The 57,671-nt window shown below is 52.3% G+C and carries 52 protein-coding genes, 1 pseudogene and 1 riboswitch (2 of these 54 running past the window's edge); of the genes and pseudogenes, 26 read left to right on the forward strand and 27 right to left on the reverse strand.

Going from position 1 to position 57,671, the window contains the following annotated elements:
* From HV346_RS10200 to HV346_RS10215, 4 genes are all read right to left on the reverse strand, one after another.
* Positions 1 to 1,739: the 5' portion of a peptidase domain-containing ABC transporter gene (locus HV346_RS10200; protein WP_181623365.1), read on the reverse strand. The gene continues 379 nt to the left of window position 1, outside the view; the window shows 1,739 of its 2,118 coding nt (coding positions 1-1,739); it begins with the start codon at positions 1,737 to 1,739; its stop codon lies off the left edge, out of view.
* Positions 1,732 to 3,006 (reverse strand): HlyD family secretion protein, encoded by a 1,275-nt coding sequence (locus tag HV346_RS10205; protein ID WP_181623366.1) that lies wholly within the window; start codon positions 3,004 to 3,006, stop codon positions 1,732 to 1,734. The genes HV346_RS10200 and HV346_RS10205 overlap by 8 nt, the downstream gene beginning before the upstream one ends.
* 82 nt (positions 3,007 to 3,088) lie before the next feature.
* The gene (locus HV346_RS10210) at positions 3,089 to 3,370 is read right to left on the reverse strand and encodes a hypothetical protein (RefSeq protein WP_181623367.1); all 282 of its coding nucleotides are present in this window, start codon (positions 3,368 to 3,370) and stop codon (positions 3,089 to 3,091) included.
* A 2-nt stretch (positions 3,371 to 3,372) separates the two neighbouring features.
* The gene (locus tag HV346_RS10215) at positions 3,373 to 4,149 is read right to left on the reverse strand and encodes a hypothetical protein (RefSeq protein ID WP_181623368.1); all 777 of its coding nucleotides are present in this window, start codon (positions 4,147 to 4,149) and stop codon (positions 3,373 to 3,375) included.
* A gap of 359 nt (positions 4,150 to 4,508) precedes the next feature.
* Here HV346_RS10215 and HV346_RS10220 point away from each other — a divergent pair, with 359 nt between their 5' ends.
* Positions 4,509 to 5,456, forward strand: coding sequence for a zinc-dependent alcohol dehydrogenase family protein (locus HV346_RS10220; protein ID WP_181623369.1), 948 nt, complete (start codon positions 4,509 to 4,511; stop codon positions 5,454 to 5,456).
* A 33-nt stretch (positions 5,457 to 5,489) separates the two neighbouring features.
* Here HV346_RS10220 and HV346_RS10225 read toward each other — a convergent pair whose 3' ends face one another.
* Positions 5,490 to 6,524: an AI-2E family transporter gene (locus tag HV346_RS10225; protein WP_181623370.1), complete on the reverse strand. Its 1,035-nt coding sequence runs from the start codon at positions 6,522 to 6,524 to the stop codon at positions 5,490 to 5,492.
* A 422-nt stretch (positions 6,525 to 6,946) separates the two neighbouring features.
* On the opposite strand from HV346_RS10225, the gene mdtJ reads away from it, so the two are divergent.
* The 3 genes from mdtJ to HV346_RS10240 all read left to right on the forward strand — a co-directional run bounded on the left by mdtJ (position 6,947) and on the right by HV346_RS10240 (position 9,872).
* Complete coding sequence (gene mdtJ / locus HV346_RS10230; protein WP_181623371.1) at positions 6,947 to 7,309, forward strand: multidrug/spermidine efflux SMR transporter subunit MdtJ; 363 nt, start codon at positions 6,947 to 6,949, stop codon at positions 7,307 to 7,309.
* Positions 7,296 to 7,625 (forward strand): multidrug/spermidine efflux SMR transporter subunit MdtI, encoded by a 330-nt coding sequence (mdtI, locus tag HV346_RS10235; protein ID WP_181623372.1) that lies wholly within the window; start codon positions 7,296 to 7,298, stop codon positions 7,623 to 7,625. Before mdtJ ends, mdtI begins: the two co-directional genes overlap by 14 nt.
* An 84-nt stretch (positions 7,626 to 7,709) precedes the next feature.
* Positions 7,710 to 9,872 carry a bifunctional diguanylate cyclase/phosphodiesterase gene (locus tag HV346_RS10240; RefSeq protein WP_181623373.1) on the forward strand — a complete coding sequence of 721 codons (2,163 nt, stop codon included), beginning with the start codon at positions 7,710 to 7,712 and terminating at the stop codon, positions 9,870 to 9,872.
* A gap of 1 nt (position 9,873) precedes the next feature.
* Here the strand turns inward: HV346_RS10240 and HV346_RS10245 are convergent, their stop codons facing one another.
* The 5 genes from HV346_RS10245 to HV346_RS10270 form a co-directional block, all read right to left on the reverse strand.
* A complete protein-coding gene (locus HV346_RS10245; protein WP_181623374.1) occupies positions 9,874 to 10,695 on the reverse strand; it encodes a serine protease in 822 nt (273 codons plus the stop codon).
* Between the two features lie 276 nt (positions 10,696 to 10,971).
* Positions 10,972 to 11,436, reverse strand: a complete 465-nt coding sequence (asr, locus tag HV346_RS10250) for an acid resistance repetitive basic protein Asr (RefSeq protein WP_181623375.1) — start codon at positions 11,434 to 11,436, stop codon at positions 10,972 to 10,974.
* Between the two features lie 177 nt (positions 11,437 to 11,613).
* Entirely contained in the window at positions 11,614 to 12,165 is a 552-nt protein-coding gene (locus HV346_RS10255) for a thioredoxin fold domain-containing protein (RefSeq protein ID WP_239006484.1), read from the reverse strand.
* A gap of 160 nt (positions 12,166 to 12,325) precedes the next feature.
* Positions 12,326 to 13,813 (reverse strand): carboxypeptidase M32, encoded by a 1,488-nt coding sequence (locus HV346_RS10260; RefSeq protein WP_181623377.1) that lies wholly within the window; start codon positions 13,811 to 13,813, stop codon positions 12,326 to 12,328.
* A 431-nt stretch (positions 13,814 to 14,244) separates the two neighbouring features.
* Positions 14,245 to 15,498 carry an MFS transporter gene (locus HV346_RS10270; RefSeq protein ID WP_181623379.1) on the reverse strand — a complete coding sequence of 418 codons (1,254 nt, stop codon included), beginning with the start codon at positions 15,496 to 15,498 and terminating at the stop codon, positions 14,245 to 14,247.
* 121 nt (positions 15,499 to 15,619) lie between these two features.
* On the opposite strand from HV346_RS10270, the gene HV346_RS10275 reads away from it, so the two are divergent.
* From HV346_RS10275 to bioD, 3 genes are all read left to right on the forward strand, one after another.
* Positions 15,620 to 16,525 carry a LysR family transcriptional regulator gene (locus tag HV346_RS10275; protein ID WP_181623380.1) on the forward strand — a complete coding sequence of 302 codons (906 nt, stop codon included), beginning with the start codon at positions 15,620 to 15,622 and terminating at the stop codon, positions 16,523 to 16,525.
* 121 nt (positions 16,526 to 16,646) lie between these two features.
* On the forward strand, positions 16,647 to 17,867 hold the full coding sequence (gene mlc / locus HV346_RS10280) for a sugar metabolism global transcriptional regulator Mlc (RefSeq protein WP_181623381.1): 1,221 nt from the start codon (positions 16,647 to 16,649) through the stop codon (positions 17,865 to 17,867).
* Positions 17,868 to 17,999: 132 nt separating this feature from the next.
* Positions 18,000 to 18,695: a dethiobiotin synthase gene (bioD, locus tag HV346_RS10285; RefSeq protein ID WP_181623382.1), complete on the forward strand. Its 696-nt coding sequence runs from the start codon at positions 18,000 to 18,002 to the stop codon at positions 18,693 to 18,695.
* Here bioD and clcB read toward each other — a convergent pair.
* The 6 genes from clcB to HV346_RS10315 all read right to left on the reverse strand — a co-directional run bounded on the left by clcB (position 18,630) and on the right by HV346_RS10315 (position 24,427).
* Positions 18,630 to 19,940: a voltage-gated ClC-type chloride channel ClcB gene (gene clcB / locus HV346_RS10290; protein WP_181623383.1), complete on the reverse strand. Its 1,311-nt coding sequence runs from the start codon at positions 19,938 to 19,940 to the stop codon at positions 18,630 to 18,632. The two genes, bioD and clcB, sit on opposite strands and share 66 nt — an antisense overlap.
* 113 nt (positions 19,941 to 20,053) lie before the next feature.
* A complete protein-coding gene (gene osmV, locus HV346_RS10295) occupies positions 20,054 to 21,202 on the reverse strand; it encodes an osmoprotectant ABC transporter ATP-binding protein OsmV (protein WP_181623384.1) in 1,149 nt (382 codons plus the stop codon).
* Positions 21,202 to 21,849: an osmoprotectant ABC transporter permease OsmW gene (gene osmW / locus HV346_RS10300; RefSeq protein WP_181623385.1), complete on the reverse strand. Its 648-nt coding sequence runs from the start codon at positions 21,847 to 21,849 to the stop codon at positions 21,202 to 21,204. Before osmW ends, osmV begins: the two co-directional genes overlap by 1 nt.
* 9 nt (positions 21,850 to 21,858) lie before the next feature.
* Positions 21,859 to 22,758, reverse strand: coding sequence for an osmoprotectant ABC transporter substrate-binding protein OsmX (gene osmX, locus HV346_RS10305; protein WP_181623386.1), 900 nt, complete (start codon positions 22,756 to 22,758; stop codon positions 21,859 to 21,861).
* Positions 22,759 to 22,776: 18 nt separating this feature from the next.
* The gene (osmY, locus tag HV346_RS10310; RefSeq protein WP_181623387.1) at positions 22,777 to 23,487 is read right to left on the reverse strand and encodes an osmoprotectant ABC transporter permease OsmY; all 711 of its coding nucleotides are present in this window, start codon (positions 23,485 to 23,487) and stop codon (positions 22,777 to 22,779) included.
* A gap of 316 nt (positions 23,488 to 23,803) precedes the next feature.
* Complete coding sequence (locus tag HV346_RS10315) at positions 23,804 to 24,427, reverse strand: glutathione S-transferase family protein (RefSeq protein ID WP_181623388.1); 624 nt, start codon at positions 24,425 to 24,427, stop codon at positions 23,804 to 23,806.
* Positions 24,428 to 24,624: 197 nt separating this feature from the next.
* On the opposite strand from HV346_RS10315, the gene HV346_RS10320 reads away from it, so the two are divergent.
* The 8 genes from HV346_RS10320 (at position 24,625) to atzF (ending at position 34,817) form a co-directional block, all read left to right on the forward strand.
* Entirely contained in the window at positions 24,625 to 24,906 is a 282-nt protein-coding gene (locus HV346_RS10320; protein ID WP_181623389.1) for a hypothetical protein, read from the forward strand.
* 173 nt (positions 24,907 to 25,079) lie between these two features.
* Positions 25,080 to 25,178, forward strand: a riboswitch (guanidine-I (ykkC/yxkD leader).
* Positions 25,179 to 25,235: 57 nt separating this feature from the next.
* Positions 25,236 to 26,294, forward strand: coding sequence for a putative urea ABC transporter substrate-binding protein (locus tag HV346_RS10325; protein WP_181623390.1), 1,059 nt, complete (start codon positions 25,236 to 25,238; stop codon positions 26,292 to 26,294).
* Between the two features lie 18 nt (positions 26,295 to 26,312).
* The gene (locus tag HV346_RS10330; RefSeq protein ID WP_181623391.1) at positions 26,313 to 27,128 is read left to right on the forward strand and encodes an ABC transporter permease subunit; all 816 of its coding nucleotides are present in this window, start codon (positions 26,313 to 26,315) and stop codon (positions 27,126 to 27,128) included.
* Positions 27,125 to 27,901 (forward strand): ABC transporter ATP-binding protein, encoded by a 777-nt coding sequence (locus HV346_RS10335; protein ID WP_181623392.1) that lies wholly within the window; start codon positions 27,125 to 27,127, stop codon positions 27,899 to 27,901. The genes HV346_RS10330 and HV346_RS10335 overlap by 4 nt, the downstream gene beginning before the upstream one ends.
* A gap of 4 nt (positions 27,902 to 27,905) precedes the next feature.
* Positions 27,906 to 28,625, forward strand: a complete 720-nt coding sequence (locus tag HV346_RS10340; protein ID WP_181623393.1) for an urea amidolyase associated protein UAAP1 — start codon at positions 27,906 to 27,908, stop codon at positions 28,623 to 28,625.
* An 11-nt stretch (positions 28,626 to 28,636) separates the two neighbouring features.
* Positions 28,637 to 29,269, forward strand: a complete 633-nt coding sequence (locus HV346_RS10345) for an urea amidolyase associated protein UAAP2 (RefSeq protein ID WP_181623746.1) — start codon at positions 28,637 to 28,639, stop codon at positions 29,267 to 29,269.
* A gap of 158 nt (positions 29,270 to 29,427) precedes the next feature.
* Entirely contained in the window at positions 29,428 to 33,030 is a 3,603-nt protein-coding gene (uca, locus tag HV346_RS10350; RefSeq protein ID WP_181623394.1) for an urea carboxylase, read from the forward strand.
* Positions 33,027 to 34,817: an allophanate hydrolase gene (gene atzF / locus HV346_RS10355; protein WP_181623395.1), complete on the forward strand. Its 1,791-nt coding sequence runs from the start codon at positions 33,027 to 33,029 to the stop codon at positions 34,815 to 34,817. The genes uca and atzF overlap by 4 nt, the downstream gene beginning before the upstream one ends.
* Positions 34,818 to 34,857: 40 nt before the next feature.
* Here atzF and dmsD read toward each other — a convergent pair whose 3' ends face one another.
* From dmsD to HV346_RS10370, 3 genes are all read right to left on the reverse strand, one after another.
* On the reverse strand, positions 34,858 to 35,472 hold the full coding sequence (dmsD, locus tag HV346_RS10360; protein WP_181623396.1) for a Tat proofreading chaperone DmsD: 615 nt from the start codon (positions 35,470 to 35,472) through the stop codon (positions 34,858 to 34,860).
* Positions 35,473 to 35,549: 77 nt separating this feature from the next.
* Positions 35,550 to 37,988 (reverse strand): selenate/tellurate reductase subunit YnfE, encoded by a 2,439-nt coding sequence (gene ynfE, locus HV346_RS10365; RefSeq protein ID WP_181623397.1) that lies wholly within the window; start codon positions 37,986 to 37,988, stop codon positions 35,550 to 35,552.
* 148 nt (positions 37,989 to 38,136) lie between these two features.
* Positions 38,137 to 38,427 carry a DUF1161 domain-containing protein gene (locus HV346_RS10370; RefSeq protein ID WP_181623398.1) on the reverse strand — a complete coding sequence of 97 codons (291 nt, stop codon included), beginning with the start codon at positions 38,425 to 38,427 and terminating at the stop codon, positions 38,137 to 38,139.
* A 321-nt stretch (positions 38,428 to 38,748) separates the two neighbouring features.
* On the opposite strand from HV346_RS10370, the gene HV346_RS10375 reads away from it, so the two are divergent.
* Both HV346_RS10375 and HV346_RS10380 read left to right on the forward strand, forming a co-directional pair.
* Entirely contained in the window at positions 38,749 to 40,125 is a 1,377-nt protein-coding gene (locus HV346_RS10375) for a hypothetical protein (RefSeq protein WP_181623399.1), read from the forward strand.
* 116 nt (positions 40,126 to 40,241) lie between these two features.
* Positions 40,242 to 40,952 (forward strand): YnfC family lipoprotein, encoded by a 711-nt coding sequence (locus HV346_RS10380; protein ID WP_181623400.1) that lies wholly within the window; start codon positions 40,242 to 40,244, stop codon positions 40,950 to 40,952.
* Positions 40,953 to 40,994: 42 nt separating this feature from the next.
* On the opposite strand, the gene speG is transcribed toward HV346_RS10380, so the two are convergent.
* On the reverse strand, positions 40,995 to 41,555 hold the full coding sequence (gene speG / locus HV346_RS10385) for a spermidine N1-acetyltransferase (RefSeq protein ID WP_181623401.1): 561 nt from the start codon (positions 41,553 to 41,555) through the stop codon (positions 40,995 to 40,997).
* Positions 41,556 to 41,570: 15 nt separating this feature from the next.
* Positions 41,571 to 41,909 carry a DUF1283 family protein gene (locus tag HV346_RS10390; protein WP_181623402.1) on the reverse strand — a complete coding sequence of 113 codons (339 nt, stop codon included), beginning with the start codon at positions 41,907 to 41,909 and terminating at the stop codon, positions 41,571 to 41,573.
* A gap of 152 nt (positions 41,910 to 42,061) precedes the next feature.
* Here HV346_RS10390 and HV346_RS10395 point away from each other — a divergent pair, with 152 nt between their 5' ends.
* The 5 genes from HV346_RS10395 to HV346_RS10415 all read left to right on the forward strand — a co-directional run bounded on the left by HV346_RS10395 (position 42,062) and on the right by HV346_RS10415 (position 47,894).
* Positions 42,062 to 42,388: a YnfA family protein gene (locus HV346_RS10395; RefSeq protein WP_181623403.1), complete on the forward strand. Its 327-nt coding sequence runs from the start codon at positions 42,062 to 42,064 to the stop codon at positions 42,386 to 42,388.
* Positions 42,389 to 42,499: 111 nt separating this feature from the next.
* Positions 42,500 to 43,714 (forward strand): starvation-sensing protein RspA, encoded by a 1,215-nt coding sequence (gene rspA / locus HV346_RS10400; protein WP_181623404.1) that lies wholly within the window; start codon positions 42,500 to 42,502, stop codon positions 43,712 to 43,714.
* Positions 43,715 to 43,727: 13 nt separating this feature from the next.
* A complete protein-coding gene (locus tag HV346_RS10405; protein ID WP_181623405.1) occupies positions 43,728 to 44,747 on the forward strand; it encodes a Zn-dependent oxidoreductase in 1,020 nt (339 codons plus the stop codon).
* Between the two features lie 73 nt (positions 44,748 to 44,820).
* Positions 44,821 to 46,200, forward strand: coding sequence for an MFS transporter (locus tag HV346_RS10410; protein ID WP_181623406.1), 1,380 nt, complete (start codon positions 44,821 to 44,823; stop codon positions 46,198 to 46,200).
* 230 nt (positions 46,201 to 46,430) lie between these two features.
* Entirely contained in the window at positions 46,431 to 47,894 is a 1,464-nt protein-coding gene (locus HV346_RS10415) for a mannitol dehydrogenase family protein (protein ID WP_181623407.1), read from the forward strand.
* A 43-nt stretch (positions 47,895 to 47,937) separates the two neighbouring features.
* Here HV346_RS10415 and ydfZ read toward each other — a convergent pair whose 3' ends face one another.
* Positions 47,938 to 48,141 carry a putative selenium delivery protein YdfZ gene (gene ydfZ, locus HV346_RS10420; RefSeq protein WP_181623408.1) on the reverse strand — a complete coding sequence of 68 codons (204 nt, stop codon included), beginning with the start codon at positions 48,139 to 48,141 and terminating at the stop codon, positions 47,938 to 47,940.
* 289 nt (positions 48,142 to 48,430) lie between these two features.
* On the opposite strand from ydfZ, the gene HV346_RS10425 reads away from it, so the two are divergent.
* Positions 48,431 to 48,862 carry a universal stress protein gene (locus HV346_RS10425; RefSeq protein WP_181623409.1) on the forward strand — a complete coding sequence of 144 codons (432 nt, stop codon included), beginning with the start codon at positions 48,431 to 48,433 and terminating at the stop codon, positions 48,860 to 48,862.
* A 43-nt stretch (positions 48,863 to 48,905) separates the two neighbouring features.
* Here the strand turns inward: HV346_RS10425 and HV346_RS10430 are convergent, their stop codons facing one another.
* Positions 48,906 to 49,592, reverse strand: coding sequence for a GntR family transcriptional regulator (locus tag HV346_RS10430; protein WP_181623410.1), 687 nt, complete (start codon positions 49,590 to 49,592; stop codon positions 48,906 to 48,908).
* A 92-nt stretch (positions 49,593 to 49,684) separates the two neighbouring features.
* The gene (ydfG, locus tag HV346_RS10435) at positions 49,685 to 50,431 is read right to left on the reverse strand and encodes a bifunctional NADP-dependent 3-hydroxy acid dehydrogenase/3-hydroxypropionate dehydrogenase YdfG (RefSeq protein WP_181623411.1); all 747 of its coding nucleotides are present in this window, start codon (positions 50,429 to 50,431) and stop codon (positions 49,685 to 49,687) included.
* Between the two features lie 142 nt (positions 50,432 to 50,573).
* Here ydfG and dcp point away from each other — a divergent pair, with 142 nt between their 5' ends.
* Positions 50,574 to 52,613 carry a peptidyl-dipeptidase Dcp gene (dcp, locus tag HV346_RS10440; RefSeq protein ID WP_181623412.1) on the forward strand — a complete coding sequence of 680 codons (2,040 nt, stop codon included), beginning with the start codon at positions 50,574 to 50,576 and terminating at the stop codon, positions 52,611 to 52,613.
* 81 nt (positions 52,614 to 52,694) lie between these two features.
* On the opposite strand, the pseudogene HV346_RS10445 reads toward dcp, so the two are convergent.
* The 3 genes and pseudogenes from HV346_RS10445 to HV346_RS10455 all read right to left on the reverse strand — a co-directional run.
* A pseudogene (locus tag HV346_RS10445) lies at positions 52,695 to 53,099 on the reverse strand (IS4 family transposase); the annotation flags it as partial.
* Complete coding sequence (locus HV346_RS10450; protein ID WP_181623414.1) at positions 53,053 to 53,238, reverse strand: transposase domain-containing protein; 186 nt, start codon at positions 53,236 to 53,238, stop codon at positions 53,053 to 53,055. The pseudogene HV346_RS10445 and the gene HV346_RS10450, both read right to left, overlap by 47 nt.
* Positions 53,239 to 53,347: 109 nt before the next feature.
* The gene (locus tag HV346_RS10455; protein ID WP_181623415.1) at positions 53,348 to 54,337 is read right to left on the reverse strand and encodes a 2-hydroxyacid dehydrogenase; all 990 of its coding nucleotides are present in this window, start codon (positions 54,335 to 54,337) and stop codon (positions 53,348 to 53,350) included.
* 322 nt (positions 54,338 to 54,659) lie between these two features.
* Here HV346_RS10455 and HV346_RS10460 point away from each other — a divergent pair, with 322 nt between their 5' ends.
* Both HV346_RS10460 and HV346_RS10465 read left to right on the forward strand, forming a co-directional pair.
* Positions 54,660 to 55,481 carry a DUF6694 family lipoprotein gene (locus HV346_RS10460; RefSeq protein ID WP_181623416.1) on the forward strand — a complete coding sequence of 274 codons (822 nt, stop codon included), beginning with the start codon at positions 54,660 to 54,662 and terminating at the stop codon, positions 55,479 to 55,481.
* A gap of 200 nt (positions 55,482 to 55,681) precedes the next feature.
* On the forward strand, positions 55,682 to 57,671 hold the 5' portion of the coding sequence (locus HV346_RS10465) for a YdbH family protein (protein WP_181623417.1). It continues 650 nt past the right edge of the window; the window shows 1,990 of its 2,640 coding nt (coding positions 1-1,990); its start codon is at positions 55,682 to 55,684; the stop codon falls past the right edge of the window.

The following is a 57,671-nucleotide window of genomic DNA, read 5'->3' on the forward strand; positions in this document are numbered from 1 at the left end:
AATAGCTTGTCTTCTTGCATGATACAGGCGATGTGCTCGGCATAATGGTCGAAACCAAGTTGTTTAATATCGATTCCATTGATTCTGACGCAACCTTCGGTGGGTTCAAATAACCCACACAGCACTTTCATTAGGGTGCTTTTACCTGCGCCAGAGACGCCCGTAATAGCAATACTTTCTCCTGCACGAATGCTCAGATTCAGTTTTCTGAAGATGTCACCTGCGTGGTTATCATAGCGATACGCCAGATCGTGAGTCTCCAGGATTAACGCGCCCTGGGGTAAATGCAATGGGCTGGTTGCCATTGGCGGTATCGCCTTTTGCAGGGCAATATCTGCGATGCGTTCACTGTGTAAACTAATGATCTTCAACTGGATGATAAAGTTAATCAGCGCATTTATACGGTCATAGAACTGGCTTCTGAAGGTATTAAATGCGATAAACATGCCGATGGTTAAGTGGCTATCAATCATCAGTCTGCCACTTACCCAAAGAATGACAATTTGATCGCAGGTGGCGATAAACGACACCACACCGCCAAAGAAAAGATCCATTCTCGTCAAACGAATACCGGTATTGATCTTATCCGAAAAAAGATTAAACCAGTTGTTGACCCTCAGCTCAGTCATGCCCTGAATTTTAATGGTTGCGATGCCGTACAGGGTTTCCATAAAGTAAGAGTTCAGGCGCGCTTCTTTAATTAACTCTTCTTCGGATAACTGACGATAATAGCGGTAGGTTGCAAATCGGATAAGGGTGTACAACGCCGTAAAAGAGACCACAATCAGGCTGAGCTGGAGATTGTATAAAAACATCATTATCAGCAGCCCTATAACCATCAGCGTATCAATGATGCTGCCCGTTAATCCTGTAGTAAAGGTCGAGCGGATAATATCGAGCGAGTGAAAGCGAGACTGAATATCACCCAGTTTTCGTCTTTCGAAGTAGGTTATCGGAAGCTTAACCAGGTGTGACAAGAGGCCAAAACTCCATTGAACATCAATGAGTGTTCCCAGTATCAACGTGGTCCAGGATCGTATAATACTGACAGTCAATCGCAACAGGATAAGAATAAAAAGCCCAAGACAGATGATGTTCAGTAACCCATAATCCCCGGAGGCAATGACATTATCCGTGACTAATTGTGTTCCTACAGGCAATAGCAAGCTAATGAATTCAATGACCAGGGATAAGAAAAATATTTTTGCGAGAGAGGGAATCAGACCGTTAATATTTTTCAATAACGCTGATGTTCGTAATGTCTTATTCCGTTTTTGCCCTGAAAATGAGGTTCCTGGCCATAATTCAAGCACCACGCCGGTAAAATGCCGGGAGAGTTCTGGCAGGCTAATCACACGCTTTCCGAGAGCGGGATCGTGGATCACAACGCTGTTCTTACCCACCTTAACCAGCACGACGAAATGATTAAAATCCCAATGCAAAATGCAGGGCTTCCGGACGTCGCGCAGCTCCAGAAGGTCCACTGATAAAGCGCGTGAGAACATTCCCAGTTCACCTGCAATTGCTTTTATAGACTGAAGATTAACCCCACGAGCCGATAAATTAAACTGCTGCCTGAGTTGCAATAAATCGACCTGCTTACCATAAAAGCTGCATACCATCGAAAGGCAGGCCAGACCACATTCGGAGGCTTCGGTTTGAAAGACTACGGGGACACGTTTAAATAACGTCAGATCCAGTTTGCGTATCAGTGTTTCAGGGTGATAAATATTAGTCATTGCCCACATCCATTACGCTCATTTTCATTTCATAAAATGGCGACAATAACCATTCATAGACACGTCTTTTTTCCAGGAAAAGCGTGATTTGTGCTTTCATTCCTGTGCCGAGAACAAGCGGCTTGCCATGAACCTGCACAGACTGGCGTTCAGGTTTGATCATGATCTTGTACCAGGATTTTTTATCGTCATAAAATTCCTGCGCGATAGTTTGTTTCGACTGTAATTCTGTTTTTGGGGCAGGGAGCCTTGAAATTGCGGATATTGATGCCCTGAACTGTCCAAATTTCTCATAAGGAAACGCGTCATAACTGACATTAACCTGCTGGCCGACGGTAAGATAAGGTAATACCTCATCTGAAACCCAGGTTTCGAGATAACAGGGTGAATGCGTGCTCTGCTGAACACGGGCTAATACATCTCCTGCACTAAGCATTTTTCCCTGTGCCGTATTTACCGAGTCGATTGCGCCATCGGCTGTAGCTTTAATGACATAGTTCCCCTCGGCTTCCGTATTCAGTTTTTCTTTTTCCAGCTCGTATTTTTGTTGCTCAAGCTGATAAATCTGCTGGTCATAGTCGGAGGCTTGCGTTTGAATCTGATGATTAAGGGTGTCGACTTGTACTTGGTCCTGTGATTTTCTGGCGACCAGATCGGAAACATTGCTCTGTTGTTGATAAAGAAGGGCGCTTTGACTGCTCATCTGATCTTTAGTGACAAGCCCTTTTTTCTGATAGGCACGATAATCTGAAACGTTTTTCTCTATTTGATGTAATTCCTGCTGCGCCTGAGTAAGAAGGGTCGATGAGACCTTAAAACTGGACTGATAATGTTGTTTCTGCACAGAAAGTGAATTGAGCGTACTTTGTTTCGTCGAGTACAAATTTGTCATCATGCTACTGATACTTTTTATCTGTAGATCAATATCTCTTTTTTTATTCTCATCAACGAAACCTGACTGGGTCGATACGCCAGAGTGGATGAGAAATAAGGTGTCGCCTTTTTTTACGTGGTCACCCTCGGTAATGTATTTCTGTACAACCGTACCCTGTGTGGAGGCATAAATATTAACGGGGCCGGGGAATGTAGTTATCTCGCCATGAACAACGACGCGTCGGGTATATGTCCCTTTAACGACGAAAGTGGTGATAGCACTGATAAAAAGGATACAGAGCAATACGATATAGTAAAAAGGAATGCCGGGAAGAAGAATGGCTTTGCCTTCCCATTGGGTTCGTTGATATTCAATGGCTTCCTTGCGAAACAAATTTGGCCTCCTGCTGTTGAGGAAATAGCCGCTGAAGATAAGCGGCTATTGGCTATGTGGCGCTACATTGCCATTTTATTGATTAATGTTTACCGTGGTCGGTGTTGTGACCGCCACCATTTTTTGAACCGCCATTACCTTTCGAGCTACCACCACTTTTACCGCCAGCATTGACTGAGCAACCGCCGCTAAAAGAGGTGCTTTCAGAGTGGGAGCCATCTTTATTGGTTGTGCTGGTATGAGAATAGCTACCGTTGCAACCTGCGCTGCTACCACCGAACATTCCACCAATAGCATTGCCGATAGAACCCCACATGCCTGCACCACTTACATGACTTAATTCATTTTCATTCAGTTCACGCATAATTAATTTTCCTTGCAATAGTGAGCAAAAGGTATACCCATAATATCCATAGACTTTTTCCATACCATTTCACCATCCGTGTATGAAATGTTTTTTACGCCAAATTGCGTAAAATCCTTCTCGCTGTACGTCGACAGGCCTGTGTCAGGATCACCAATATTTTCTTTTTGCCCGCAAAGCGGCATCATCCATGACACATGTATATTGTTGTAGAATGCTTTATCAGTTTTTCTTATTTCGGCAAAGATCTTATCTGTTGTCGCAGGGTCAGATGTTCTTTCTCCATCGACTGTCGTGATCAATTTGCTGTCATCCGAATTGGGTGAGCCATGAAAACCAATAATAGAACCGTAATTGATTACTTTATTTTTTGCGGCAGGGAAGAGGTAGTTAGCACAGGAAGAGAGACAAAGTCGCCTCACTTCGATACTGATGCCTTTATCGTGAATAATACGCCCGATATTAATGGCAGTTTCAATATCACCACCGCCACTGTTAATGGATATTGTCTGAACAGGGATCAGGTTTTTTTCTATGATTGATGCAATGATTTTGTCATCATTTTTAGAAATATTTCCATCCACATACAAAGTATCAAAGATGAGATGAGTGGACATTTTTTCGCTCAGCCCTTGCTTCACAATAAGCTGATTCGAGAGTTGATATAAAATATCTCTACTGGCTTTTTTGAAGTGATACGTGTTGTATGAATAAATAGCGACAGCGCAGAGTATCGCTATAAAAACGGCTCCCAGGATGTATCCCTTTTTTATCTTCACGAAAAAGCAGCTCCATGTGTAAAGTCATGTAAATTTATCAATATAAAAAAGAAGATAAATGCGGTATTTGTATCTAAATGTAAATATAACTCAATTTAATTTTGATGATTTATTGAACAAACCCAGGAGGAATGGGCTTGTCACGGCAATGTATGCACAAAATGAGTAAGGTTTTTCTGGAAGTACCTACCAATAAGAGGGGTAATCGATAGAACGCTTATTATTTCTCTTCTTGGTTTTATCTGGATATATTGCTCGATATTTACGCTGGGTCGCCAATGAAATAAATCTGGCATCCGTGACCTGATATGCCAGAGAGGGTAATCTATTGCTGTTTCGCTACATTCAGGTAAATCGCAATGGATAATTTGGCGCTAAGGTATGGCCGTTTTGGCGAGCCGGGCTCCGTGCTGCAGCCAGATATGTCATCGCCAGGCCCGCTTATGCCAGGATGCCTTCGGGTGCAGATGCTTTTTTCTCCGGTGAATGCGTCGGATATTATTCCCATCACTGGCGCATACCGCCACCGAACGCCTTTGCCGACAGTGGCAGGATATGAGGGCGTCGGAGTGGTGATTGACGCGCCGGAAGAGGCTGTTCATCTGCTCGGAAAGCGTGTCTTACCGTTACGTGGACAGGGGACCTGGCAGCGCTATGTGGATTGCCCGCTCAGTATGGCGATTCCTGTGCCCGACGATATCCATTCGCACCTTGCCGCGCGAGCCTATATCAACCCCCTTGCTGCACAACTGATGCTCACACACTATCCTTCGGCAGGAAAACGCGTGCTGTTGACGGCGGCGGGGTCTGACTGTGCCATCTTACTGGGGCAGTGGGCGCGACGTCTGGGCGCAGAGACGGTGTACGGCATTCATCGCTCAGCCATTCACGCAGACCGTTTAGCGGCGCTGGGCATCATACCGATCTCGCAAAATGAGACGGCCACCATCAGGGCCATCGCCGCACAGTCAGACAGGGTTTACGATGCCACGGGGGGGCGTCTGGCAGAAGAGATCCTGAATGCCATGCCAGAAGAGGGCGTTTTTATCTGTTATGGCATCCTTTCAGGCCAGCCGTTCCGCCAACAGCACGCTCGTCCGAGGGTTGAATGGTTCCACATCCGCAATTATCTGGATACGCTGAGTGTTGAGGAATGGCAGGCGGCGTTTCGTCAGATCTGGTCGAGGCTGCGAACAAGCCACTACAGCGAGGCGACGTTATTTCCCCTGACTGAGTGGCAGGCTGCACTGACGTTTTATCGTGAGGCAGGAAGGTTCAGCAAGCCGTTGCTGTCGATGGGACTGTGAGAGAAAGCCCTCCCTTTAAGAGAGGGCCAGCGTTTAGCGATGATCCATATCGCTCAACAGTATCGCGATGCTTTGCCCGCCTGCCGTCTGTTCCAGGGCGATTTTCACAATAATGGTCAAAGGCACAGAAAGCAGCATGCCGACCGGCCCAAGCAGCCAGCCCCAGAAAATTAACGACAAGAACACCACTAAAGTGGACAGTCCCAGTCCGCGGCCCATCATTCGCGGTTCCAGCATATTTCCAAATATCAGGTTAATGAGCAGATAACCTGCGAGTAAGACGAGGGCATCGTAAAATCCACTGAAGACCAGGACCTGAAGAATGGGGGGAATGGCTGCCAGTACGGACCCAATATTAGGAATGTAGTTAAGTGCAAAAGCCAGTAATCCCCAGACGAACGCAAAGCGAACATCCAGCGCGGCAAGCATGCCCCAGACAACAGCACCCGTCACCAGGCTAATGGCGGTTTTCAACACCAGATAGCGAGAGACACTATCCAGTGCGCGCTGGATGGCTTGCATCCCTTCAGCAGGACGGGCCATGACCTGTTGTAATTTTGCGGGTAACTGTGGCACTTCAAACAACATGAATACCACTGTCAAAAACAGCAAGAAAATGGAGGTCATGGCATTTGAAAGTTGTGTCAGCAAACTGGTGACCAGCGTCATTGCGGCATTTGGGTCGATATATTTCAGCAGTTCTTCAACCGATACCTCAATACCTGCACGTTGTAGCCAGGGCTCTAGCTGCAAGAGGGGAATGACCAGCGATGAACGGTATTTTGGTAGCGTGCGTGCCAGTTCATTGAGCGATGTTCCCAGATACGCGACAAGCAGCACCATCGCGATAATAATGATGCCGATCAGCAGTGAGATCGCTAAAACACGCGGTACGCGTAGCCGAACCATACGCTGTACCAGCGGGTTGAGGATCACCGCGATAAACAGTGCCAGAATAAATGGGACGATGATATCGGCAGCGAAACGCACGCCCGTCAGAATGATCACCATCATACCCAGCATGATGACAATTTTAAGCCCGTTAAGGGTAATGATAGGTTTGGCCATGAAGATTCCTGAAATAATCCTTTTATTTATAATAAGTGTGATTGACGATTCAATAAACTAACCAGGGTCAAACAGTATGGGTAAAGAATTGAAAAGACTTTGAGTAAATTCCTGGCTTATGGTACAAATCAGGCGTGTTTAACTACTGAGGACAATTTTCATCCGCAAAGACGAGAAGCAACACCGCGGATAATTGTAATTTTATGGACAATGTGTTCAGGACGTATTTTTCAAACAACACCGCTGTATTCTCCACTTCCTTTTGCCTTCTTTCTGGTGAGCAACACTGGCGCAACGCGCTGTAGTCACGTCTTCTGCCTGAGCTAGCGCCATGCGTCTGGCTATCTGATCGTATTTCATATTTTTGGGTTTGCTGCATACAGCGAGCCTCGATGGATTATATTCTCAAGCAGGAGAAGAACATGTTTTATTGGGTATTATTAGCGTTGGCTATCGTGGCTGAAATTACGGGTACGCTTTCAATGAAATGGGCCAGTGTCAGCGACGGCAATACTGGCTTTATTTTAATGTTGGTGATGATCTCACTCTCCTATATTTTCCTGTCCTTTGCGGTAAAAAAAATCGCCCTGGGTGTCGCTTATGCGTTATGGGAAGGTATCGGTATTTTATTGATCACACTCTTCAGCGTACTGTTATTTGATGAAACGTTATCGACCATGAAAATTGCCGGTCTGACAACGCTGGTTGCGGGTATCGTGCTGATTAAATCGGGCACGCGTAAGCCAGTAAAACAGCAGAAGGAGCAGGCTCATGCAGCAGTTTGAGTGGGTACACGCTGCCTGGTTGGCATTTGCTATCGTGCTGGAAATTGTGGCAAACGTATTTTTGAAGTTTTCTGATGGTTTCCGGCGGAAATTCTACGGCCTTATGTCCATTGCTGCCGTACTGGGCGCATTCAGTGCATTGTCACAGGCGGTAAAAGGCATCGACCTTTCGGTCGCGTATGCGTTGTGGGGCGGTTTTGGTATTGCCGCCACCCTGGCCGCAGGCTGGATCCTGTTTGGCCAACGATTAAATAACAAAGGCTGGGTCGGCTTATTGTTGTTGCTGGCAGGAATGATCATGATAAAACTTGCCTGATGTGAGCGCTGCCTGCATTTGCGGGCAGCGAAATTTGCTACCTGTATTACTCTTAGAAAAGAAGAACTTTGAAGAGGGTGGCGAATGTATTACACATTAAGCTGGCGTAATATTCCTACGGCAAAAACCCTGTTTGTCATGATATTTATGGCCGGGATCGGCTTAATCGTTTCGGTTGTCGCACTGCTTTATCTTTCGCTTCATCTTATCAGCACCAAAACCAATGAAATTGATGAGCACCGCTCCGCGCTCTCGGTTCAGGGTGCTATCCAGACTTCCGTAAACCGCGTCTCGTCACTGGTTATCGATAATGCCGTCTGGGATGACGCCGTTCGGGAGGTTTACAAACCCGATATCAACACCGAATGGTTGTATAACACATGGGGAGCGGGTTTTAAGATCAATAATCTCTACGATGGCACATTTGTACTGGATCAACATTTCAACGTGCTGTGGGGCTCGTTCCGGAGCAAACCCTTTACCGAAAAAAGTCTCGATTTTTTTGGCAATGGCCTGAAAGCGTTGATCAGCCAGCACACCCGCGCGTTACCCAGCGATAAGACTATCTATGCCGGGATCACCAGAACCCGCAATGGTGTGGCGTTCATTGGCATTGGGCTTGTTCGGCCAATGGTCGGGCCTCTGAAGGTCAATGATGATACACGTCGATATCTGGTGATTACACGTCATCTCAACCCCCAGATACTCTCCGATCTGGGCGCGACGTTTCAAATCGATAATCTGAACTATACCCCGGACAAAATTAACGATACGAGCATGCCGCTTCGAAGTTCAGCGGGAGAGTTACTGGGTTACCTGAACTGGCAAGCGCGTCTGCCTGGCGCACAGGCAGCTCATGCGGCATCGTCAGAAATTACACAGATCGTCATTCTGGCGGCAGCCCTGATCTTACTGTTTATTCTGCTGAGCAGCGTTGGGTTGTACAAGCTTGCGAGAGGAGAAAGTCAGGCCCGGCTGGTGGCAAGAACCGACTGGCTAAGCCACCTGCCAAACCGACGTGCGCTGATTGAGTCCCTGGATAAGGTGAGCTTGCGCGGAGATATTGATGTTAAAAGCGTGGTCTTTATCGATCTTGATGGTTTTAAAGATGTGAATGATATCTATGGTCACAGCGTTGGTGATGATTTGATCATCGCCATTGCCAAAACGCTGCGCGAGCGGGTTCCGCCAGGAGGGATGCTGGCGCGTATGGGGGGAGATGAGTTTGCAATGACCATTGGAGGCGATCGTGCTGAAGCGCTGGCCGCGGCTTTTGCCGGGTCGGTGCTTGATTTTCTCAATACGCCCATTCGTCTGGGCGATCGCACGATTCATATTGGAGCCAGTATCGGCATTGCCAGCGGAACCCTGATTGAATGCACCAGCTCTGAATTGTTCCGCCGGGCAGATATCGCGATGTATCACTCCAAAATTACCGGAAAAGGGCGTATTACCCATTATGACGCCGAGCTGAACAGCGCGCGTGAATGGCAACTGGCGATAGAAAATCAGATCCGCAATGGACTTGAACGCAATGAGTTTGACGTCTGGTATCAGCCCATCATTGATGCACGTAGCCAGAAAATGACCAGCGTAGAAGCCCTTGTCCGCTGGCCGCGTCGCCCGGCAGGCGAACTTGGGCCAGATACCTTTATTTCCATTGCCGAGACAAGCGGTTTGATCTACAAGCTCGGGCAATTCGTCCTGCATCGCGCGTGTCAGGATCTAGAGCCTTTCAACGATCTGAAACTGTCAGTGAATATCTCCCCGGCGCAATTCCGCGATCCCGAATTTGAAGATAAGGTCGCAAAAGTACTGGAGATGACCCGTTTCCCCGCTAAACGCCTGCAACTGGAAGTAACAGAAACCTATGTACTGGAAAATCCGGAACGCGCAAGGACGGCAATCGTCAATCTTAAAGCGTTAGGCACAGCAGTGGCACTGGACGACTTTGGCACGGGGTATTCGAGCATTGGCTATTTGCGGCGCTTTAACTTTGACACCATCAAAATAGACAAATCGCTGGCTGGGCTCGTGGATAACGATGAGCAGGCGGCAGCACTGGTGAGTGGAACCGTGCGGATCGCGAATGCACTGGGCATGGCGGTTGTGGCTGAAGGGGTGGAAAACGAAAAACAGATGAAATTGCTCAGGCTGGCTGGCTGCGATCAGTTGCAGGGCTTCTGGTTCAGCCAGCCGATGCCTATCGAGGCAATTATCGAATTACGTCAGGTAAGACAGTGCTGAGTTATTGTTGCGCCAACGCTTCCAGCCTGTCGCGAAAACCGGTCACGGACAATGCGCGGTTATCTGCACGCCATCTGTCTTTGGCGGCGGGGGCTGAACTCTGCACACCAATCAACTGCCAGCCGCTGTCGGTTTTTAACATCAGTGGCGAGCCACTGTCACCGGGGAGCGTATCGCACTGGTGCGATAACACACTGTTTTGTGCCCAGCCCGTAACAACACAGTCGTTGTGCGTGTAGAGCGTGTCAAGATGATCCACCGGGTAGCCTGACTGCGTCACTTTTCGATCGGCTGTTTTCAGTGCGGCCGTCAGCGCGGCTTTATCGCCGTCAAACAAGGGCAGTGGTGTAATACCTGACGGCGGATAACGCAATACGATCAGACCAAAATCCCACGATGCAGCAGCCGGTGGGACAATCCAGCCGTCGCCATCGGGTTTTAAACGTTTACCCAGTGACGGGTCTACGCGGCCTTCAATACCGTGGATTTCATAACGCCATACCCCTTTTTGCGATACAAAACGTAACGCGATGGCTTTATCCGGTTTGCCATTTGGCGGCGTTAACAAACAGTGGCCTGCCGTAAGTGCCAGTTGGGGGGTAATTAAGGTCGCTGTGCATAAGTTGCCGCTGGCGGTTTCCAGTTGCCCGATGGCATCCCAGGGTGGCTGAGTAGGATCGGAGACACGCGTCCGGTCGTCATGACCGAAAAACAACGTTTTTACATCTTTGGCGGAAAGGGTGTCATCACCGCTATCGTCCGCATGTGAAACGCCAGAAAAGAGAGCAACCGTTCCCATTAACAACACAACAGATTTACGCATATCACACTCTGGTGGGGTAATTATGATTATTAAAAGTGAACCCTGTGAAAATACTATAGACGGGACAGCGTTAAAGTGGGAGTAAAATCAGCGTGCTACATTCAGGAAAGATAAAAGTGGCTTGCGATGAGCGCGCACAAAATAAGTAATATAAGGATGAGCTCAAACCGATAGCGTCGCAGCATACGCCCTCCGGATAAAAAAACGGCGCTGATCCTTTTCCGGTTCAGCGCCGGTTTACTAACGTGCCCCGAAGGGCACGGTTATGCATGTATCTTATGCAGCTGGCTGTGCAGCTGGTTTAGCAGCTTCGTGTTTCACTGCTTTTTTGTGGTGTTTTTTAGCAGCCTGAGCTTTCTGAGCTACAGCGGGTTTAGTCGCTTTTTTGTGGTGCTTTTTAGCCGCCTGAGCTTTCTGCTCTACAGCAGGTTTAGCCGCTTTTTTGTGATGCTTTTTAGCCGCCTGAGCTTTCTGCTCTACAGCGGGTTTAGCGGCTTTTTTGTGGTGCTTTTTAGCCGCCTGAGCTTTCTGCTCAGTTGGTGCTGCGGTTGCTGGAGCAGCGGCTTCTTTTTTCACTGCTGCTTTATGATGTTTCTTATGGTGAACCGCTTTTGCTGGCGCAGCGGTAGTGGTTGCAGCTGGCGCAGCAGCAGGTGTTGCGGTCGCGGTAGTTTCAGCAGCGAATGCAGCGGAAGACAGACCCATAGCAGCGGCAACAACCAGAGCTAATACTTTATTCATTCTCATACCCTCGAATTTGGTTTTTCATTTAACCCCACTGCGGGGCCGTTGAAATAACTATATCCCTGTAAATCCGGGGTTTCCGTGAGTGATTGGTATCGGCGTGTAACGGAATGTACAAAGGCGGTGGGACAGCATACGAACGGGCTATTACAGGCACGCCCGTATGCCAGACAGTTACTTCTTCAGTGACGCGAGTATGTGTTCCGGAGACTGACTGCCCACAATCGTCCGCGATGATGGCTCAATGACAACCATAACGGGAGTTACCGTAATGCCGAGCCTGTCTGCAAGGGCTGATTGCCGCGTGACCAGGTCGGAACAGGCCGGAGTTGTGTCATTATCAGGTAAAAATCCCGCCATCGCACTTTGCAGGCTTTTCACCTTATCCGCAGAACACCAGACTCTGCCCATATCTTCAATCACCGAATCGCGAATAGCGCCGGGCGCGACGGTCAGAAACGACATCGTCAGGCCTGCATCTGTGTACTGCTTAACATTTTTCACTACGTCACTGCAGTAGCCGCACTGGTTATCAATAAAGACCAGAAGCTTGTACTTTTCAGCGGGAGCCTGAAACGTTATGGGGTGGAGATCAGACAGAGAGCGGGTGATATCGTCATACGCTTCTTTCGGTGTGTTATCCGTGACAGGGGGCTGCGTTGCGAATGAACTCAAACTCATCGTACACAGTATTGCCGACGCAATGGTCTTCATCATGCCTTTCATCATTCATCCCTTTATCTATTTTTAATGTCTGGTCTGTTAGCTACATATTGTGTGACCAGGGCATTACTTAATACATAAAGTGGCTGATAACGATATGTGCGAAATCATTTTCTGACTGACTAACGTGTGAAACCGCCGGAGCTTGCCCCGGCGGTATTTATTACAGATAACGTGACGTCAGGTGTTCACGGAAATAGCGGATATTGAGATCTTCACCCGTGGCCTGGGTGATCAGCTGTGAGGTCGTGAAGCGGCTGCCATGCTGCCAGATGTTCTGGCGCAGCCAGTCAAACAAGGCAGAGAAGTCACCGCCAGCAATAGATGCGTGTAAGCCTGGCAGCGCGGTTTTCGCCGCATGGAAAAGCTGTGCGGCATACATTGCACCCAGCGTGTACGACGGGAAGTATCCAAAGCCGCCGTCGGTCCAGTGGATATCCTGCATGCAGCCGTTGCGGTAGTTATCTTTAGTGGACAACCCGAGCCAGGCCTGCATTTTCTCATCCCACAAGGCCGGAATATCCTCCACCTCGATTTCGCCATTAATCAGCGAACGCTCAATCTCATAGCGCAGCACAACATGTGCCGGATAGCTTACCTCATCGGCATCGACGCGGATGTAACCCGGCTTCACGCGCTGGTTCCAGGCGATAAAATTCTCTTCGCTAAACGCCGCCTGGCTACCGAAACGGGCATGAACGGCAGGCAACAGGTGTTTTAGGAACGCGTTGCTGCGGCCCAGTTGCATCTCAAAGAACAAACTCTGGGATTCGTGGATCGCCGTTGAACGTGCCTGGGCGACAGGTTGCCCGGCCCAGGCTTTCGGCAGATTTTGCTCATAGCGGGCGTGACCTGTTTCATGAATCACGCCAAACAGAGCACTCAGCAGTTCGTCCTCATCGTAACGCGTGGTAATTCGTACATCTTCCGGTACGCCGCCACAGAACGGATGCGCACTGACATCCAGGCGACCAGCATTAAAATCGAAGCCAAGCATTTTCATTGCTTCCAGTCCCAGCTCGCGCTGAATGGCGGTTGGGAAGGGACCTTGCGGTGGCACGAAGGCGTGCTGAGACTGTTTTTCTACCACGTTCGCAAGCAGATCCGGTAGCCAGGATTTCATGTCGCCAAACAGCACATCAAGGCGATCGCTGGTCATATCCGGTTCAAAAATATCCAGCAGCGCGTCATAAGGCGAGCAGCCTTTGGCTTCGGCGCGCAAGCGGGCCTCTTCCCGGCTGTGTTTGACCACCTCTTTCAGGTTGGTGGAAAATCCTTGCCAGTCATTCGCAGGACGTTGTGTACGCCAGGCGTGCTCGCACTTGCTGCCCGCCAGAGATTTTGCTTCCACCAGCGATTCGGGCAGCAAAGACGCTTGCTGATAATGGCGCGTCATTTCCCGCAGATTAGCCTGTTCAAGATCATTCAGATCTTCGCTTTCAGCGGCTGCCAGCCATTCACCCACTTTTTTATCGGTCAGGATCTGGTGCTGTAATACGCTCATTTCAGCCAGTGCTTCACCGCGCGCGGCACTGCCGCCTGGCGGCATCATGGTGAACATATCCCAACTGGCGATGGAAGAGAGATGTGAGAAGCGGGAGAGACGCTGGAAGGTGCGGGTGAGTGCCTGATAAGAAGCGTTTTTCTGCATAGTTCTTGTTCTCGTTAGGTTGGATGTGCTCCCGGAGTGTAACGTGATTTAGGGTGGATTAATGCACTTTTGATGCACTGGCTAATTTCTGATGAGGGCGTGGAAGACGACGGGAGAGAAGGGAGTCGACCATTAGCTGAAGAGGGATGTGACACAAGGGAGGAATAATTGCCCCTGATCTGTCAGCCATATAAACATTGGCCCACTTTTGCAGATTCGATAATTATGGCAACGATCAACGGTTTTATTGCTGGCTCTGGTGAAGGTCTCTTTTGCCAGAAGGGGGATTCAGACTCAATGGAGTTTCTGCCATCAAAGTGCGAACATTTGAGACGAAAATGTGTGAACCAATCCGACAAAAAGTCATCTGCATCCAGATATGAAAAAGCCCCGTACTTTTCTCATTGCTACGGGGCCAGAATAACGTGTCGCTATTTTAAGCGTCGATGAAGACTTCTCCCAACCAGCAACGCCGCGCACAGCATCAGTGCAATGAATCCCCCGACACCGTTCCAGCCATAGTTATGCCAGAAAACGCCGCCGAGTGTCCCGGCGATACTTGAACCCAGGTAATAACTGAACAAATACAGGGATGAGGCCTGGCCTTTAGCACGACGTGCGCGTGGGCCGATCCAGCTACTGGCAACCGAATGGGCGGCGAAAAAGCCTGCGGAGAACAGCAACATTCCGGCAAAAATAAGCCACAAGGATGAGAAAAGTGTCATCAGCAAACCAACCAGCATGACGCCCGTCGACACCAGCATGACCGGCCCACGGCCAAAGCGTGCAGTCATGGCCCCGGCTTTTGGCGAACTCCAGGTCCCGGTGAGATAGGCGACAGAAAGCAGGCCGACAAAAGCCTGGCTCAGATGCCACGGAGAGAGCATCAGACGATAGCCAATGTAGTTAAACAGCGTCACAAAAGAGCCCATCAGCAGGAAGCCCGCCAGGAACAGCAGCGGCAGCCCTTTGTCACGCCAGTGCAGTCGAAAATTGATAAACAAGGTTTTCGGGCGCAGGGACGTGGGACGAAAGTGGCGGGATTCAGGGAGGATCCTCCAGAACATCAACGCAGAGGCGAGGGCGAAACAGCCAATCACCGCCAGCGCTATTCGCCAGTTGAAGATGTCGGTAAACACACCGCTTAAGAGACGCCCGCTCATGCCGCCGATGGAGTTCCCGCTGATGTACAACCCCATCGAGAAGGCGACAAAGCTGGGGTGGATCTCTTCGCTGAGGTAGGTCATCCCAACGGCGGCCACGCCGCTGAGTGATAACCCGATCAATGCGCGCATGATCAGGATGCCGTGCCAACTGGTCATCATGGTGGAGAGTAATGTACAGACAGACGCCAGCATAAGTGCGGTGACCATCACCTGTTTGCGACCAATCGCATCGGAGAGCGGCCCGGTAAACAACAAACCGACCGCCAGCATCCCGGTGGAAATGGAAAGTGAAATACTGCTGCTCGCAGGCGATACACCAAACTCATGAGATAAAACAGGCAGAATAGGCTGAACGCAATACAGCAGGGCAAACGTTGCCAGCCCGGCGGAGAAGAGCGCCAGAGTGACGCGCATAAATGGGGGAGTACCACGTTTAATGAACTGAACTGGCTGAGATCTTGCGGGTAAAACATCAATATCGCTTGCCGGAGCGGTATCGATGGTAGTTGTACGACTCACACTGATTCCTTGCTTAAACATCCCCGTGATTTCGGGTGACGGGTATGACCACGAGATTAGGGTAGGAAAATGTAAATATTCTGTCTAATATATTAATAATCTCAAATGATACTTTAAAGATATGAATATCGAGCTGCGTCATTTGCGCTACTTTGTTGCAGTGGCGGAAGAGTTACATTTTGGCCGGGCTGCGGCGCGCCTGAATATTTCACAACCCCCGCTGAGCCAGCAAATTCAGATCCTGGAACAACAGGTGGGGGCGCGTTTACTTGCGCGAACCAACCGTAGCGTCAGCCTGACGGCGGCGGGAAAACAGTTTCTTGCCGATAGCCGACAGATCCTGGGCATGGTGGAAGAGGCGGCGGCGAGAGCAGAGCGGCTCTACCTGGGGGAAACCGGTGAACTGCGGATTGGGTTTACCTCATCTGCCCCCTTTATCAGCGCGGTTTCTGAAACGCTCTCCTCGTTTCGGCGTGATTTCCCTGATGTGCATATTCAGACCCGTGAAATAAACACTCGTGAGCAGATCGCGCCGCTAAACGAGGGGGCGCTGGACCTCGGGTTGATGCGTAATACGCAACTGCCGGAGACGCTAACGTGGCAGGTTATCTTGCGTGAACCGCTAATGGCGATGATCCCACACGATCATCCGCTGGCCTCTCACCCGGTAGTCACGCTGGCGGAACTGGCGCAGGAGCCGTTTGTCTTTTTTGACCCGCAGGTGGGAACCGGATTATATGACGACATTCTTGGCATGATGCGTCGCTATGGTCTGTCTCCGGTGATTACGCAAGAGGTCGGGGAGGCGATGACCATTATCGGCCTGGTGGCTGCGGGTCTTGGCGTTTCAATTCTTCCGGCCTCTTTTCAGCGGGTGCAATTACGCGAAATGCGCTGGGTATCTATCAAAGAAAAAGATGCAGTGTCTGAGATGTGGCTGGTGTGGTCAAAACATCGGGAACAGAGTCATGCGGCACAGCGTTTCAAAACGCAGTTGATGACAGCCGCTCGTGGGCGTTATTTATAGGGAAAAGTGGGTAAAAATGTGCGGTAAATCACATGGCTAAGTAAATATTTGACGACTGCCTGTGAAGTGCTTCACCATAGTCCACAGTTTATTTCGAAGCTCGAAAATAAGGGAGTACGAGGTGGTTGCTGATAGTCAGCCAGGGCATATTGATCAGATCAAGCAGACAAATGCGGGTGCGGTTTATCGCCTGATTGATCAGCTTGGTCCGGTTTCGCGTATCGATCTTTCGCGCCTGGCACAACTGGCGCCTGCCAGTATTACCAAGATTGTTCGCGAAATGCTGGAAGCGCACCTGGTTCAGGAAACGGAAATTCAGGAGCCGGGCAGCCGTGGCCGTCCGGCGGTGGGTCTGGTTGTCGAAACAGAAGCGTGGCACTACCTGTCGCTACGGATCAGCCGTGGGGAAATTTTTCTCGCATTGCGGGATCTGAGCAGCAAACTGGTGGTTGAAGACCGTCTGGAACTGCCACTTGATGCAGAGCAACCTCTCCTGGAGTCTATTCTCTCCCATATCGATCACTTCTTTATTCGCCATCAGCAACGGCTTGAACGCTTAACAGCAATAGCTATCACCATGCCGGGTATTATTGACACTGAGAATGGCATTGTGCACCGAATGCCGTTTTACGATGGCGTCAAAGAGATGCCTTTGGGTGATGTACTGGAAAATCATACTGGTGTGCCGGTCTATATTCAGCATGATATCAGTGCCTGGACGATGGCGGAGGCGCTGTTTGGCGCATCGCGCGGTGCGCGGGACGTGATTCAGGTTGTCATTGATCACAACGTAGGCGCCGGGGTGATTACGGATGGTCGTTTGCTTCATGCTGGCAGCAGCAGCCTGGTGGAGATCGGCCATACTCAGGTCGATCCTTATGGTAAACGCTGCTACTGCGGGAATCATGGCTGCCTGGAAACCATCGCCAGTGTTGAAAGTGTGCTCGAACTGGCACAGGTACGGCTCAGTCAGTCGATGAGTTCCACGCTGCATGGCCAACCGCTAACGGTTGATTCCCTGTGTGCGGCGGCAAAGCAGGGCGATCTGCTGGCCAAAGACATCATTACGGGTGTCGGTAACAACGTTGGGCGTATCCTCGCCATCATGGTGAATTTGTTTAATCCTCAAAAAATTCTGATAGGTTCGCCGCTCAGTCAGGCTGCCGATATCCTGTTTCCGGCGATCTCAGATTGTATCCGCCAACAGTCGCTTCCCGCCTACAGCAAGAACATCGTGGTAGAAAGCACCCAGTTTTCCAACCAGGGAACCATGGCAGGCGCTGCGCTGGTGAAAGATGCAATGTATAACGGATCATTACTGATTCGCTTGTTGCAGGGTTAACTCTTTTCCACAGATGTAAGAAATCTTGCGCTATCTCAAGCCGGGTGGCGCATCCATACTTTAGACTTCCCCCACTGAATTATTTACTTGGTTTATATTTTCAAAGCATATACCCAAGAGGTGGAGTGAGTGATGCTTAAGCGTTTCTTTGTAACGGGTACTGATACTTCTGTCGGGAAAACCGTTGTATCCCGCGCGTTGCTGCAAGCCTTGGCGGCCAGCGGTAAACGTGTTGCAGGGTACAAACCCGTCGCAAAAGGCAGTAAAGAGACGCCAGAAGGCCTGCGCAATAAAGACGCGCTGGTTCTGCAAAGCGTCTCGACCCTGGAATTACCGTATCACGCGGTTAATCCCATTGCGTTAAGCGAAGATGAAAGTAGCGTGGCGCACAGTGGCCTGATTAATTACACCCTGTTGTCGAATGGTCTCGCTCACCTGAGTGAGAAGGTTGATCACGTTGTGGTCGAAGGGACGGGGGGCTGGCGTAGCCTGATGAACGACTTACGCCCATTGTCGGAATGGGTTGTGCAGGAACAACTGCCGGTCGTTATGGTTGTAGGCATCCAGGAAGGGTGCATCAACCACGCGCTGCTGACGGCACAGGCTATCGCCAATGACGGTTTGCCGTTAATTGGTTGGGTGGCAAACCGTATCAACCCTGGTCTGGCGCATTACGCTGAAATTATCGACGTATTGAGCAAAAAACTGCCGGGACCGCTGGTGGGTGAACTGCCTTATTTGCCACGTGCAGAGCAGCGTGATTTAGCGCAGTACATCGATCTCTCGGTGTTCGGCGACATGCTCTCCGTAGATCGAGTCGTGGCGTAACGTTCTCGACAACACGGATGCCACCACACAGGCAACCAGCAAACCGGGCAGTAAAAAATACTGCCCGGTCATTTCACAGACCATCAGTGCCGACATGATCGGTGCGTGCGTTGTGGCAGCCAGCAATGTTGCCATTCCTGCCAGCCCCAGTAAAATCCCTGCTTCCGGAACCGGGAACCACAATGACACAATCTGAGCAAACAACATTCCCGTCGCCATACCCACAAACAGTGTCGGCGTAAACACGCCGCCCGGTGCGCCCGAGCCGCTACTGGCAAGGACGGCCAGCAGCTTACAGATAAAAACCCCTGCTATAACTGACAACAGCGGTGGAGCGAGAAGAAATGCCTGGACAACGCTGTAACCGTTCCCCCAGACCCTCGGTGTCAGCAGAGAAAGCAGCCCCACGATTAACCCGCCAAGTGCGAGTTGCCACGGCGGGGAGAGTTTGAGGCGCAGAAACAGCGAATGGCTAAATGCCATCAACCCCATCAGAAGTGGACCACATACACCGGCTAACAGTCCCGTCCCGACGATCAGGGCATAATCCAGAGCGTTAAGCGTTTCACTAAGATGGACCTCATAAAGCGTACTGGCGCCAGGGCTGAGCAGTCGTGTCGTTAGCAGGGCTACCACCGCGGCAATCACTACCGGACCCAGTGACGCCAGCATCAGTGTGCCAAACAGAATTTCCGCAATAAACAGGCTTCCGGCTAACGGTGCATGGTAAGCGCTGGCCATACCGGCCGCTGCGCCGCAGGCAATCCAGAGTTTCCATTCTGATTTGGGCGTAAAGCGCTGAGCAAAAAAAGAGGCCGCAAGCGCGGCAAGCAGGATCATTGCCCCTTCCCGGCCTATGGCGCTCCCACTGGCTACCACCAGCAGTGACGCGAGGGATTTTACCAGGCAAGCCCCGTAGTCAAACTGTCCGTCGCCCGTATCGATCGCTTCCATATAATCGGTGGGGGCATGAGGGCGTTGCGAGGTCAGTCGTTGCCAGCCCCAGAGCAATATTCCCGCAGCCAGCCCGCCCAGGGCAGGTGTTAACATGCGTCGCCAGGGGGAAAGCTGACTGGCGGCATTGACCAGGCTGCCGCTTTCATTACTGAGAAATAACCACTCAAGCAGATACATGGCATGGCGAAACAGGGCGACGGCCAGTGCCGCCAGCACGCCAGTCAACGTGGCAATCAGGAGCCTGCGAAACATCGCGCGGATGTCAGGGTAAGCATGAAGACGCTGCATAGGTCGCAATTAAACAGGGAAGATACAATATTGTGAGGTGAAAACGCGGGGTTAGCAAAAGGTATGCGTGCGAAAAGGCCGGGCAGGGGCATGGCCACTACCCGGAATGACGGTTAACTGTCGCTATGAATGTTCAGTGCCCGTCGTGTACGGCCGGAACTCAGGTATTCCGCAATGTAATCCTGCGAAATTTCGCCGTTATAGCGCCCGTCCTCGTCAACAATCGGCATCCAGCTGGTGTTGCTCTCATAAAGACGTGAAAGCACCACGCGCAGGTTGTCTTCGGCTTTACCGGTCATACGGAACGGATGAAGAATATCAGCACATGAACCACCCGTGTTACGCGCCTCACGGCGTTTGACAAAGCCCAGCGGCTTGCCGTGATCATCGACCACGGTGATCGCCCGAATATCGTGGTCATCCATGGTGACGAATGCCTCTGAAAGCGAAGTGGTTTCGCGCACCGTAATCGTAGGCTGTTGATCGGTGACATCGCCCGCGGAAACCAGCAACAGGCGTTTCAGCGTCCGGTCCTGGCCGACAAATGAACCGACAAATTCGTTGGCAGGTTTAGCCAGCAGCTCATCCGGGCTGGCACATTGCACAATTCGTCCCTGACGGAAGATGGCAATACGGTCGCCCAGCTTCAGCGCTTCGTCAATATCATGGCTCACCAGCATCACGGTCTTTTTCAGTTGGCGCTGCATCTCAAGAAACTGGTTCTGGATCACTTCACGGTTAATTGGGTCAACCGCGCCAAAGGGTTCATCCATCAGCAATACCGGCGGATCGGCAGCCAGAGCGCGGATCACGCCGATACGTTGCTGTTGTCCGCCGGACATTTCGCGCGGGTAACGGTTGAGAAACTTATGCGGATCCATCGCCACCATATCCATCAGCTCTTCGGCACGGGTTTTACAGCGGGTTTTATCCCAGCCCAGCATGCGAGGCACAACAGTAATGTTCTCTTCAATGGTCATGTTTGGAAACAGGCCAATCTGCTGGATCACGTAACCAATGTTTCGGCGAAGCGTCACGGTATCCATCGCGCTGGTGTCTTCCCCGTTAATCAGGATGGTTCCGCTACTCGGCGTAATCAGGCGGTTAATCATCTTCAGTGTGGTGGTTTTACCGCAACCGGATGGGCCAAGTAGCACGCACATTTCCCCTTCGGGAACGTTCAGATTAACGTTGTCCACGGCCTTAAGCATCTGGCCCTGTTTCTGTGAAAATTGCTTGGTGAGGTTTTCCAGTTTTATCATTATCGAATCCCCTTTGGAGTCAGTACGACCTGCAAACGATGCAGCAACCAGTCGAGCACAATCGCTAAAAGACAGATCATCAGTGCGCCCGCAATCAACATACGGATGTCACTGCCGCCAATACCATTAAGCAGCAGCAAACCCAGCCCGCCCGCGCCGATAACGGCGGCAATTGCCATTACCCCGATGTTCATCACCACAGCGGTACGGATACCGCCGAAAATGACCGGCAGTGCCATCGGGATTTCGACCCAACGCAGTCGCTGCCAGAAGGTCATGCCAATGCCGCGTCCTGCTTCACGCAGGCCTGGCGGCAGATTGTCCAGCGCGGTATGGGTGTTACGCACGATAGGCAGTAGCGAGTAGAGAAATACTGCAGTGATGGCGGGCAGAGCTCCGATGCCCTGACCGATCAGCGAAAAGAGTGGGATCATTAAGCCAAACAGCGCAATGGAGGGAATGGTCAGCACAATGGTGGCGATCCCCAGTACCGGTGTCGCCAGCCATTTGTGGCGAACAATCAAAATCCCCAGCGGTACACCGATGACAATGGCCAGCCCGACGGCGAGCGCCACCAGCCACAGATGTTGCATCGTCAGCGTTAACAGATAACCCCAGTTATCAAAAATGTAGTGAACGGTCTCCATAGCGCCTCCTTACAGCAGCTGTTTGCTACGCAGGAAATCACGGGCGACCTGCTGCGGTGACTGATGATCAATGTCCACCTTCTTGTTCAGTTCGGTGATGACATCGTTGTTTAACTGGCTGGAGAGCGTGTTTAGCGCCTCTTCGAGGCCCGGGTTCGCCTCCAGCGTGTCCTGACGGACAACCGGGGTGACGGCATAGCTCGGGAAGAACCCTTTATCATCTTCCAGCACTTTCAGATCGAAGCCTTTCACCCGTCCATCGGTGGTGTAGATAAGCCCGGCATCGACAAAGCCATCCCGCACTGCGTTATAGACCAGTCCGGGGTCCATCTGGCGAATCTGCGGGCGGTCCAGCGTCATATCGTAGGCCTTTTGCAGTGGCGTCATCCCGTCACTACGGCCGGCAAACTCAAGGTCAAGCCCCAGTAACCAGTTGTTGTCTGGATCGGTTTTGCGGATCTGCTCAATCTTTGCCACCATCTCCGACATGGTGTTGATGTGCTCTGCTTCAGCGCGTTTACGCTGCATGGCGAAGGCATACGTGTTGTTCATGTCAGCGGGTTTGAGCCACACCAGACCGTGTTTCGCATCCAGGCGTTTCACTGTCTCGTAGGACTCCTGCGGCGACATGCGTTTAGTGATGTGGTTAAAGATAATCAACGATGTACCGGTATATTCCCAGGTCATATCAATCTGCTTATTGATCATCGCATTACGGGAGATCACCGTCGCAATGTTGGTCTGCGGTTGAACCTGAAAACCTCTCTTTTGCAGATACTGCACGGTCATGGCCGACAGGATGTGCTGCTCGGTAAAGCTCTTGGTCGCCAGAATTAGCGGGGCGGCCAGTGCCTGGCTGGTGAACAGCGCAGCGGCAAGCAGTGCCGTCAGGGCTGAAAACAGTCTCATAGAAGCTCCTTATTATTGTTATTGCGCGAGATGTGGGCTCATCAGGCGGCCGAGAGCGGCCAGCAACGTATCCAGAATCAGGGCGAACAACGCAGTGGCCGACGCGCCCAGAATCAGCGTCGGGAAGTCATTCAGGTAGATTCCGGGGAAAATCAGCTCGCCGTAACTGCTGGCCCCAATCAGGAAAGCCAGCGGAGCTGTACCCACGTTGATGGCGGTGGCAATGCGGATCCCGGAAAGCATCACTGGCCAGGCGTTGGGAATTTCGACTTGTCGCAGGCGTTGCCATTTTGTCATCCCGATCCCGTTAGCCGCTTCCAGGAGTGACGCGGGTACGGAACACAGCCCGGCATAGGTGTTGCGGACGATGGGCAGAAGGGATGCAAGGAACAGAGCAATGATTGCGGGCTTATCGCCAATCCCAAGCACCACCATCGCCAGGGCGAGTACGGCCAGCGGCGGAAGCGTATTGCCCACATTAAAGATCTGCATTATGTATTCGGCACTTCCTCTCGCAGCAGGACGGCTCAACAGGATCCCGCCAGGAATACCAATGAGTAACGCAAAGAACATCGACGAGAAAACCAGAATCAGGTGCTGTTGTCCCAGGTAGAGGAGGTCCACCTGACGTGCTTTGATTGTCTCGAACCCAATGCCCCAGATGAGGATGGCGAGGATCACGACGAGAGTGCTGATAAAAAGCAGCGTACGTTTAAGTAACGGGTGCATTGCGGTGTGTCTCCCTGTGCGCATGCGTTATAGCAACCACGGGTTGCCTGTTGTTATGCCATGTTTCGGCAGGGGTATACGACCTATAGCAAGTGATTGGGAAGGGTTCCAGAGAAGGAGATAAATCAGTAACCCTATGAAATAAGCGGAAACATCAGGTTAAGCCTTATGGCATAAGGGCTGAAAGGAGGGCAGACAGAATAGTCCTAAACACACCTTTGATAAGTGACGCTGTCACATGGAACAAGAACACCCGCACTCACAGAGTGCGGGTGTTGGGGATAAAATAGCGTGCTGTTTCGATGGTGTGGGGGAGTTACACCATTCCGTTGTTCCCGTGACGAAGAAATGCCGGCCGCAGGTTCAGGCGAGCAAACCATGCATCAATTGCAGGTACGTCCGGATGGTCAAAGGGGGTCATTTTCCAGCGGTTCACCGATAACCCCAGCACAACGTCCGCCAGAGTAAAAGCATCGCCCGCAGCCCATGCGCCTGTTCGCTGGAGCTGTTGTTCTACAATACCGATGCAGTGATTCCACTCTTTAATGCCGGCAGCAATGGCATTTTGATCGTTATAGTCCGGGTTCTTGCGTGCCAGGGCCGGGAAAACATAACGCCAGGCGTTGTTAAATTCAGTTGCTTGCCAGTCCATCCAGTGTTCGACGTTTGCGCAGGCCTGCGGCTCCGAGGGTAACAGGTCGTAGCGTCCGGCCTTGCGTGCCAGATAACGGCAAATTGAATTGGACTCCCACAGCACAAATTCATCGTCAATCAGCACCGGAACCATCGCATTGGGGTTCATGGCGCGGAATTCATCGGTCTGGGTTGAGGCAAAACCGCTGCCGTAGTCCTCCTGTCTATACTCAAGACCTGCTTCTTCGCAGGTCCAGAGCACTTTGCGAACGTTTATGGAGGTTGTTTTGCCGAGAATCGTGAGCATTGCGCAGTTGTCCTTTGGGCGGATTAATTGTTTAAAAACAATACACCAGCGTTATATAAAGGGTGTATAAAATTTGTTGTGGTTGTTGTCACCAGGCGCAAAAACCACCATTTGCCTGATAGCAGGCGTTCTCTCACGAGAATCAGTACAGGAAAAACGTAAAGTGAGTCCGGATATTCATTAAACAGGAGCCGAAAATGACTAACCTCGCGCGTACTGCGCCAAACAATACCACGGGCGTTTTTACGCTTCAGAATTACAAGGATAAGGGATATCGCATCCACTGCAATCTTGATCAGGTTAAAGCGCTGACGGGGGTTGAGGCAAAGCCAGAACATCGCCATTTCTTCACCCACTCTCGTGGTTATGTCTATCTTTCAAAACCTTACCCAACCGTTGAGGCAGGCAAAGATGCGGCTATCAGGTTCTTTACCCTGATAACGGGGGTTCAGGTTTACTGGGATCCTGATAAGAAATAATGCCGCTGGGCTGTGTGACCAGAGCACCGTAATGGTGCAGTGCGTTGTGTCTGCTCACCAAAACAGGGATAACGTGGGCGCATGAGTGCTTAACTGACTCATAAATAACGATTTAAAAACTGGCACAGCCATTGCAAAAACAAATGCGAAGGGCAGTGCACCACACAATATGAACAATAGCTGGCTAGGGTTCCGGTTCACTTCGGTGAATGGCTGGTCCAAGAGCTGGCGACCTCTGAGAGGTTACACGGCGGGACAAAAACCCGGGAGACAGCAGCACCAGACGGTGTCGCGCTGCCCCCTAATTTTGTGCCACTCAGAGGTCAAGAATGAAGAAAACGCCATTACTCCGCTCTCTTGTGCTGTCGCTGGCGATGCTGGTCAGTCTCCCAACCTTTGCCGCAGTGAAAAAAGAGTTCAATGTTTGCTGGACGATCTACGCCGGATGGATGCCCTGGGGCACAATCAGCAGTAGCAAAATCATTGATAAGTGGGCCGATAAATACGGCATCAAAATCAATGTTGTTCAGCTCAACGACTATATCGAATCGATCAACCAGTATACCGCCGGCCAGTTCGATGGCTGCACCATGACCAACATGGATGCACTGACTATTCCGGCCGCTGGCGGTGTGGACACCACGGCGCTTATCCTCGGAAGTTACTCGGAGGGCAATGACGGCGTAGTCATGAAAGGTGAGGGCAAAACCCTCAACGACCTTAAAGGGATGAAGGTTTACCTGCCTGAACTGTCGGTCTCTCATTATCTGCTGGTACGTGGGCTTGAAAAAGCCGGTCTGGCAGAGAAAGATGTCACTGTCGTCAACACCTCGGATGCGGATATTGTCTCTGCTTTTGCCACACCGGGCGTACAGGCCGCGGTTGCCTGGAACCCGCAACTCTCCGTCATCAAAGGCACACCAAAAACCACTGAAGTCTTCAGTTCATCGCAGGTTCCGGGTGAGCTTATCGACATGATGGTGGTCAACACGGACACCCTGAAAGATAACCCGGCGCTGGGCAAAGCACTGACAGGCGCATGGTACGAGATGATGGGGCTGATGAAAGCCCAGGATGCGAACGCACTGAATTCGATGGCGGCTGCATCCGGAACCGATCTCGCCGGATATCAGGCCCAGTTGAAAACGACCCACCTTTTTTACACCCCGGCGGATAACCTGGCGTTTGTTGGCTCGGCCGAGCTGGCAAAAACCATGCAGCGTGTTGCGTCATTCTCCTTTGAGAAAGGGTTGCTCGGTGACGGTGCGCAGAGTGCAGATTTCATTGGTATGACCTTCCCCGGCAATGTCACGCAGGGCGATGCCAATAACGTGAAGCTGCGCTTTGATGACAGTTTCGTGAAACTGGCCGCTGCCGGCAAGCTGTGATGAGTGACGGAGTTTGCCATGCGACAGATTAACCGTCATCCCACTTCCGGCATGCGTTTGATGCTTGTGATGTTGCCGTTTGTTTTGCTGTTGGCCGCCTATTTTCTCGGCTCGGCAGTGCGACTGGAAGCTAACCCGCAGGACAAATTGCTCCCAGGCCTGCAACAGATGCTGGATGCAATATCACGGATGGCGTTTTCCCCGGATAAACGTAGCGGCGAGTATCTGTTCTGGGTTGATACCCTGGTGAGCCTCGCCCGGTTGCTGACCGGGCTGGCCATCGCCTCGTTGATCGGCCTGTGCATAGGGGTTGCCGCTGGGGTATTTCCGCTGTGGCGAGCTTCACTTTCGCCACTGATGACGGTGCTGTCGATGATCCCGCCGCTGGCGATTTTACCGGTGCTGTTTATCGTCTTTGGGCTGGATGAACTGTCGAAAGTGATGCTCATCGTTATTGGCATCACACCGATGCTGGCCCGGGATCTTGAACACCGCGCCTGTGAAATCCCGCCGGAGATCCTGATCAAAGCGCAGACGCTGGGAGCAAATAGCTGGACGCTGGTGCTACGGGTCGTGTTACCGCAGTTACTGTCACGGCTACTGACATCCCTGCGCCTGTTACTGGGTTCGGCGTGGTTATTCCTGATCTCGGCAGAGGCTATCTCATCCACTGCAGGTCTGGGTTATCGCATTTTCCTCGTGCGTCGTTATATGGCGATGGATGTCATTATTCCCTATGTCCTGTGGATCACGCTGCTGGCGTGGCTGATGGATTTGGCACTGCGTCAGTTACACAAAACCTGTTTCCCCTGGGCGGAAGGAGGTAAGGCATGAGCTTTATCACCATCAACAATATCTGGCAGGAGTACGGCGACCATGTGGTGCTCGAACACCTGAACTTGCAGGTTAAAGAAGGCGAGTTCTGTTCAATGGTTGGCGCGTCCGGTTGTGGAAAATCCACCTTCCTGCGCCTGTTGCTCGGTCAGGAAGCGCCCAGCCGTGGCACGATTACGCTTGATGGCAAACCGCTCATTGCTGAGCCGGACAGCAGCCGTGGCGTGGTGTTTCAGCGCTACTCGGTTTTCCCGCATCTCAGCGTGCTGGATAACGTCACCATGGGGCTTGAATTGCCGCAATCACCGTTATGTGGACGGCTATTTGGGGCGAAAAAACGGGCCGCGCGTGAACGTGCAACGGAGATGCTGGAAAAGGTTGGGCTTGGTCAGGCGCTTGATAAATACCCGGCCCAACTCTCTGGCGGTATGCAACAGCGTTTAGCGATTGCTCAGGCCTTCATTATGCAGCCGCGCGTTTTATTGCTTGATGAACCCTTTGGCGCGCTCGACCCTGGCATTCGTAAAGACATGCATGCCCTGCTGCTGCAACTGTGGGGCGAAACCCGCATGACCGTCTTTATGGTAACCCACGATCTGTCGGAGGGTTTCAACCTCGGTACGCGTCTTCTGGTGTTCGACAAAGTGCGGCTTGATCCACATGCTCCGAACGCCTATGGCGCGCGCATCACTTACGACATTCCGCTCAATGAGACGCGACTCTCTGCGCTGAGCGGTACGGCTCCCGATAACGTCTATGCATTAAGGAGTTAATCCTGTGAATATCACCTCAACCCTTCTTCGTGAAGAGAGACTGCCCGGTGGCGGCCATTTCTCGTGCGTGCTTAAACGCGGGCAAATCCTGCGGATGACCGACATTGAAGGCGGGGCAAATGTCAGCCTGATCATGCTCAACGCCCACGAAAAAAGTGAGCGTCTCAACCTGCCCGATACGCTGAAAGGGCAGCATACGGCACGCCTGACTGCCGGGCACTGCTTCTATTCTGATATGGGCCGGGTTCTGACTGGTATCACCGCCGATACCAGCGGCTGGCACGATCCCTTCGGTGGCGTTCTGAATGCGGCTGAAGTGGCTGAAAAATACGGACAGGGGCGTTATCAGGAACGGCGCAATGGTTTTTTCCGCAACGGGACGGACAACCTGCTGGTGGAGATGGGCAAGTGGGATCTCAATCTCGAAGATCTGCTGATGGTCGTTAACTTCTTCAGCAAAGTGACGGTGGATGACGACGGACAGTTCAGCTTCCACCCGGGTCATTCCCAGCCTGGTTGTCATGTTGACCTGTTTGCACCCATGGATGTGCTGGTGGTGATGACCGCGCTACAACACCCCATGGACCCGTCGACAGAATATGCGCCGCGCCCGGTACAGCTGAGCTGGTGGCAGGTGCAAGACGAAGAATCGGCCATTCGCGCACTTCTGACGCGTCCGGAAAACGAACGCGCTATCACCAATACGCAACTTTTCGCCCTCTGAGGAGACTGATGATGACCGTTGCCAGCGAAAAACACGCGCACCATGCCAGCTTTCGCCATGTGATCCCGGCGGGCGAGCCTTACATGTTTGACGTGAAAAAAGGGCAGACCCTGCGCCTGCTCGATCTGGAGGGCAACCAGGCGGTTGATACCCTTTTCTATCATGCCGATAACCCGCGCGAACGCTATGATCCCCAGCGAACGCTGCGCCGTCAAAATAACGCGTACCTCACCCATGGTAGCGTGCTGTATTCCAATCTGGGCAATCCGTTGTTGACTATCGTCGCCGATACTTGCGGACGCCACGATACGCTTGGCGGGGCATGCGCGCAGGAAAGCAATACCGTGCGTTATGCCCTCGACAAACGTCATATGCACAGCTGTCGCGATAACTTCCTCTGCGCCTGTCTGCACGATGGTCGCCTGCAAAAGCGCGATATTGGGGCGAACATCAATTTCTTTATGAACGTCCCTGTGACACCACAAGGCGGGCTGACGTTTGAGGATGGGATCTCCGCGCCGGGGAAATATGTTGAGCTTCGCGCAGAGTGCAACGTCATTGTGCTGATCTCTAACTGCCCACAGCTGAATAACCCCTGCAATGGCTGGGAACCGACGCCTGCCGAGGTGCTGGTATGGAACTGACTCCAACGCCAACTCGCTGGCAGCGTCTGCGCCAGATAATCTACCGACTCTTTGATGTTCGCGCCGGGCGCATTCTGCTGTAAACGCGTTTTCCCCATGGACGACCATGCGGTGAGCCGACTATCGGCGGGACGACCCGCCACGATTGAGTCTGACCTATGTTGACGAAACTCCTGATTGCAAACCGTGGGGCCATTGCCTGTCGCATTCTGCGTACACTGCGCGCCATGAACATAGGCGGCGTGGCCGTCTATTCTGAGGCGGATATCAGCAGTCTGCATATTCGCGAAGCAGACGACGCCATTAGTCTCGGTGATGGTCCTGCGGCCAATACCTATCTGGTGACTGAAAAAATTATCGCCGCCGCTAAAGCCAGCGGTGCGCAGGCTATCCATCCGGGTTATGGATTCCTCTCTGAAAATGCCGCATTTGCCGAAGCCTGTGAAGCTGCCGGGATTGCGTTTGTTGGCCCAACGGCGGAACAACTCCGTGTCTTCGGCCTGAAACATACCGCCCGTGCGCTGGCAAAAACCCACGGCGTCCCCCTGCTGGAAGGGACGGAGTTACTGGCGGACGTGGATGAGGCCCTGTGCGCTGCCGATGAGGTTGGCTACCCGGTTATGCTGAAAAGCACGGCGGGCGGGGGCGGCATCGGTATGCGTGTCTGCTACAACGCCGCTGAACTCAATGACGCATTTGACGCGGTGGTCCGGCTGGGTAAAAACAATTTCAGCGATGCGGGCGTGTTTATCGAAAAATACATTGAGCGTGCGCGCCACCTGGAAGTCCAGCTATTTGGTGACGGTAACGGAGAGGTGATTGCCCTCGGCGTGCGTGACTGCTCGGTACAGCGTCGCAACCAGAAAGTGCTGGAAGAGACACCCGCACCAAACCTGCCTGAGGGTATGGAACGCGCATTATGTGAAGCGGCGATCGCGCTGGGGAAAGCCGTAAACTATCGCAGTGCCGGCACGGTTGAATTCGTTTATGACAGCGATGCCGCGCGTTTTTACTTCCTTGAAGTCAACACCCGTTTGCAGGTTGAACATGGTGTGACCGAGCAGGTGTGGGGCGTAGATCTGGTACGCTGGATGATTACCCTCGCAGCCGGAACGTTGCCGCCGCTGGCCTCTCTGCGTGAAAACCTCAACCCCGTCGGGCATGCGATTCAGGCGCGGGTGTACGCAGAAGATCCCGGACGCCAGTTTCAGCCCTCTCCTGGCCTGCTGACCGATGTGGCGTTCCCGGAGGACGATCGGCAAACGTTGCGTATCGACACCTGGGTTGAATCGGGTTGTGACGTCCCGCCATTTTTTGATCCCATGCTGGCGAAAATTATTGCCTGGCAGCCTACCCGCGAAGCCGCTATTCACGCCCTGGATGCGGCTCTCGGTAACACGCGCCTCTACGGTGTGGAAACCAACCGCCGTTACCTGCAACAGATTTTAACCTTCGCGCCATTTACCCGTGGTGAACCCTGGACACGGTGTCTGGAAGGACTTGCCTATCAGGCTTCCACGCTGGACGTGCTGAGTGCCGGGACACAAACGACAGTGCAGGATTATCCAGGGCGCGTAGGGTATTGGGCGGTAGGCGTTCCCCCCTCCGGCCCCATGGACAACCAGGCATTACGCCTCGGTAACCGTCTGCTGGGCAATGACGAGCAGGCCGCTGCGCTGGAGATCACCCTCAGCGGCCCGACGTTAAAATTTAACTGCGATGCTCAACTGGTGGTGACCGGGGCAGAGATTGCACTCATGCTGGACGGTGAGCCACTGGTCAATAATCGTGTGATTCGCGTCCATGCCGGAATGACGTTACGCATGGGGGAGATCCTCGGCGAGGGTGTTCGCAGCTACCTGTGCCTGCGCGGGGGATTCTGCGTACCGGATTATCTGGGCAGCAAAAGTACCTTTACACTGGGTCAGTTTGGCGGACACGCCGGGCGAGCATTGCGCACTGGTGATGTGCTGCATGTGTTGCCGTTAACGTCGCCAGCCCCTGACGCTGAGTTACCTGCTTCTCTGCACACTGTGCTCGCGCCAGTCCGCACGTTAAGGGTGATTTATGGCCCACATGGTGCGCCGGAATACTTTACGCCTGGGTATATGGCGACCTTCTTCGCCACTGACTGGGAAGTGCATTTCAATTCAAGTCGCACAGGCGTACGCCTGATCGGGCCGAAACCTGAGTGGGTACGCGACAGTGGCGGCGAAGCGGGTTTGCATCCGTCGAATATTCATGACAATCCGTATGCCATCGGTGCAGTGGATTTTACCGGCGATATGCCGGTGATCCTCGGCCCGGATGGCCCGAGTCTGGGAGGATTTGTCTGCCCGGTCACCGTCATTGAGGCTGACTTGCATGTGGTCGGACAACTGAAAGCGGGCGATAAAGTGCGTTTTGTTCCTGTAGATATGATGACGGCCCGGCGGCTTGCACAGGTGCAGGAGGCGCAAATCGCCAGCCTGCATCCACATGAGATCTCCTGGCAACCGACTGAGCTGACATCGCCTGTTGTGTTGACGTGCGGTCAGGCGGATAAACGCCTGGTCGCGCGACTTTCTGGCGACACACACCTGCTGCTGGAAATAGGTGAACCGGAGCTGGACCTGGTGTTGCGCTTTCGCGCGCATGCTCTGATGCAGGCCCTGGAAGGCCACGCGCTTGAAGGGGTTATTGATTTAACACCGGGGATCCGTTCACTACAAATCCACTATCAGCCGGATGTGATGAGCCTCGCGCAACTGCTGGAGGCGATCACCGTGCTGTGGCAGGGTGTCTGTGAGCGTGAGGATCTGGATGTGCCGTCGCGTGTGATCTGGCTGCCGCTGTCATGGGATGATCCTGCATGCCAGAAAGCGATTGATAAATACATGACGACAGTGCGTCGCGACGCGCCGTGGTGTCCGAGCAATCTGGAGTTTATCCGCCGTATTAACGACCTGGCGAATGTCGATGAGGTTTACAAAACGGTCTTTGACGCCCGCTATCTGGTGATGGGCCTGGGCGACGTTTATCTGGGTGCGCCGGTGGCAACGCCGCTCGATCCGCGCCACCGTCTGGTTACCACCAAGTACAACCCGGCGCGCACCTGGACGGCGGAAAACTCGGTCGGTATCGGCGGAGCCTATCTCTGTGTTTACGGCATGGAGGGGCCGGGGGGATACCAGTTTGTTGGACGAACGCTGCAAATGTGGAATCGCTACCGCGCGGTGGCCGATTTTAACGGCAAACCCTGGTTGCTACGTTTCTTCGATCAGATCCGTTTTTATCCCGTTTCTGCTGATGAACTGTTGACCATTCGCCGCGACTTCCCGCTGGGTCGCTATCCGCTTCGCATCGAGCACACCACCCTGAAACTGGCCGACTACCAGCAGTTCCTTGCTGATGAGGCGCAGAGCATCGAAGCGTATCGCACTCATCAACAGAGCGCATTTGACGCTGAGCGTGAACGCTGGATCGCCAGCGGTCAGGCCCATTTTGACAGTACCGATGTGCTCACAGATGAGGGGGAAGACGCGCCGTTGCAGGCAGGCCAGACAGGGATCGACAGTCCCGTTTCGGGCAATTTGTGGCAGGTGAACGTTGTGCCTGGCAGCCAGGTACGGGAGGGCGATGTACTGGTGGTGCTGGAGTCGATGAAGATGGAGATCCCGTTGCTTGCTGCCCGTGATGGCGTGGTAAGCCAGGTGCGCGTGCAGCCAGGCTCGTCGGTGCGTGCAGGGCAGTGTGTCGTGGTTATGGAGAAAACAGTATGAGGCATCCGTTTGATTTACGTCTTGACGTGCTGGCGCTGGCATACCGTGAAGGCCGTGTCACTCCGCGTGAAGTGATTGCCACATTACGCGAACGGGCGCTGGCGCTGAACCCGGAATTTAATGCTTTTATTCATATCCTGACGGCGGATGAACTGGAACCTTATCTGGCTGCGCTCGACGATGTGCAACCCGCGTCTTTACCGCTGTACGGTGTGCCGTTTGCCATCAAAGATAATATTGATCTTGCGGGCATCAACACGACAGCAGCCTGTCCAGCATATGCATATACAGCGGAGCAGGATGCGACCATCGTTGCTCAACTGATTGCTCTGGGGGCAATACCGCTCGGCAAAACCAATCTCGACCAGTTCGCCACCGGGCTCAACGGCACGCGCTCGCCGTATGGGGCATGTCGTAACAGCATACTTGCGGATTATCCGTCAGGCGGTTCCAGTGCAGGTTCGTCACTGGCTGTGGCGTTAGGCCTGGCCAGTTTCTCACTCGGTACTGATACTGCCGGGAGCGGACGCGTTCCGGCTTCCTTAAACAACCTGGTTGGCCTGAAAGCAACCAAAGGGTTAATTTCGACAGCCGGCGTGATTCCGGCCTGCCGCACGCTGGACTGCGTGACCTTCTTCACGACCACAGCAGCAGAAGCAAGCCAGCTTTTGTCGCTAACGGCGGTGAACGACCCGCGCGACGAGTACAGCCGAACGAACCCAGCGTGGAATGGCCCGCAGGCATTTGGTATACCCGAACCGGGTTTTCGTTTCGGTGTGCCAGAGAGGCCTGAATTTCTTGGCTGTGAGGAAAGCGAAGCGCTCTTTAACGCCGCAAAAGCACGTTTAGTTGCGATGGGGGGCGTACCTGTGGTGATTGATTTTACGCCATTCCTTGCCGCAGCAACGTTATTGTATGACGGCCCGTGGGTCGCTGAGCGCTATCATGTGGCGGGAAAATTGATTGAGCAACAGCCAGATGCTGTTCTGCCGGTAATTCGCGATGTACTCCGCAAAGCGCCAGAAACCGATGCGGTCGCAACGTTTGACGCCCAGTACAGATTACAGGGCTATAAAACGCAGTGTGATGCCATCCTGACCCATCTGGAATGCGTGCTGACACCGACGTATCCTCGCCCGGTCACGCTCGCAGAACTGGCGGATGAGCCGGTGAAACGTAACGCTGATCTGGGGTTTTATACCAATTTTATGAATCTGCTCGATTACGCCGCAGTTGCTGTACCTGCGGGGGTAATGGTGAGCGGATTACCCTCCGGTGTGACCCTGTTTGGCCGGGCATTCACAGACCAATATTTGCTGAGCCTGGCTGATGCCTTGCAGCGACATCAGACGTTTGCGTTGCCCGGAGGCAGAGACGTGTCCAGCGTCGCCCCCGAATCGGTTGCCAGCCACGACCGAATGCCGATTGTGGTTTGTGGTGCGCATCTTGATGGGCTGCCGCTGAATGTTCAGTTGCGCCAGCGTGGCGCAACGCTGCGGGAGGAAACCCGAAGTGCGCCGCATTATCGCCTTTATGCGCTGGCAGACGGTAAACGGCCGGGCATGGTTCGCGACACGGAGCTGGGCGCAGCCATCGCTGTTGAAGTGTGGGAACTGCCGCACAGCGAAGTGGGATCATTCCTGGGTGGAATTCCTGCGCCGCTGGGGCTGGGTAAAGTGGAGCTGGAGGATGGTCGCTGGTTAACGGGCTTTATCTGTGAGGCGTACGGGTTACAAGGCGCGCAGGACATTACTGATTTCGGCGGATGGCGGGCATGGCTCGCCTGATATGAGAGGGCAGCCAGTGGATGACACTGGCTGCATGCCATTAACGGTAAAGCGGCTTTTCTGCGACCGGGATCAGCAGCGCGGATTGCCAGTCTGCCAGCGTCAATTGCGCGAGTTTCCCGAGCACCGTGTAGAACGGGTGTCCGGCCTTGTCGACAAAGACGGAAAGGAAACGGGTGCTCCACGGTAACAGATGCCAGGCCAGAAGCTGGTCTCGTTCGGTATTACGGTCGTTCTCAGAAAGCCATGCCGCCAGCATCAGCAATGTGCCGAAGTGATCTTCCGGCTCATTTTGCTGCATTTCAAACGCAATGCTGTTTTCACGCATCCACTGGCGTAATGCGAGTGTCGATTCGCCGAATAAAACCGACTCACGATCCAGCCAGACGGAACCCCAGGGAGGGGCAGGCAATGCCCACGGTCCCACAAACAGTCGCTGCCAGGCTTCAGGCAATGTCTCATCGGCCGGAGTGTTCAGGGTTTCGGCGAGCGGGGTGATGACCTCTTTTGGAAGCGGCCAGTCCTGAACCCAGTCGGTATGGGTAAGGGCGGATACCAGGGGAGCAGCCTGCGCACTGTCAGGCGCAAAATAGAACAGTGCACCCAGAACCCGGGCGCTAAAGGCGAACGCCTCGCGTTGCGATACTTCATTCATAACAACATTCCTTGCTTCCGCGCAAGTGGCCCCGCGCGGAGAGTTCACTTGATTTGACCAGTATAACGCGAACCGGCTTAAGCCTTCTCGATCTGTACCAGATTCGTGTGCTGCGGGTTGCCCTTCGCCAGGGGAGAAGGACGATGTGTGGTCAGGGTATTGATACAGGCGCCATGGTCAATGCGATCGCCCTTCATGTTGGCGTCGTGCCATGCGCCCTGGCCCATTGCGCTTACGCCAGGCATGATGCGAGGAGTAACTTTTGCCGAAATACGCACTTCACCGCGATCGTTAAAGACGCGGACCATGTCGCCGTTTTTGATTCCTCGCTGCCCGGCATCCACCGGATTAAGCCACACTTCCTGACGGCAGGCCGCCTGAAGCACATCAATATTGCCGTAGCTGGAATGGGTGCGGGCCTTGAAATGGAAACCAAACAACTGTAGTGGGAATGTACTGCGTTCCGGTGCATCCCAGCCTTCAAACGTGGAAGCGTAAACCGGCAGTGGTGTAATGGATTCATCTTCTGCCAGCTCCCAGGATGCCGCGATTTTCGCAAGCTTGCTGGAGTAAATCTCAATCTTGCCTGACGGCGTTTTGAGTGGATTTGCCTGCGGATCGTCGCGGAATTTTTTATAGGCCACAAAGTGTCCCGCCGGATCTTTGCGCTTATAAATCCCCATCTCTTTCAGTGCGTCGTAGGAGGGCAATTGGGGATCTTTTTCAAGCATTTTGGCGTACAGATACTGTAGCCACTGTGCCTGAGTGCGCCCTTCGGTGAACTGCTGATGAATATCCGGGCCGAGCCGTTTCGCCACTTCGCTCATGATCCAGTAAATCGGTTTGCGCTCAAACTTCGGTGCGGTGACAGGCTGCAGGAAGATCAGATACCCCATGTTGCCAGCATAATCGTTCGGGATGATGTCTTCTTGTTCCACGGTCATCAGGTCGGGCAGTACAAGGTCGGCGTATTTCGCGGATGAGGTCATGAAATTGTCGATGACCACAATCATTTCGCATTTGCGCTCATCCTGCAAAATGTCGTGGGTTTTGTTGATGTCCGAATGCTGGTTAATGATGGTGTTACCGGCATAGTTCCAGATGAACTTGATCGGTACATCAAGCTTATCTTTTCCGCGAACGCCATCGCGCAATGCCGTCATTTCCGGGCCGCGCGCAATGGCGTCGGTCCAGCTAAAACAGGAGATCTGGGTTTTCACCGGGTTATCCGGCAGCGGCATTCGCTCAATGGTGATGGTATAGGTTGATTCTCGTGCCCCACTGTTTCCGCCGTTGATCCCTACGTTGCCTGTCAGAATGGGTAGCATGGCGATAGCGCGCGAGGTTTGTTCGCCGTTGGCCTGACGTTGTGGCCCCCAGCCCTGGCAGATATAGGCGGGTTTTGCCGTCCCAATTTCGCGTGCAAGTTTAATGATGCGCTCGGCAGGGATACCCGTAATACGCGAAGCCCACTCCGGGGTTTTGGCGGTAGCATCGTCACCCTGGCCCAGAATGTAGGCTTTATAGTGACCGTTGGCAGGCGCACCTTCCGGCAGCGTTTTCTCGTCATAACCTACGCAGTAGGTATCCAGGAAAGACTGGTCGACCAAATTTTCGTCAATCAAAACCCATGCAATCCCGGCCACCAGCGCGGCATCAGTGCCTGGACGTATAGGGACCCACTCATCCTCGCGTCCGGCTGCGGTGTCGGTATAACGAGGATCGATCACGATCATTCGCGCATTTGAGCGCTCGCGTGCCTGTTCAAGATAGTAGGTGATCCCGCCGCCGCTCATGCGTGTTTCCGCAGGGTTATTTCCGAACATCACCACCAGCTTGCTGTTCTCAATATCGGAGGTACTGTTCCCGGCATTTGTGCCGTAGGTGTACGGCATGGCGCAGGCGATTTGTGCAGTGCTGTACGTGCCATAGTGGCTAAGAAAGCCGCCGTAGCAGTTCATCAGACGTGCGACCAGTGAGGCATACGGAGAGGAGCGCGTAATGTTGCCACCGACAATGCCGGAGGAGTAGTTAATGTAAACGGCTTCGTTACCGTAGGTTTCCACCACGCCTCTCAGGCTGGTAGTCAGGGTATTCAGCGCTTCATCCCAACTGATGCGCTCGAATTTTCCTTCTCCACGTTTGCCAACGCGTTTCATGGGGTAGTTAAGACGATCCGGATGATTAATACGGCGGCGGATGGAACGTCCTCGCAGGCAGGCGCGTACCTGGTGATCGCCATAGATATCGTCGCCAGTATTATCGGTCTCAACCCAGTACACTTCGTCATCACGCACGTGTAACCGGAGCGCACAGCGACTCCCGCAGTTTACGGAACAGGCTCCCCAGACGACTTTATCCTCACCGGGGCGGGTAGCATGTTGCACCGCTGCAGCGGCAGTTTTTAGACCAAAGGGGAGAGAAAGGCCACCGGCGGCAAGCGCCAGTGAGCCTATTGCGGTAGATTTGACCAGCGTTCGACGGCTTATCCCGCCGTGGTTGTCTGCCTCGGACATGACTCACTCCATCATTTTGAGTAGGGTTTATTTTTACCCGTTATGACAACCGGGTTAATGATAAAGTGAGTGTTACTTATTTAGGGTTAAAGGATATTAATCCTTATCAAGCTAATGGATATTGCCGGTCTCGGAAAGAATATCCCTGTCACTGCGGTTCACTCGGTGCTTCCTGAGAACCCGACGTTTGAGCATTTCCTGTGCGGGTATATAAAATTTTAAACGTATCACTCGCACAATGCCCAACAACCTGCGCGTCAGGTTGATCGGCCTGGTCGTTCGGAACTATGTTGAGCGTGAAGCCTGCCTCTGGGACGCCATTATTGATAATTTTCTGCTGAATATCACTTTTCACGCGTTCGCAAGAGTCCGGGGCGGCCAGAAGGGCCGGGGAAGCACTCATCAACAGCAGGGCGGTAATCCAGGGTAACCGTTTCATTTGTTGCTCCTTCTCTCTGTGTGTAGGGTAATTTTAGCAGACTTCCTGTAAGTATTTGTTTTTGGTGGCAACATTCTGAATTATCTTAAAAAGAAGAAAAGATCGGGTGGGCAATAATATTTGCTTTTATCTTAAATTTCCGCCGGATGTGTGCGAAATCAAAGCGTGCTCATTCGGAAAACCTATAATCCTCACCTATTGATTAGTCTCTGGTCAGTCAAATCGAGAATACCTGCACTCCACGCATTTCTGTTGTATTGCCATATTGTTGACAATTCCTGTTCAGGACCTTTTCCCGTGGGTTGCAGGATCTCCGCATAAGTGAAGAAAATGAGTACCGATAACAAGCTAATTAGCTTACTTCGTCAATCCTATGGAACGTCTAATCCGCAGGAAGCCGCAACGTTTCTGTCGTCGGCGATTGGCCGCGTGCTGAAGATGGAAAAAGAGGCGCGACGCGCGCACATTACGGAGGCGCTGAAGGGCGTTGACCTCCGTCGGGACGCTGGCGGCGGCATGAACAGTAAGCCGAAGACCGTCTATAAAGACACGAAAGCGACCCAGGAAAAACTGGCAAAACTGGAAGCCACTCTCCAGGAAATGAAGGCGAAATATCACGCCTTGCTTAACGATGGTCCTCAAACGGCTGAAGAGAATACGCGGCTGAAAAACCGCATTGCCGAACTTCAGAAAAGTATCGAAAACCAAAAAAGTCAGCATTTTCAGGAGTTGGCGTTACTGCGACAACACAGCAGTAACGTGGCGAATGCCAGCGAATTGGCCGCGCTTCAGCAGCAGCTTGAAGATTTTCAGGAATTATCGACTCAGCTCAGTGACGAATGTGAACAGCATAAAACCCGTCTGAAGACACTGGAAGCGACCCTTGAAGATAAAACCGCACAGGTGGCACGTCTGAAAAAGGTGATGGCAGAAGTTGCTGCTGGCGATGAGGCTAATGAGACGAACGTGCATCAGTTAGAGCTGGAACTGGCTAACGCACAGGAAGCGCTCGCGGTGGCCAGAAAGCAGAATGAAGAATACAACGATAAACTCCTTGCAACCCTGGATTCGCATCTCGCGGCTAACCATGAAATTGATGAATTAAACGCGAAGCTGGTGGCAGCACTCGATTTCGGCCAGGTGTTTGCCGACGAGGCTGACCACTGGAAAAACGCGCATGACCAGAAATATGCGGATTATGAAGAGCTCCAGCGACGTGCGGAGCAGACGCAAACGGAAGTGCAGAGCAAATATGTTGATGAGCACCAACGGTACAAAGCAGCCAGTCGTAAAATTGACAGCATTATTGAGGAAAAAGACGGTCTACACCGGCAGATAACCCATGTGCGATCGCTGTTGAAATTCGAAGAACAGAAGAGCAGCGATCTGACCCGGCAATTAAGCGCCGCTCGGCTTGAAATGACATCCATGACGGACGATCTCGCTCAGGAAAAGAGGGTGAGTGAGTTGTATGCAAAAAATATCAGAGAGCTGCATGACCAGTTGGCATTGTTGAAGAATCGACCAGTACTTCCGGATTGGTTATTCAGTGGTTCGATGGCGAGTGGCATCTGCTTTGGCCTGCTCTTTTCGTTTAGCGCTGACGTTGCGCCAGCCCAACGCGTGTTACTGGGGGTGTGCAGTGGGGCTGTTGCTTTTACTGTCGCCAGGATAATCACTAAGAAAAATCATCAATGATACCCATCTCAGATCTCTGCCGTATCGACGCAGGGTGATGCTGACATTTCGGTTTCGCGTAACCATCTGTATTTGCTAATATGATTGGGAATTATCTCCCTGTATCGGTAAATAACGTGAAGAAATATGCAGTCATAGTGTTACTGGGCACGGTACTGGCGGGATGTGACAACAATTCCGCGCCATTATCTTTTACGCCGGAAATGGCCAGTTTCTCGAATGAGTTCGATTTTGATCCACTGCGCGGGCCGGTGAAAGACTTTACACAGACACTGCTCAACGACAAAGGAGAAGTCTCCAAACGGGTAACGGGGACGATGTCGACGGAAGGGTGTTTTGACACGCTGGAGTTGCATGATCTGGAGTCAAATACCGGTGTGGCATTGGTGCTGGATGCGAATTATTACCTTGATGCCGAAACTCAACAGCGCAAGGTGAAGCTGCAAGGTAAGTGCCAGCTTGCTGAGTTGCCATCTGCAGGGGTGACGTGGGATACCGACGATAATGGTTTTGTCGTGGCGGCGCACGGTAAAGCGATGGAAGTGAAATACCGTTACGATGCAGAAGGGTATCCACTGGGTAAAAGCACGCAATCAGGGGATCAACGCCTCTCTGTCCAGTCTACTCCGTCGAAAGATGCGCGAAAAAAACTGGATTACAGTGCGGTGAGTATGTTGAATGACAAGCCGTTAGGCCACGTGAAGCAGAGCTGTGACTACGACCGTCATGATAATCCGGTGACGTGCAATTTGCTGATCATCGATGACAGCGTCAAGCCTGCGATTGAGCGCAAGTACACCATCAAAAACAGCATTGATTACTATTGATGTTTCTGGAAATGCGCGGCAGGGAAAACCGCGCATTGCCTGTTACTGCGCGGTGGTTTTTAGCAGGCTGGTACTTGTCGCTTTGTGCCCGGCAAGATGCTGATGCTGGAAAATACACATGCGAATGGTATTGCGATACTCGCCATTGATAAAGAACTCATGAATCAGTTCACCTTCCACCATAAACCCTAGCTTACGGTAGATATGAATCGCTTTTTCGTTCTCTTTATCGACAATGAGGTAGAGCTTATACAGGTTAAGTACGTTAAACCCGTAATCCATTGCCAGCTTTGCCGCACGTGATGCGAGGCCTTTTCCCTGATATTCCGGAGAAATGATGATCTGGAACTCTGCCCGGCGGTGAACGTGATTGATTTCAACCAGCTCAACCAGCCCGGCTTTTTCGCCCTCACACTCCACAACGAAACGACGCTCGCTCTGATCGTGGATATGCTTATCATACAGATCGGACAGCTCGACAAACGCCTCGTAAGGCTCTTCAAACCAGTAGCGCATCACGCTGGCGTTATTGTCGAGTTGATGAACGAAGCGCAAATCTTCGCGCTCCAGTGGTCGAAGTCTAACGGCTAACATATCGGCCATACTCATTCTGTAATATTAAGGTGCAACCACGCGTCCGGTTCGACGATCCAGGCAGCGCAGCGTGTTCTGTTCCCAGTAGGCGTTCACATTCGCGCTTTGCTGGCACTTATCGCGTGCATCAAAGGCGACATCAGCTTTATCCCACTCTTTCTCAGCCCGCTTATTTACCTTCTGGCGAAGATTGCGGGTGTCATTCCATTGTTCTTTATCCATGGCAGCGTTCTGGCGGCTTTGCGCACTGTCGCCTGACTCAATGATCAGTTTGTTGGTTTCAGCAGAAACCGGTGCGGTAAAGGCGAACGTTGTCAGTGCGAGCATTGCCGTCAGACAAAGGCGTTTGCGTAATGTACTCATTGGCGTGTTCCTTGTAGTGGGTGCAGATAAACGATTTACCCAGGCTGAATTCTACACTAATCCGAAAAAGGGGCATACCCGTGGGCAGGTATGGAAAAGTAAACGAGATTATCGCGTATGATGTCTAAACCAATCCTCATATAAAGATAACCATGATTAAAACAACGCTGCTTTTCTTTGCGACCGCATTATGCGAAATCATTGGCTGCTTCTTGCCCTGGCTCTGGCTGAAAAAAGGGGCCTCAATACTGTTACTTATCCCGGCCGGGGTCGCTCTCGCATTATTTGTCTGGCTGCTCACCCTGCATCCTGCTGCCAGCGGACGCGTTTACGCGGCGTATGGCGGTGTTTACGTCTGTACGGCTTTGCTGTGGTTGCGGGTGGTGGATGGCGTCAAATTGAGTCTCTATGACTGGACCGGGGCCGTCGTTGCGCTTTGCGGTATGCTGATTATCGTGGCTGGCTGGGGGCGCGCGTAAGCGCCCTTATTTTGTGATCGTTCGCTGATTTTATGATCATTATACTTGTATGGTAGTAGTGTAGTTGCGTAAATTTCCTGCATCACAACATGCGATGTAAGGAACTGGATTATGAAGATTGTCGGGGCTGAAGTATTTGTTACCTGCCCAGGGCGCAATTTTGTCACCCTTAAAATTACCACCGATGAGGGGATCGTCGGTCTTGGCGATGCCACCCTGAACGGGCGCGAGCTTTCTGTCGCATCCTACCTGAAAGATCACCTTTGTCCGCAGCTGATCGGTCGCGATGCACATCGCATCGAAGACATCTGGCAGTTTTTCTATAAAGGCGCGTACTGGCGTCGCGGGCCGGTCACCATGTCGGCTATCTCTGCCGTGGATATGGCGCTGTGGGACATCAAAGCCAAAGCGGCCGGCATGCCGCTTTATCAGCTACTTGGTGGGGCATCACGCGAAGGTGTAATGGTCTACTGCCACACCACGGGACACACCATCGATGACGTGCTTGAAGATTACGCCCGTCACAAAGAGATGGGCTTCAAAGCGATTCGTGTTCAGTGCGGTGTGCCGGGAATGAAAACGACCTACGGCATGTCTAAAGGGAAAGGGCTGGCGTATGAACCCGCAACCAAAGGTGACTGGCCGGAAGAGCAGTTGTGGTCCACCGAGAAATACCTCGATTTCACGCCGAAGCTGTTTGATGCAGTGCGAAGCAAGTTCGGCTTCAATGAACATCTTCTGCACGACATGCACCATCGTCTGACGCCAATAGAAGCCGCCCGTTTCGGTAAGAGCATTGAAGCGTTCCGTATGTTCTGGATGGAAGATCCGACGCCTGCTGAAAATCAGGAATGTTTCCGTCTGATCCGCCAGCACACCGTTACACCGATTGCGGTTGGCGAGGTGTTCAACAGCATCTGGGACTGTAAACAGCTGATTGAAGAGCAATTGATTGACTATATCCGTACCACCATTACCCATGCGGGCGGGATCACCGGAATGCGTCGCATCGCGGACTTCGCCTCACTGTATCAGGTACGTACAGGATCGCATGGCCCGTCAGATCTGTCGCCAATCTGTCATGCTGCCGCGCTGCACTTCGATCTATGGGTTCCGAATTTCGGGGTGCAGGAATATATGGGCTACTCCGAACAAATGCTGGAAGTCTTCCCACATAGCTGGAGTTTCGATAACGGCTATATGCATCCAGGCGATAAGCCTGGGCTGGGTATCGAATTCGACGAAAAACTGGCCGCGAAATATCCCTACGATCCCGCCTATCTGCCGGTCGCGCGCCTTGAAGATGGCACTTTGTGGAATTGGTAAAGAGGAGCAAACGATGAAAAGCGTAGTCATTCAAAAACCGAACGAGCTGGTGATTGAAGAGCGTCCTGTACCGGTTCCCGCCACAGGCGAAGTTCGCGTCAAAATTAAACTTGCCGGGATCTGCGGGTCAGACAGCCATATCTTCCGCGGACACAATCCCTTTGCCAAATATCCGCGTGTGATCGGCCACGAATTCTTTGGCGTGATTGATGCTGTAGGGGAAGGGGTCGATGCGGCTCGCCTGGGGCAACGTGTTTCGGTTGACCCGGTGATCAGCTGTGGGCATTGCTATCCCTGTTCCGTGGGCAAACCCAACGTTTGTACCTCGCTTGTTGTGCTGGGGGTTCATCGCGATGGCGGTTTCAGCGAATACGCAGTGGTTCCGGCCAACAATGCGTGGGTCATTCCTGACGCCATCCCCGATGAACATGCGGTCATGGTTGAACCGTTCACCATTGCGGCTAACGTGACCGGGCACGCGAATCCTGCGGAAAACGATATTGCACTGATCTACGGTGCAGGGCCGATGGGGCTGGTGACGGTGCAGGCGCTGAAAGGTGTCTACAACGTGAAACAGGTCATCGTGGTTGACCGGATTGATGAGCGACTGGCGATGGCGCAGCGTAGCGGTGCGGACTGGGTGTTCAATAACGGTGAACATGCGCTACAAGATGCGTTGAATGAAAAAGGGATCAAACCGACGCTGATTATTGATGCGGCCTGTCATCCTTCCATTTTACAGGAAGCCATTACGCTGGCATCTCCCGCAGCACGCATTGTATTGATGGGCTTCTCCAGTGATCCGAGCCAGATTATTCAGCAGGGGATCACGGGCAAAGAGCTGTCGATTTTTTCATCACGCCTGAATGCCAACAAATTCCCGGTCGTGATTGACTGGCTGGAAAAAGGACTCATCGACCCAGAAAAACTGGTTACCCATACCTTTGACTATCACCACGTTACAGACGCAATCGAACTGTTTGAAAAAGATCAGCGGCAGTGCTGCAAGGTCTTGCTCACGTTCGGCCAATAACAATTAATGCGGTACAGGGCCTGCAAAGACAGGCTCTGCGTGGTACGCATCTTACCTTTTAGAGATAGCCATTATGACTCAAGCACAACCTCAAAGAACGACTTCAGATCTGGTGAAAGCCGCCGTTTCCGGCTGGCTGGGAACCGCTCTGGAGTTCATGGATTTCCAGCTTTACTCACTGGGCGCCGCCCTGGTGTTTCACGAAATCTTTTTCCCGGAACAATCCGCCGCGATGGCGCTTATTCTGGCAATGGGCACTTACGGCGCAGGTTACATCGCGCGTATCGTCGGGGCATTTATCTTCGGCAGAATGGGGGACAGTATTGGGCGTAAAAAGGTGCTGTTCATCACCATTACCATGATGGGGATCTGTACCACCCTGATTGGCGTGTTACCAACGTATGCGCAGATTGGCATTTTTGCGCCAGTGCTGCTGGTCACGCTGCGTATTATTCAGGGGCTGGGCGCAGGGGCTGAAATCTCCGGCGCGGGAACCATGCTGGCGGAGTATGCGCCGAAAGGTAAACGCGGGATCATCTCATCGCTGGTGGCGATGGGGACAAACTGCGGTACGTTAAGCGCCACAGCAATCTGGGCTGTGATGTTCTTTGCGCTCGACCGTGAAGAGCTGATTGCCTGGGGCTGGCGTATACCGTTCCTGGCAAGCGTAGTGGTCATGATCTTCGCAATCTGGCTGCGAATGAACCTGAAAGAAAGCCCGGTATTTGAGAAAGTGAACGACGCTGAAACTGCCGCTCCGGCAGCAGTACAGGACACCTCTGTCGGTGCGATGTTCAAAAGCAAATCCTTCTGGCTGGCAACGGGACTGCGTTTTGGTCAGGCGGGGAACTCTGGTCTGATCCAGACATTCCTGGCCGGTTATCTGGTACAGACACTGCTGTTTAACAAAAGCATTCCGACCGATGCTCTGATGATAAGCTCCATCCTTGGGTTTATTTCGATCCCACTCCTGGGCTGGTTATCAGATAAGGTAGGCCGCCGTCTGCCGTATATTCTTCTCAACATATCCGCCATTATTCTGGCGTACCCAATGTTGTCGATCATTGTCGATAAAAGTTACAGCCCTGGCGTGATCATGCTGTCCATTATCGTTATCCATAATTTTGCGGTTCTGGGGTTGTTTGCGCTGGAAAATATCACGATGGCAGAGATGTTTGGCTCGCGTAATCGCTTTACCCGTATGGCAATTTCGAAAGAAGCCGGTGGCCTGGTCGCCGTAGGTTTTGGTCCGGTACTGGCAGGGATCTTCTGCAACATGACAGGCTCCTGGTGGCCAATCGTTGTGATGATGATTGCCTATTCCGTGATTGGACTGATATCCGCCATTTTGATGCCGGAAGTCCGCGATCGCGACTTGAGCATAGCGGAAGATGCGGCAGAAGTGCCCCGTAAAGAGTCCGTTGCCTACGGTGCGCTTTCGTCACGTCGCTAAAGATTGTTGGTTCATATCTTGAGTGACCTGTCACACAACTTTTAGCGCATGTCACACCACATGACTAAAAGTTAATATAAATCAATATATGAAACCAAAGTATCAGTGAGGATTATGGCAGTTATTTTTTTACCCCAACTGCCATTCTAGTTGGTGTAGTAAGCAGGCGCTGCTGACTCCAGAGAGAGCGGCAGCGAATCTCAGCTTCTTTTATTGAACGAGTCACAATCATGGAAAACCGGTTATTACAGGCGAAAGCCACGCTTCCTCAGTACGATCGCGAGAACCTTAAAGCCCGCATCGTCCATTTAGGGTTTGGAGCATTCCACCGCGCGCATCAGGCGGTCTATGCCGATATTCTTGCTGCCGACCACGGTAGCGACTGGGGTTACTGCGAAGTTAACCTGATTGGCGGCGAGCAGCAAATTGCCGATCTCAAGGCTCAGGATAATCTTTACACCGTTGCAGAAATGTCTTCCGATGCCTGGACTTCACGTGTCGTCGGCGTGGTGAAAACGGCACTGCATGCTCAGGTGGATGGCCTGGAAACGGTGCTGGCAGCCCTGTGTGAACCGCAAGTCGCGATTGTCTCTCTGACCATTACAGAGAAAGGTTACTGCCATTCTCCGGCGAGCGGGCAATTGATGCTCGATCACCCGTTTATTGTTGCTGACCTGCAAAACCCACATCAGCCGAAGTCTGCTCCGGGTGTGGTTGTTGAAGCCCTGGCACGCCGTAGAGCGGTGGGTTTGCCTGCATTCAGCGTGATGTCCTGCGATAACATGCCAGAAAATGGTCATGTGATGCGTAACGTAACCTGTTCGTATGCTCGTGCAGTGGACGGTGAACTGGCTGACTGGATTGAAGCCAATGTGACATTCCCGTCGACCATGGTGGATCGCATCGTTCCGGCGGTTACCGCTGAGACGCTCGATAAAATCGAACAGTTGACGGGTGTGCGTGACCCGGCGGGAGTCGCCTGTGAGCCGTTCCGTCAGTGGGTGATTGAGGATAACTTTGTTGCCGGCCGTCCACAGTGGGAAAAAGCAGGAGCAGAACTGGTATCAGACGTCATTCCTTTTGAAGAGATGAAGTTGCGCATGCTGAATGGAAGCCACTCTTTCCTGGCGTATCTGGGGTATCTGGCAGGTTATCAGCACATTAACGATTGCATGGAAGATGAACATTATCGCCAGGCCGCACATGCACTGATGTTGAAAGAGCAAGCGCCGACGTTGAAAGTGAAAGGGGTTGATTTAGGCCACTATGCCGACCTGCTGATTGCACGCTACAGCAACCCGGCATTGCGTCACCGTACCTGGCAAATTGCGATGGATGGCAGCCAGAAATTACCGCAGCGTATGCTGGATTCCGTGCGTTGGCATCTTGTGCATCAGCGTAGCTTCCCGTTACTGGCATTGGGCGTGGCAGGCTGGATGCGCTATGTCGGCGGTGTCGATGAGAAGGGCGAGGCTATTGAGGTGAGCGATCCGCAACTCGCCGTGATCCAGGCGGCAGTGAAGGGCAGTGAGGAAGGTGAAAACCGAGTGAAAGCGCTGCTGGCTATTGAGGCTATTTTTGGCAAAGAGTTACCAAAAGAAGCGGTCTTTGTCGACGCAGTGTTGCAAGCTTATCAGACGTTACTGCAAAAAGGGGCGAAAGCGACCGTCGCGCAATACGTTGCAGAGATGTGAATTACCACATGCCGCCGATGGCGGCGGCATGTATCCGCACGTTTTAGTGCATACCCAGGCGAATCAGTTCCACCGGTTCAAACTTGCCTTCGCATCCTTCTACTTCCACTGTTTTGCTACGACGCACCTGCGCGGCATCAAGGCCTTTGCTGTGAATCGCTTTAATAATACCGGTATGGCCTGTGCCATTAATCATGACACGGCTGCCAGGGGTAATTGCATTACGGTTACGATCATAAGTCATCATGGTATTTTCTCCTCTGTTACTCATCCGTCTCGGCGATATTTATAGGTCTGCCGTTCACGGCGTACTATAAATACGCCTGTCGGCGTTTCATTTTTTTGTTTTTGATCAAACTCACACTTTTTTCTCAATTCTGGTGGGGACTGACCGTTCACGACGTGTATTTACAAAGCGGACAATTATTTGCTTTTATTGATAGTTTTGTCCTGTAATCGTTTAGGTTTCGTTGATATAACAGATGTCACTCTTAATGCAGAAAACAACTCTTTCATCGGAATAAGGAGCCAGGCTTATGTACAAGAAAATTTTGATGCCTGTTGATGTGTTTGAAATGGATTTAAGCGATAAAGCGGTTCGTCATGCAGCTAATATGGCAAAGATGGAGGGCGCAACGATCACCCTGGTGAACATTTTGCCCAGCAGCAGCCGTTCTTTGCTTCGCGGTTTTTCATCGGACATTAAAAAGTTCGAGGAGTTTATGACCGCAGAATCAGAAAAAAAGATGAAGGAATTAAAACGCTTATTTGATATCGAACCAGAAAATATTCTCAGTACTGTACGGTTCGGTAACGTGCGCGACGAAATTATCGCCATGAGCAAAGAGGGTGAATATGACATGATTATCATCGGTTCAAAAAACCCAAGTATCACAACGCATCTGCTCGGTTCAAATGCCGAATCCATATTACGTTATGCCACTATCCCGGTATTAGTGGTTCGCTAATATCCCCGCCGCGTCCCATGAATATCACGGGATGCGGCCAGGATTATTCCTCGCTAAACCAGTCACTATTTTCCTGTCGAATTAACTGCACAGACTCACTAATTTCCTGCAAGTGCAACGTCATGGCTTTTTCAACACCATCAAGATCGCGTTTTTCCAGTGCGTTAAAAATATCATGATGTTGGCGGAGCAGCATTTCCGGCGGAGAGACATGATCAAGACTCATATAGCGCACACGGTCGATGGTGGCTTTAATATTTTCGATGGTGTCCCATGCCAGTTGACAGTCTGCAACCTGAGCCAGTTTCTGATGAAATTCGTCATCCAACTGGAAAAAATCATTCAGTTGCTTACGATCAATTGCAATGCGTTGTTGATGAAGATTCTGTTCCAGCAAATAGCACTGATTATCGTCGATCAATGTGGCGGCGCGACGCGCGACGGCACACTCAATGGCCTGGCGGACAAAGCACCCGTTACGTACCTGCGAAAGCGAAATCTTATTCACATAACTGCCACGCTGCGGGCGAATTTGAATCAGGCCATTTTCGGCAAGTTTAATAAAAGCCTCACGGACGGGCTGACGAGAGACGTCAAAACGGACTGACACCTCTTTTTCGGAAAGTGGTGTTCCTGGTGGGATCAGACAATGCACGATGTCGCGTCGCAAAATGCGATAGATCTGCTGATTAACAGGTTGGGTAGGGTTGAGTTGCGATTCAGCGGCCATGGGTTGTGATTTCTCAGAGAGTTAACCTCAATATACTACCATTCTTTTGCCTGCCATCACATACCCGGCCCGCAGGCCGGGGAAGGAAAACGTTAGCCGCGATGTACGCTCAGCCCGGCAAAACTCTGGCTGACGGGCATCATTTCAACGGTGTTAATATTGACGTGTTTCGGAAGCGTGGCGACCCACCATACAGCTTCGGTTACATCTTCAGGGGTCAGCGCGTTGGCATTTTCATAGGTTTTGCCCACTTTGGAATCATCACCTTTGAAACGCACGTTGGAGAACTCCGTGCCGCCGACCAGACCTGGCTCGATATCCGTAACACGGATCGCTGTGCCGTGCAGGTCTGTGCGCAGGTTAAGGCTAAACTGGCGAACAAAGGCTTTGGTCGCGCCATAGACGTTACCGCCCGCGTAAGGCCAGCTTCCCGCCGTAGAACCGATATTGATCACGTGGCCGCGATTACGTTCAACCATGCCTGGCAGAACGGCACGGGTCATATAGACCAATCCTTTGTTGTTGGTATCGATCATGTTTTCCCAGTCTTCAACGCTGGCTTTATGCGCGGGCTCCAGGCCCAGAGCCAGACCGGCATTGTTGACCAGCACATCAATTGCACGCCATTCAGCAGGCAGGTTTGCTATCATCTCTTCAATGGCCGCGCGGTTGCGCACGTCCAGTTGAGCTGTCAGGATGCTGTCTCCCAGCTCATCTTTCAGCTCTTGCAGACGTTCCTGACGGCGGCCGGTGGCTATCACTTTATGCCCGTTGGCGACGAAGCGACGCGTGATGCTTTCACCAAAACCCGCTGTCGCCCCGGTAACTAAAATAATCATCTCACTGTTCCTCAACGCTTTTTATGTTGTATTACCATAGCACGCTCTCCGGGGAGGCGTTAAGGCAACATTTGTATGACGGGATTGCAGGCCGCGACGGCCTGTCCTACTCTGGGGAGAAACCCGTTCTCAGGAGTCAACGATGTCGGTCAGTAATCCGTTTTTTGAAGTCAGCCTGTTGCCTTACCAGGCTCCTCGTTTTGATATTATCCACGATAGCCACTACCGTCCTGCGTTTGATGAGGCAATGCGTCAGAAGCGTGCTGAGATTAATGCGATCATCGCCCAGACGGCCGTACCTGATTTCGACAACACCCTGCTGGCACTGGAAAAAAGCGGCGCGATGTTGTCTCGTGTGACTCACGTCTTCTTCGCCATGACGTCGGCACATACCAACGATTACCTGCAGGCGCTGGATGAAGAATTTTCTACCGAGCTTGCCGAGCTGGCGAACGATATCTGGTTGAATGACAAACTGTTTTCGCGTGTTGACGCTATCTGGCAGGATCGCGCTTCACTGGATGGCGAAGCGCGTCGTCTGGTTGACGTCACACACCAGCACTTTATCCTCGCCGGCGCTCGCCTTAATGACGCACAAAAAGCAGAACTGAAAGCGTTAAATACTGAATCCGCCTCCCTGACAAGCCAGTTTAATCAGCGCCTGCTGGCTGCGGATAAGGCGGGTGGACTGGTGATTGAGGATAGTCATCAGCTTGAAGGATTAACCGCAGATGAGAAAGCTACCGCTGCGCAGGCCGCGGTGGAGAAAGGGCTGAAAAACAGCTGGCTTATCCCACTGCTCAATACCACGCAACAACCCGCACTGTTAGCGTTGAAAGAGCGTCAGATCCGCGAACGTCTGTTTAAAGCTGGCTGGTCGCGCACCGAGAAAGGCGATGAGAATGACACCCGTGAGCTTGTGCGTCGGCTCGCGGAGTTACGTGCTCGTCAGGCCAAACTGACTGGGTTTGAAAACTATGCCAGCTGGAGCATTGCTGACCAAATGGCGAAAACGCCTGAGGCTGCGCTGGCGTTTATGCGCGGCATTGTTCCAGCCGCACGCGCACGCGCAGAGCAAGAACAGGCGGATATCCAACGTGTCATTGATGACGAGCAGGGAGGATTCAGCGTACAGGCATGGGACTGGGCGCATTATGCCGAGCGTGTGCGACAGGAGAAATATGCGCTGGATGAGTCGCAAATTAAACCTTACTTTGCGCTTGATACCGTTTTGCAGGATGGCGTCTTCTGGGCAGCAAACCAGCTGTTTGGCATTCGCTTTGTCGAACGTTTTGACATTCCTGCTTATCACCCTGATGTTCGCATGTGGGAGATTTTTGACCACAACGGCGAAGGTATGGCGCTGTTCTACGGTGATTTCTTTGCCCGTGACTCCAAAGGCGGCGGAGCATGGATGGGGAACTTCGTTGAGCAATCCGTGGAGTTTGCCGCCCGCCCGGTCATTTACAACGTCTGCAACTATCAAAAGCCAGCGAATGGACAAACTGCACTCATCTCCTGGGATGACGTGGTGACACTGTTCCATGAATTCGGCCATACGCTGCACGGTCTGTTTGCCAGCCAGCGTTTTACGACGCTCTCAGGCACAAACACGCCACGGGATTTTGTCGAGTTCCCGTCGCAGATTAATGAACACTGGGCAAGCCATCCGCAGGTATTTGCACACTATGCGCGTCATTATAAAACCGGCGAACCTATGCCTGATGCATTGCGCGACAAAATGCTCAATGCGATTCAGTTCAACAAAGGCTATGACATGACAGAGCTGTTAAGTGCGGCACTGCTGGACATGAACTGGCATGGCATCAACGCCCAGGACACTGTGGGTGACATTGTGGCTTTTGAGGCCTCAGCCCTCAAAAAAGAGGGGCTGGATTTGCCTGCTGTACCGCCGCGCTATCGCAGCAGCTACTTCGCCCATATTTTCGGTGGTGGTTATGCAGCGGGGTATTACGCTTATCTGTGGACACAAATGCTGGCCGACGATGGCTATCAGTGGTTTGTCGAGCAGGGCGGGTTAACGCGCGAGAACGGGCAGAAATTCCGTGAAGCGATTTTGTCCCGCGGTAACAGCAGTGATCTGGAAGCGCTCTATCGCGAGTGGCGTGGACACGATCCGAAAATTGAACCGATGCTGAAGAATCGTGGGTTGAGCGCATAAGTGTGGCGTGATGCCTCACTCCGGCGTCTCCCTCAGTGAGAAAGAACAATACGAAAACGGCAACCCGTGGGTTAATGCTGGTCACTTAAGGTGACCAGCAACCTTTTTATCCGGATATTTTCTGGTCTTTACCCTGAGTTCCCGCGGGTAACTTCGCTCCCTTCTCCCCGGTAATATCAGCCATTTCGCTAGCCGGATTATTTCGCTTATCGCTCCACTGAAGCTAAGCTGGTTAGGCAAATCATCTCCCTTCAGATGGAACACCATCTGCACCATCTGATATCGCACCAGCTTATACGCCAGCAGAACCCCCCACAGCTCCTGCCTCACCAGTTCCGGCAGGCGACTGCGTAACGTCCATCGACTGTCCAGCATACTCTGCCTGGCTGCCCGGTAACCCAGCTCTGTTTCCCGGCGGTGGCGATATAACTCACTGATGTCATTGCCTGGATAACGATTCGGGTCTGTCAGTGATGTCAGCACCTGCCTTGCGTTTACGCAAAGTGACGGTATCGGTCAGCGTGAGTGCCTGCTGAATAAGCGCCGGGGGAATGAGGTCGGCGAGACTACGGGCACGCTCTGGAGTGGTGGCGTTGATAATGCCAGGTGCCTGATAAAGTTCCATTTAAAAAGGGCTCCATCATGAACATGGAACCCTTTTTACACCAGCCACCGGATCGGTCAATCGATCCTTAACTGATCGGCATTAACCCGTGGGTTGCCGTTTGTTTTACTTACGCCAGCGCATTAGGACAGGTTTCGCCTTTTTCCAGTTGCAGTAGGTTACCCAGCGTGGTTTCGGAAATGCTGATTAACGCTTCGGCAGTCAGGAAGGCCTGATGTCCGGTGAACAGGACATTATGACAGGCCGACAGGCGACGGAAGACATCATCCTGAATCACGTCGTTAGACTTGTCTTCAAAGAACAGATCGCGTTCGTTCTCGTAAACGTCCATTCCGAGCGCGCCAATCTTCTGGGTTTTCAGTGCTTCGATCGCGGCCTGGGAATCAATCAATGCCCCACGGCTGGTGTTGATGATCATCACCCCGTCTTTCATCTGATCAAACGCTGCCTGGTTAAGCAGATGGTAGTTTTCCGGCGTCAGCGGGCAATGCAGGGAGATAACGTCTGACTGGGAAAACAGCGTCGGGAGATCAACATACTCCACACCCAGCTCCAGTGCGGCAGCGCTTGGATACGGATCAAACGCCAACAGACGCATACCAAAGCCTTTCAGAATACGCAGTGCGGCAACACCGATTTTACCGGTTCCGATCACGCCAGCGGTTTTGCCGTACATGGTGAAACCGGTCAATCCTTCCAGAGAGAAGTTCGCATCGCGGGTACGCTGATACGCGCGGTGAATGCGGCGGTTCAACGACATCATCATGCCGATGGCATGTTCCGCGACGGCTTCCGGAGAGTAGGCCGGAACACGCACGACCTTCAGACCCAGCTCTTTGGCGGCATCGAGATCAACGTTGTTAAAGCCCGCGCAACGCAGGGCAATGTATTTCACACCGTGTTTTTTCAGCTCTTCCAGAACCGGACGGCTGCCATCGTCGTTGACAAAGATGCAGACACCGTCACATCCGTTGGCTGTTTTGGCTGTTTTTTCGGTAAGCAGAAAGTCGAAAAATTCAAGTTCGAATCCGTAAGCCTCGTTAACATGTTGCAGATACTTTTTGTCGTACTGCTTTGTGCTATATACCGCGAGTTTCATAAGACTTTCTCCAGTGATTTTGCATTCACGTTAGCATGATTAAAATAATCTTACAATTTATAAAATATTATTGAATTCAATGGGTTCTATGAATAATTCTAGAGCATCTATACCCAATAACTCTATGATATTCAAACTACACGACTTTCATTAGCCTGTGTTTTCTCAGAACAGATGGCGAAATGGAGGCGCGCTGGCTGATAAAGCCTGAACGGCCGGTTTGAGGCCAGAAAGCATGATCGACAGCGTCAAAAAGAGGGAGGCTGATGTTTGTCATCCCCTCAGTTATGAGGCGTAAAGTATAATTATCAAGGAGATGAAAATGAAAAAAATGGTGTTTGCTTGCGGGTTGGTCTTGTTGCTTTCTGGGTGTGATAAACCAAAGGTGGATACGTCAACAGACGAATCGATGAAAACCTCGCTTCAGAAGGTTAAAGAGTCGCTTCCTGAAGATAAAAGACAAGCGTTTAGCGACGCGGCAACAACGATAATGATGAGTAACGTCGACATGAAAGCGGTCATGGCGGGGGCGTTTTCAGGCAACGGGGATGCGATCGCAACCGCACAAGCTGAGAAGGTAAAAGCGGCGTTAAACGGCAAAACAGGGGAAGAGATCATCAGCGAAGCGAAAGCTATTCAGGCTGAGAGAGCCAAAAAAGAACAGCAGCAGGCGCTTCAGGAAATTGCAGAACTGCAACAGAAGAAAACGGCGTCGCAAACGGCTAAAGCGTCCCTGCGTAATTTCGTTGTGAACAAATCTCGCTTCTTCTTTGAAAAACAAGAGTTTGGTGGTCCTCGTCCTGTCATTGAACTCAGTGTTGAAAACAAAACCACGAGTCCTGTTTCGCGAGCCTATTTCAAAGGCACTATTGCTTCACCGGGACGCACCATTCCCTGGCTGGTCGATACCTTCAACTACTCAATCCCTGGCGGCCTGGAGCCTGGCGAAAAAGCCAACTGGCCTCTTTTGCCGAATATGTTTTCCGACTGGGGAAAAGTTCAGGCGCCAGAAGATGCGGTCTTTACCGTAGAAGTGGTGAGACTGGATGGGGCTGATGGTAATGCACTTTTTGACTCAGGCTCCTTCAGTGAAGACGATCAAAAAAGACTGGATATGCTGAAAAGCAAATACACATCGCAATAAACCTCAGTTGTGTGCTCATCACGAAGCCCCTTTACAGGGGCTTGTTGTTTTGCCAATAAACGGAGCCGCAAAGAGTTTCCCTCCTGGGTCGAGAGCATCTATCCTTAAAAAGGCATTCACTTCAACTGACGGGCTAAACATGCGACAATGATCGGCACTGTCGGCTTATTTTTTTCGCTAAATCAGGATATTAACTGCCCATGAAGGGTAAATACAAAGCCGCGATAGCGCTACTCTTGCTGTTGGTACTTTTGCCGCTGACGCTGCTGATGACGCTCGCTCAGTGGGTCCCGACGCTTGCCGGGATTTGGTTGCCCGTGGGAACCCGCATCGCGTTCGAGAAGAGTCCCCGGCTGTCCCGCCACGCCCTCGTGATCCCTGACCTTCGCTATCTGGTCGACGATTGTGAGATTGCCAGAGTCGAAAATGCGACCCTGGCTCACCCCAGTCGCTGGAAGATGGATATCGGTGCGCTTGAACTCAATACGGCCTGTTTGAGTAAATTGCCCCAAACAGCGCCCTCAACAGCAGCGCCTAAAACCTTGACCGAGTGGCAATCTCTTCTGCCTAACACCTGGCTCACCATTCATCGGCTGACGTTATTACCCTGGCGGCAGTGGCAGGGCGAATTGCATGCGTCGTTGACGCCTGCCGTCCAGGAGATCACCTATAAAGGTGATCAAGTGAACATCCAGGGCAAACTCCGCGGTCAAACCCTGACGATAAGCGAATTCGAAGCTCACCTGCCGGATTACCCGCAACCCGTTAAGCTGGTGGGCGAATTTACGTTACCGCTTGTTCCGGATGGCGTGCCGGTGAAAGGGCACGCACTGGCGACATTTAACGTGCCGCAACTCTCCTCGCTGGTGGATGCCGATCTTGACTGGGAGCAAAATCAGGGGCAACTGGTGGTGATGGCTCGTGACAATCCCGATCCGTTACTCGATTTACCGTGGCAAATCACGGCGCAAAAATTGACTATCAGCGACGGGCGATGGAACTGGAATGTCTCTGGTATGCCGCTGAGTGGCCGCGTAGGCCTTCGGGCCGAGAACTGGCAAGAAGGGCTTGAGAAAACCACATTGACCGGTCGACTGAATGTTCTTACCCACGGGGATGCAGGGAAAGGCAACGCGGTGCTGAATATTGGGCCAGGAACGCTCAGTATGCAGAACAGTGATATGCCGTTATCCCTGAGCGGTGAGGCCAAACAAAACGATCTGATCCTCTATGCCAAACTCCCGGCAAGATTAACCGGGAGCCTGAGCGATCCACAACTGGCATTTGAACCTGGCGCGTTATTACGTTCGCGTGGCCGAATCATTAATTCCCTCAATATTGATGAAATTCGTTGGCCGCTTGCGGGTGTCAAACTGACGCAGAAAGGGGTCGATGGCCGGCTACAGGCTATTCTGCGGGCGCACGAGAATGACATGGGGGACTTTGTCCTGCATCTGGATGGCCAGGCTAACGACTTCCTGCCTGATAACGGGCTGTGGCAATGGCGCTACTGGGGAAAAGGGCGTTTCACCCCGATGAATGCGCGCTGGGATGTCGCGGGCAAAGGTGAATGGCGTGACAACATCATTGAACTCACCGATCTCTCAACCGGATTCGACAAACTTCAGTACGGCACGATGCTGGTCAATAAACCGCGCCTGATCCTGGATAAACCGGTTCGCTGGATGCGCGATCCTGAAAAACCGACCTTTAGCGGCGCGTTGTCGCTGAATGCGGAACAAACCACGTTTACCGGCGGCAGTGTGCTTCCGCCGTCCGTGTTGACATTCAGTGTGGACGGCAGCGATCCAACGTTCTTCCAGTTTAAAGGCGATCTCCATGCCGGAAAAATAGGTCCAGTCCAGGTGAATGGGCGCTGGGACGGCGAACGGCTTCGTGGTCAGGCCTGGTGGCCTAAACAGTCACTCACCGTGTTTCAACCGCTGATCCCACCTGACTGGAAAATGACGCTGCGTGAGGGCGACCTTTACGCACAGGTGGCTTTCTCTGCGGCAGCGGGACAAGGCTTTGAAGCCGGTGGTCACGGCGTGCTGAAGGCGGGTAGCGCCTGGATGCCGGATAACCAGATTAACGGCGTCGATTTTGTCCTGCCATTCCGTTTCAGCGAGGGAACCTGGTCACTCGGCACGCGTGGCCCGGTAATGTTGCGTATTGGAGAGGTGGTAAACC

The sequence above is a fragment of the Enterobacter sp. RHBSTW-00994 genome (assembly GCF_013782625.1).
GTDB lineage: Bacteria > Pseudomonadota > Gammaproteobacteria > Enterobacterales > Enterobacteriaceae > Enterobacter.

Bases quoted from the DNA above. Each gene is read 5' to 3' on its own strand.
- HV346_RS10390 (WP_181623402.1), bottom strand. From the start codon at position 41,909: ATGAGTACATTACGCAAACGCCTTTGTCTGACGGCAATGCTCGCACTG.
- speG (WP_181623401.1), bottom strand. From the start codon at position 41,555: ATGGCCGATATGTTAGCCGTTAGACTTCGACCACTGGAGCGCGAAGAT.
- HV346_RS10325 (WP_181623390.1), top strand. From the start codon at position 25,236: ATGAAGAAAACGCCATTACTCCGCTCTCTTGTGCTGTCGCTGGCGATG.
- HV346_RS10460 (WP_181623416.1), top strand. From the start codon at position 54,660: ATGAAAAAAATGGTGTTTGCTTGCGGGTTGGTCTTGTTGCTTTCTGGG.
- HV346_RS10245 (WP_181623374.1), bottom strand. From the start codon at position 10,695: ATGCGTAAATCTGTTGTGTTGTTAATGGGAACGGTTGCTCTCTTTTCT.
- HV346_RS10315 (WP_181623388.1), bottom strand. From the start codon at position 24,427: ATGCTCACGATTCTCGGCAAAACAACCTCCATAAACGTTCGCAAAGTG.
- HV346_RS10320 (WP_181623389.1), top strand. From the start codon at position 24,625: ATGACTAACCTCGCGCGTACTGCGCCAAACAATACCACGGGCGTTTTT.
- HV346_RS10330 (WP_181623391.1), top strand. From the start codon at position 26,313: ATGCGACAGATTAACCGTCATCCCACTTCCGGCATGCGTTTGATGCTT.
- ydfG (WP_181623411.1), bottom strand. From the start codon at position 50,431: ATGATTATTTTAGTTACCGGGGCGACAGCGGGTTTTGGTGAAAGCATC.
- mdtJ (WP_181623371.1), top strand. From the start codon at position 6,947: ATGTTTTATTGGGTATTATTAGCGTTGGCTATCGTGGCTGAAATTACG.
- HV346_RS10405 (WP_181623405.1), top strand. From the start codon at position 43,728: ATGAAAAGCGTAGTCATTCAAAAACCGAACGAGCTGGTGATTGAAGAG.
- ydfZ (WP_181623408.1), bottom strand. From the start codon at position 48,141: ATGATGACTTATGATCGTAACCGTAATGCAATTACCCCTGGCAGCCGT.
- HV346_RS10450 (WP_181623414.1), bottom strand. From the start codon at position 53,238: ATGGAACTTTATCAGGCACCTGGCATTATCAACGCCACCACTCCAGAG.
- uca (WP_181623394.1), top strand. From the start codon at position 29,428: ATGTTGACGAAACTCCTGATTGCAAACCGTGGGGCCATTGCCTGTCGC.
- HV346_RS10220 (WP_181623369.1), top strand. From the start codon at position 4,509: ATGGATAATTTGGCGCTAAGGTATGGCCGTTTTGGCGAGCCGGGCTCC.
- HV346_RS10240 (WP_181623373.1), top strand. From the start codon at position 7,710: ATGTATTACACATTAAGCTGGCGTAATATTCCTACGGCAAAAACCCTG.
- dcp (WP_181623412.1), top strand. From the start codon at position 50,574: ATGTCGGTCAGTAATCCGTTTTTTGAAGTCAGCCTGTTGCCTTACCAG.
- HV346_RS10425 (WP_181623409.1), top strand. From the start codon at position 48,431: ATGTACAAGAAAATTTTGATGCCTGTTGATGTGTTTGAAATGGATTTA.
- atzF (WP_181623395.1), top strand. From the start codon at position 33,027: ATGAGGCATCCGTTTGATTTACGTCTTGACGTGCTGGCGCTGGCATAC.
- osmV (WP_181623384.1), bottom strand. From the start codon at position 21,202: ATGATAAAACTGGAAAACCTCACCAAGCAATTTTCACAGAAACAGGGC.
- osmY (WP_181623387.1), bottom strand. From the start codon at position 23,487: ATGCACCCGTTACTTAAACGTACGCTGCTTTTTATCAGCACTCTCGTC.
- HV346_RS10430 (WP_181623410.1), bottom strand. From the start codon at position 49,592: ATGGCCGCTGAATCGCAACTCAACCCTACCCAACCTGTTAATCAGCAG.
- osmW (WP_181623385.1), bottom strand. From the start codon at position 21,849: ATGGAGACCGTTCACTACATTTTTGATAACTGGGGTTATCTGTTAACG.
- HV346_RS10370 (WP_181623398.1), bottom strand. From the start codon at position 38,427: ATGAAACGGTTACCCTGGATTACCGCCCTGCTGTTGATGAGTGCTTCC.
- rspA (WP_181623404.1), top strand. From the start codon at position 42,500: ATGAAGATTGTCGGGGCTGAAGTATTTGTTACCTGCCCAGGGCGCAAT.
- dmsD (WP_181623396.1), bottom strand. From the start codon at position 35,472: ATGAATGAAGTATCGCAACGCGAGGCGTTCGCCTTTAGCGCCCGGGTT.
- HV346_RS10210 (WP_181623367.1), bottom strand. From the start codon at position 3,370: ATGCGTGAACTGAATGAAAATGAATTAAGTCATGTAAGTGGTGCAGGC.
- HV346_RS10455 (WP_181623415.1), bottom strand. From the start codon at position 54,337: ATGAAACTCGCGGTATATAGCACAAAGCAGTACGACAAAAAGTATCTG.
- osmX (WP_181623386.1), bottom strand. From the start codon at position 22,758: ATGAGACTGTTTTCAGCCCTGACGGCACTGCTTGCCGCTGCGCTGTTC.
- HV346_RS10260 (WP_181623377.1), bottom strand. From the start codon at position 13,813: ATGCAGAAAAACGCTTCTTATCAGGCACTCACCCGCACCTTCCAGCGT.
- HV346_RS10415 (WP_181623407.1), top strand. From the start codon at position 46,431: ATGGAAAACCGGTTATTACAGGCGAAAGCCACGCTTCCTCAGTACGAT.
- ynfE (WP_181623397.1), bottom strand. From the start codon at position 37,988: ATGTCCGAGGCAGACAACCACGGCGGGATAAGCCGTCGAACGCTGGTC.
- HV346_RS10255 (WP_239006484.1), bottom strand. From the start codon at position 12,165: ATGAAAGGCATGATGAAGACCATTGCGTCGGCAATACTGTGTACGATG.
- HV346_RS10275 (WP_181623380.1), top strand. From the start codon at position 15,620: ATGAATATCGAGCTGCGTCATTTGCGCTACTTTGTTGCAGTGGCGGAA.
- HV346_RS10335 (WP_181623392.1), top strand. From the start codon at position 27,125: ATGAGCTTTATCACCATCAACAATATCTGGCAGGAGTACGGCGACCAT.
- bioD (WP_181623382.1), top strand. From the start codon at position 18,000: ATGCTTAAGCGTTTCTTTGTAACGGGTACTGATACTTCTGTCGGGAAA.
- mdtI (WP_181623372.1), top strand. From the start codon at position 7,296: ATGCAGCAGTTTGAGTGGGTACACGCTGCCTGGTTGGCATTTGCTATC.
- HV346_RS10395 (WP_181623403.1), top strand. From the start codon at position 42,062: ATGATTAAAACAACGCTGCTTTTCTTTGCGACCGCATTATGCGAAATC.
- HV346_RS10410 (WP_181623406.1), top strand. From the start codon at position 44,821: ATGACTCAAGCACAACCTCAAAGAACGACTTCAGATCTGGTGAAAGCC.
- HV346_RS10225 (WP_181623370.1), bottom strand. From the start codon at position 6,524: ATGGCCAAACCTATCATTACCCTTAACGGGCTTAAAATTGTCATCATG.
- clcB (WP_181623383.1), bottom strand. From the start codon at position 19,940: ATGCAGCGTCTTCATGCTTACCCTGACATCCGCGCGATGTTTCGCAGG.
- asr (WP_181623375.1), bottom strand. From the start codon at position 11,436: ATGAATAAAGTATTAGCTCTGGTTGTTGCCGCTGCTATGGGTCTGTCT.
- HV346_RS10345 (WP_181623746.1), top strand. From the start codon at position 28,637: ATGACCGTTGCCAGCGAAAAACACGCGCACCATGCCAGCTTTCGCCAT.